Raw genomic sequence first — 55,037 nt, 5'->3', positions numbered from 1 at the left:
AACTGGGCTTCGACCCGGACTCGCCGGACCTGGCCGACCCGCAGGTCGACCCGATCGGCCCGGCAATTGCGCCGCTGGACAAAACGGACGAGGAGACAGCGAAAAAAAAGCCGCCCTACGATCCGTTGGGCGACTTGAAGCAGTGAACCGAGCCCCGCCTGTGTGCGGGGCTTTGTTTATCTGGGCGGGGACCAGCTGACGTCGCTGATGCCGTATTTTTCCGCCCAGGGCCGGGTGGTCTTTTTCACCTGCTCGTGACCCACGCGACCGATGCGGCTGACATGGGCAATGTCGGCATCAACGGCCGCCCAATGCCAGGCCTCGGCGTTGTTCATCACCTCGGCGCGCACCACGAAAGACTTGGGTTTACCGTGTAGCTGATAGTGGACGGTGTAGATTTTTGCGGTACTCATGTTGCCTCCCAATCTTGTTATAGATGGATAGGCTGGCGCTCCAAAAGGTTCATTCAAAATGACAACGCACACAGAGGCGCGGCATAGTGACGCTCTTGCCCTGCGCCCAAGGATCGCGCCATGCACACACTCGCCGATAGCCGCCTGTACCTGCAACGCCTGGGCTATGCCTCGCCACCGCCGCCCACCCTGCAAACCCTGCGGGACCTGCAACTGCGCCATGTGTGCACCTTCGCCTTTGAAAGCCTGTCGACCCTGATGCATGCACCGGTGCCGATCGACCTGCCCAGCGTCGAGCGTAAGGTGCTGCATGAGGGGCGTGGCGGCTATTGCTACGAGCTGAACCAGCTGTTCCTGGCCCTATTGCAGGAGCTGGGCTTTGAAGCCCGTGGTATCACCGGGCGCGTTGTGATCGGCGGCCCACCGGACGCCCACACCGGGCGTACCCACCGCTTGAGCCTGGTGACCCTCGACGGCGTGCGCTATATCACCGATGTCGGTTTTGGCGGCATGGTGCCCAGCAGCCCGTTGCAACTGGACAGCGACGCGCCCCAGGTCACCGCTCATGAGTGCTTTCGTCTGACACACAACCAAGGCAGTTACACGCTATGGGGCCAGGTGGGTGAAGAATGGCGTGGCCTGTATGTGTTCGACCTGCAAACCCAGGCCGACATCGATTATGAAATCGGCAACTGGTACGTCTCCACGCACCCTGGCTCACCGTTCGTAGGGCAGTTGAAAGCCGCGCTGCTTGCGCCCGGTAAACGTCATACCTTGGCCAACGCCCGCTATGCCCTTCATTATCTGGATCGACCCAGCGAAAAGCGCACGCTCAAGAGTGCCGATGAGTTACTGGGACTGTTGCGCGACACCTTCGGCATTCGGCTGCCGGAGCAGCCTCAACTTCGCGAAGCCGTTGAACACCTGATTCGCATGAATCCTGAAGAGTCTTGAGTTAGAGCCTTCGCTGAATCGTTTTTCCTCCGTTTTGGTGCAAATCCGTTCGAACTTTTTGCAAAAGCCAAGGTTCGAACCGATTCCTGAATACTTTGCCCACCTTAAAATGGAGATGTAAAACGATGTCCAAACTATTCGGAAAATTCCTCAAGAACACCTCGTTGCTGGCCCTGGTAGCTGCGCCTGGCGTGGTGTTCGCAGCACCTTCCACTGACCCGATTTCCACGTTCGGGATCATGGGCAGCTACAACGACTTCAAACTTGAAGGCGGCAGCGAAAGCGACAAAGATCACATGCCCGAAGCCGGCCTGTTCTACAACTTCGGCAACAAGCTCACTGCCGAGTCGGGCTTTATCTACCTGGCCGGTATCGAAGCCAAGTACGGTGAAAAAAGCGATAACAAACTCAAGGAAGGCCAGGCCGACCTCGACCTCGGCTGGCGTGCCGCGCTGGATGCGCGCAATTTTGTCGACGTGATCGTGGGCGGTGGCTACAGCTGGACCCGCTACGAGCCGGACACCAATGGCTACGACATGAAGCTCACCAACAAATCGCCGTTTGCCAAGGCGGCGCTGGGCTACAACCACCAGTTCGATGACATGACCCTGCGCGTTGAAGCCGGCGCCCGTCACACCATCGACGGCCGCGCCAAGCTCAAGGTCGACGGCGTCGGCAGCGACACCGTAGACCTCAAGGACCGCACCAACCCTTACGCCGAAGTCAGCCTGCTGATGAACCAGAAGGGCGACCTGCCAGTGATGGCGGGCCTGTACTACACCCGCACCGAGTACAAGCTCGATAACGACTCCTATGTGGCCGACAACACCAAGCTCAAGCGTGATGAGTATGGTTTCAAGGTGGGTATCGCGTTCTAACGCTGTTTGCGCTGCAAAAACGCCCCGAATGCTCGGGGCGTTTTTTTTGCGGCTATTGCCGGTCAGCCCAATGCGGCAAGTTGCGCCACGGTTTCCGGAAAGCGCGCCACCAGTCGTATCAACGTGACAGCCTGCGCATTCGGCTTGGCCCGGCCTTGCTCCCAGTTCTCCAAGGTGCGGGTGTTGGTGCGCAGGTACATGGCGAATACCGAGCGGGACAGGTTGAGTTGCTGGCGTACGGCGATTACCTCGTCAGCGCTGAGTGGCGCCAGCTTGTTGAGGTGCGCTTTGTGGGTGCGCAGGGTAATTTTGCCCTGGCGTTCATCAGCCAAGGCGTCGAAGCCTTCGACCAGTTCGGAAAAGATTTCACGTTTCATGGTGTGTTCTCGCTTTGATTTCCCTGTCTAGCATGTGTTTAAGGGCTTTCTTGTGTTGGGGTGTCAGGTCGTTCTGTTCGTGTTTGCCGTACAAAGTGAATAACCAGAATTGCGTACCGCCTGACCACCAGTAGTAAATGACCCGCAGGCCACCGCGCTTGCCTTTGTTTCGTCGCTCATCGACGAAGCGAACCTTTCTCAACCCGCCCGTTCCTTCGATCACGTCTCCCGCTTCTGGGTTTTTCATCAACTCCTGCTGAAAACCGTGAAAAAGTTCATCGCTCAGATAGTCCCTGCGATGCCGTTCGAATGCCGGCAGTTCGATAAATAGAGCATCCATGTTCTGTACGTAGTCTGCGTATAGTTTGGTGGCCCACTCGCTTTGGGTCAAGCGCCCAAGCTGTGGGAACTTTCTTAAAACGCAGACACCTTAGGCCGCATCCAGCGGGGAAGATGCCGGATGAGGAGGCAGATTGAAGAGGAAATTTCAGCGAGTAGGGAAGGGAAAAAGCCAGGCTACAGAAATGCAAAACGGCGCCCAAAGGCGCCGTTATGTTTACTGCATTAATCTAAGCGATCAAACGCCCAGCACCGCGTGCTGCACCAGGGTGAGCAACGGTTGTGGGTACACGCCCAGGAAGAACGCGAGCAGGGCGATGGCCAGCAGCATGACGCCACCGGCTTTCTGTTCCCAATGCAGCTCGGCATCCACACGGCGCAGGTTTGGCTCGATCAGGTACAGGGTGACCATCACGCGCAGGTAGTAGAACACGCCGATGGCGCTGCCCAGTACCAGCGAGGCAACCAGCCACCATTCGTGGGCTTCGACACCGGTAGCGACGATGTAGAACTTGCCGATAAAGCCCGCCGTCAGCGGAATGCCGGCCAGGGACAGCATCATCACGGTGAGCACGGCGGTCAGGTACGGCCGGCGCCAGAACAGGCCGCGGTATTCGTACAGGGCGTCGGCGTCACGGCCTTTGTACGGCGACGACATCAAGGTGATGACGCCGAACGCACCCAGGCTTGTGATCACGTAGGTGACCAGGTACACGCCAATGGCTTCCACGGCCAGGCCTTTGCTCGCCACCAGGGCGATCAGCAGGTAGCCGAAGTGGGCGATGGACGAATAGCCCAGCAGACGCTTGAGGTTGTTCTGGGTCAGGGCCAGCAGGTTACCGAACAGGATCGACGCTATGGCGATCACGGTCAGCACGTTGCTCAGCACGCCGGTGTTGGCGGCGGGGGAGATCTGGAACAGACGCACCATCACCGCAAACACCGCCACTTTCGACGCAGTGGCCAGGAACGCCGCCACCGGCGCTGGGGCGCCTTCGTACACGTCCGGGGTCCACAGGTGGAACGGCACCAGCGACAGCTTGAACGCCAGGCCGATCAGCATCATCGCCAGGCCCAGTTGGGCAATCGGCGCCGGGCTGTTGGTGGCGGCCAGGGCGTGGCCGATACCGGTGAAGCTCAGGCTGCCAGCTTCGGCGTAGAGCAGGGCCATACCGAACAACAGGAACGCGGAACCGGCAGCCGACAGCACCATGTACTTGATGCCGGCTTCCAGGGAGCGCTTGTTGAAGAAGGCATAGGCCACCAGGCCGTAGGTCGGGATCGACAGCAGTTCCAGGCCGATGAACAGGCCCGCCAGGTGCTGAGCGCTGACCAGCACGATACCGCCGGCCGCAGCCAGCAGGATCAGCAGGTACAGCTCTTCCTTGTTGCCCGGGTAGCCGGTGCCGCCTTCGCCGAGGTAGGCGTGGGCGAGGGTGACGCAGGCCAGGGTCGCCACCAGGATCAGGGCGATGTACAGCAGTGCGAAGTCATCGACCATCATCAGTGGCGTGACCGCCAGTGGCGCGACCTTGAGGGCCGGAATGATCGACAGCAGGGCCAGGTTCAACCCGGCGCAAGACAGCAGGAACGTTTGCGAATGATTGCGGCGCCAGGCGATCGCCAGCATCACCACCACGATGGTGAGGCTGGTGATCAGCAGCGGCGCAAGCGCGATAAAGTGTTGGATCGTGAATTCCATAGCGCTCTTACCGGGCCGAAGCGAGTTGGGAGAAGGCGGTGCCGAACCACTGCTGCACGCCATGCATCGTTGCGGCAGAAGTGTCCAGGAACGGTTGCGGGTACACGCCGATGAAGACCAGCAGTACCGCAAGGCCGAGCACCATGATCAGTTCGCGCGCATCCATCCCTTGCAGGACGGTGTCGGACTTGGCCGGGCCGAAATAGGCGCGGTGGATCATGATCAGCGAGTAGACCGAACCGAACACCAGGCCGGAGGTGGCGATGGCGCTGATCCACGGCGTTTGCACAAAGGCACCCATCAGGATCAGGAACTCGCCGATGAAGTTACCGGTACCCGGCAAGCCCAGCGACGCGGCGGCAAAGAACAGGCTGATGGCCGGCAGGTACGCGATGCGCGACCACACGCCACCCATCTCACGCATGTCACGGGTGTGCAGGCGCTCGTACAACTGGCCACTCAGGATAAAGAGGGCAGCGGCGGAAACACCGTGGGCCAACATCTGGATCACCGCACCCTGCAGCGCCAGTTGGCTGCCGGAGTAGATGCCGATCAGTACGAAACCCATGTGGGAAACGGACGAGAAGGCAATCAGACGCTTGATGTCGGTTTGCGCGAAAGCCAGGAACGCACCGTAGAAGATCCCGATCAGACCCAGGGTCATGGCGATCGGCGCGAATTCGGCCGAAGCATTCGGGAACAGCGGCAGGGCGAAACGCAGCAGGCCGTAGGCAGCGGTCTTCAGCAGGATACCGGCCAGGTCCACGGAGCCGGCAGTCGGCGCCTGGGCGTGGGCGTCAGGCAACCAGGAGTGGAACGGCACCACCGGCAGCTTCACCGCGAAGGCGATGAAGAAGCCCAGCATCAGCACGTACTCGGTGGTCAGCGACATCTTGGTTTTCAACAGGTCGGCGTAGTTGAAGGTAATCACGCCGGTGTTGTTGAAGTTGACCAGTACCAGGCCCAGGATCGCCACCAACATGATCAGGCCGGAAGCCTGGGTGAAGATGAAGAACTTGGTCGCTGCGTAGATCCGGGTTTTCTTGCCGTCCGAAGAGCTGTGACCCCAGAGCGCGATGAGGAAGTACATCGGCACCAGCATCATTTCCCAGAAGAAGAAGAACATGAACAGGTCCAGCGCCAGGAACACGCCGACAACACCGCCCAAAATCCACATCAGGTTCAGGTGGAAGAAGCCCACGTGACGTTGGATCTCTTTCCAGGAGCAGAGTACCGAGAGGATACCCAGCAGGCCGGTCAGCAGGATCATCAACAGCGACAGGCCGTCGAGGGCCAGGTGCACGTTGATGCCGAAGCGCTGGATCCACACGTGCTTGAATTCAAGCGCGAAGGTGGGGTCGACACCCGGTGCCGGAGCGAATGAATAGTCACCATGGGCCCACAGCCAGAGGCCGAGCGCGAGTTCCAGGGACATGGTCAGCAACGCAATCCAGCGGGGGAGGGTGGCGCCGAAGCGTTCACCCATCCAGCAGAGCAGGCCGCCGATAAAGGGGATCAGGATTAGCCAGGGCAGAATCATGACGGGCTCGTTTCCTTTTGCAAGTTCGCAAAGTACGCAATGTTCATAGTCATACCGCTACCACCACGATGGCGCCGATCACCAGCACGGCACCGACGGCCATGGAAGCTGCATACCAACGCAATTGGCCGGTCTCGCTGCGGCTCAGGGCGGTGTGACCGGCCTTGGCGGCACGCGGGATCAAACCGATGGTCTGGTCGAGCGGGTCTTTGCGCAGCACGTGGCTGATCGCAAGGTAAGGTTTGACGAACAGTTTGTCGTAGATCCAATCGAAGCCCCAGGCAGCGAACCACCAGGCCGACAGGAAGCGACCAATGCCACTGTTGGCCACGGCGGTCACGAAGCGACGCTTGCCGAGGAACAGCAGGGCCGCCAGCAGGATACCGGCGATGGCGATGGCGCCCGAGGCGATTTCCAGGCTGTGCTGGGCTTCGCCGCCGGCATGGCCGACGCTCTGTGGCAACACACCGTGCAGCGGTGGAGTGATCATCGCGCCGACGAAGGTCGACAGGATGATCAGCACCGACAGTGGCAGCCAGTGGGAGATGCCGTGGCCTGCGTGCGCTTCGGTCTTGGCTTCACCGTGGAAGGTGATGAAGATCAGGCGGAAGGTGTACAGCGAGGTCATGAACGCACCCACCAGGCCTGCGTACAGCAGGTTCTGGTTACCGCTGGCGAAAGCTTCCCAGAGGATTTCGTCCTTGGAGTAGAAACCGGCGGTCACCAACGGCAAGGCGGCCAGGGCGGCACCACCGACGATGAAGCTGGCGTAGGCCAGTGGCAGTTTCTTCCACAGGCCGCCCATCTTGAAGATGTTCTGCTCGTGGTGGCACGCCACGATCACCGCACCGGAGGCGAGGAACAGCAGGGCCTTGAAGAATGCGTGGGTCATCAGGTGGAAGATCGCCGCGTCCCAGGCGCCCACGCCAAGGGCCAGGAACATGTAGCCGATCTGGCTCATGGTCGAGTAGGCGAGGATACGCTTGATGTCGGTCTGCACCAGCGCGGCGAAGCCGGCCAGCACCAGGGTCACGCCGCCCACGATGCCCACCAGGTGCAGGATGTCCGGCGCCAGGGTGAACAGGCCGTGGGTACGGGCGATCAGGTAGACACCGGCGGTCACCATGGTGGCGGCGTGGATCAATGCCGATACCGGGGTAGGGCCGGCCATCGCATCCGCCAGCCAGGTTTGCAGCGGCAGTTGCGCAGATTTACCCACGGCGCCGCCCAGCAGCATCAGGGTCGCCAGGGTGATCCAGAAGTCGCTGACCTGGAATTTCTGCGGAGCCAGTACCAGCAGTTCCTGGATGTTCAGCGTGCCCACCTGTTGGAACAGGATGAACAGGCCGATGGCCATGAACACGTCGCCGATGCGGGTGACGATAAATGCCTTGAGTGCCGCGTTACCGTTGTTGCGGTTGCTGTAGTAGAAACCGATCAACAGGTACGAGCACAGGCCCACGCCTTCCCAGCCGAAGTACAGGAACAACAGGTTATCGCCCAGCACCAGAAACAGCATGCTGGCGATAAACAGGTTGGTGTACGAGAAGAAGCGCGAGTAGCCCGCTTCACCGCGCATGTACCAGGACGCGAACAAGTGGATCAGGAAGCCCACACCCACCACCACGCCGAGCATGGTGATCGACAGGCCGTCGACGTAGAGGGCGAAGTTGGGCTTGAAGCCTTCAACCGCCATCCACTGCCACAGCACCAGGGTGTAGTGACCGCCTTCAGGCGGTGCCACATTGAATTGCCAGATGACGTAGGCGGCCACGATGGCCGACAGGCCGATGGAGCCCACGCCGATCAGGGCCGAGAGGTTTTCCGACCAGCGCCCGCGAGAGAACGACAGCAGCAGGAAACCGATCAGGGGGAATACGAAAGTCAGAAAGATCATGTTCATCCGCGCATCTCACTGGCAGCGTCGATATCAAGCGTGTGGAAGCGACGATACAGTTGCAGCAGGATCGCCAGGCCAATACTGGCTTCGGCGGCTGCCAGGCTGATCACCAGGATGAACATGACTTGTCCATCCGGCTGGCCCCAACGTGCGCCTGCCACGATGAACGCCAGTGCCGCGGCGTTCATCATGATTTCCAGGCTCATCAACACGAACAGAATGTTACGGCGAACCATCAGGCCGACCAGGCCAAGGCAGAACAGGATGCCGGCGACCGCCAGACCATGCTCCAAAGGGATAGCAGGCATCGTCATTGCTCCTTGGCTTCGTTGCGGCCCAAGTGGAAGGCCGTGATGGCTGCGGCGAGCAGCAGCATCGAAGCCAGTTCAACCACCAGCAGGTACGGGCCGAACAGGCTGATGCCCACGGCTTTCGCGTCTACGGTGGTGTGGCCGATGGCCTGGCCGCTCTGGTGAGCGAACAGCACATACAGCAGTTCACCCAGCAGCAGGGCTGCGAGCACAACCGGGCCGAGCCAGATGCCGGGCTTGAGCCAGACGCGCTCCTGGGCGACCGAAGCCGGCCCCAGGTTGAGCATCATCACCACAAACACGAACAGCACCATGATGGCGCCGGCGTAGGCGATCACTTCCAGCACTCCGGCGAACGGTGCGCCGAGGCTGAAAAACGTCATGGCCACGGCGATCAGCGAAATGATCAGGTAGAGCAGGGCGTGCACAGGGTTAGTGTTGGTGATCACGCGAAGCGTGGACACCACTGCAATACCCGATGCGAAATAGAAAGCGAATTCCATCTTTCTTCCTTAAGGCAGCAAGCTCTTCACGTTGATCGGCTCGGCTTCGTTTTGTGCGGCGCCCTTCGGCTTACCGGCAACGGCCATACCTGCAACACGATAGAAGTTGTAATCAGGGTTTTTACCGGGACCAGAGATCAAAAGATCTTCTTTCTCGTACACCAGGTCCTGACGTTTGAACTCGGCCATCTCGAAATCCGGTGTGAGCTGGATCGCGGTGGTCGGGCAAGCTTCCTCGCAGAGGCCGCAGAAAATGCAGCGCGAGAAGTTGATACGGAAGAAGTCCGGGTACCAGCGACCGTCTTCGGTTTCAGCTTTCTGCAGGGAAATGCAACCCACCGGGCACGCCACGGCGCACAGGTTGCAGGCTACGCAACGCTCTTCGCCGTCGGGGTCGCGGGTCAGTACGATGCGGCCGCGATAGCGCGGCGGCAGGTACACCGCTTCTTCGGGGTATTGCAGGGTGTCGCGTTTGCGAAAGCCGTGACCGAACACCATCACCAGGCTTCGCAACTGGGTACCGGTACCCTTAACGATGTCGCCAATATATTTGAACATGGGTCAAATCCTCACTGAACCGCGGCAGCGGGCGTGTTCAACAACACGACGGCAGCCGTCACCAGCAAATTGATCAGGGTCAGCGGCAGGCAGAATCTCCAGCTGAAATCCATCACCTGGTCATAGCGCGGGCGCGGAATCGAGGCGCGCAGCAGGATGAACAGCATGATGAAGAACGCGGTCTTCAAGAAGAACCAGAAGAAGGCCAACTGCGGCAGGATGCCAAACGGACCGTGCCAGCCGCCGAAGAACAGCGTGACCAGCAGGGCCGAGATCAAGATGATGCCGATGTACTCACCAACGAAGAACATGCCCCATTTCATACCGGCATATTCAATGTGGTAACCGTCGGCCAGTTCCTGTTCCGCTTCCGGCTGGTCGAACGGGTGACGGTGAGTCACGGCCACGCCAGCGATGAAGAAAGTACAGAAGCCGAAGAACTGCGGAATGATGAACCACAGGTTCTGCGCCTGGTACTCGACGATATCGCGCATGTTGAACGAGCCAACCTGCACCACGATGCCCATCAGGGCCAGGCCCATGAACACTTCGTAGGACACGGTCTGGGCCGAGGCCCGCAAGCTGCCCAGCAGGGCGAACTTGTTGTTACTGGCCCAACCGGCGAACAGCACGGCATAGACCGACAAACCGGCCATGGCGAAGAAGAACAGCAAGCCGATGTTCAGGTCCGCCACGCCCCAGGTCGGGGTGATCGGGATGATCGCGAAGGCGATCAGCAAGGCGCTCATGGCTACCACCGGTGCCAGGGTGAAGATCACCTTGTCGGCGAACGGCGGGGTCCAGTCTTCCTTGAAGAACATTTTCAGCATGTCGGCCGCGATCTGGAACATGCCGAATGGGCCAACGCGGTTCGGACCGTAACGGTCCTGCCACCAGCCCAGCAGGCGACGTTCGACGAAGCTGAGCAACGCGCCCGCGACGACCACGGCCAACAGGATCACGATGGCCTTGACCACCGAGATGATCACGTCAATTACTTCCGGCGTGAACCAAGTCATTGCGCTGCCTCCTGCAGACCGTCAACGGTTTTGCCGAAAATGGCAGGCGGAATACCGGCGATGCCTTTGGGCAGTGCAACCAGGCCGGCACCCAGCTCGTCATTGATACGCAGCGGCAGACGCAGGGTCTGGCCGGCCACGTTCAGGCTGAGCAGCGCACCGTCGTTGACGCCCAGGCGGTCGGCTTCGGACTTGGCGACAGACACATAGGCGGCAGGAATACGCTCTTGCACCGGCGCGGCCTTGGAAGAAGTTTCTTCGCTGCCGAACAGGTGGAAGAACGGCACGACCTGCCAGGTGCCCGGCGCCGGGTTGAACGGACGCGGTACCGCAGCGAACCAGTTCAGCGAGTCACCGCTGCTTTCGATCAGGCGGGTGCCCGGGTCGCCAGCGCGGATATGACCACCGACTTCGTCCTGGAACTTGTTCCAGGCTTGCGGCGAGTTCCAGCCCGGCGACCAGGCAAACGGCACCTGCTGACGCGGCTCGGCCGAACCCGAATAACCTTCCATGGAGAAGGCAAACGCGGTGTCGTTGTCTTGCGGGGTACGCGGCTCGTGCACGCTGATGTCAGCACGCATGGCGGTACGACCGGAGTAACGCAACGGCTCACGCGCCAGTTTCAGGCCCTTGATGCGGAACGCAGCGGACGGCGCGGCATCGACGATGCGGGCAAGCTGCGGCGCGCTGGCGGCGGTGGCAGCGGTGACGTGGTCGAGCTGGGTCCAGTCGATCGGCTGGTTCAGCAGGGTGGCGCGCAGGGCATGCAGCCAGCGCCAGCCTTCGTGCACCAGGATGCTGGCGTCCATGTACTTCGGATCGAACACCTGGAAGAAGCGCTGGGCGCGGCCTTCCTGGCTGACCAGGGTACCGTCGCCTTCAGCGAAGGTGGCGGCTGGCAGCACCAGGTCGGCGCGGTCGCTGGTGGCGGTCTTCTGATGGTCGGCGACGATCAGCACCTTGGCGGCGTTGAGCGCAGCGTCAACCTTGGCCGCAGCGGTGCGGGTGTACAGGTCGTTTTCCAGTACCACGATGGCGTCGGCGTTGCCGTCGATCACGGCTTGCAGCGCCGCGTCCACGGACTCGCCACCGAGCATGGCCAGGCCCAGACTGTTGGCTTCCGGCACTACCAGGCTGATGGAACCGTTTTTGTCGCGCAGCTTCAGGGCCTTGGCGATGTTGGCAGCGGCTTCGATCAGCGCCTTGGAACCCAACGAGGTACCGGCAATGATCAACGGACGCTTAGCCGCCAGCAGGGCGTCGGCAATGCGCTGGGCCAGTTCGACGGCTTCAGCGTCCAGGCCTTCAACCGCAGGCGCGCTGGCGTCGAGGGCATGGGCCACGGCGAAACCGAGGCGGGCCAGGTCGTCCGGCGCAGCGTGCACGCATTCTTCGGCGATGTCGTCGAGCTTGGTTTCAGCCAGAGAAGCGATAAACAGCGGGTTCAGCGCGTGCTGGCCGATGTTTTTCACGGCGGCGTCGAGCCACGGCTGTACGCGCATGGCGTCGGCCATTTCTTCGGCCTTGCCTTTGACCGATTGACGCAGGGACAGCGCGATACGTGCGGCGGTCTGGGTCAGGTCTTCACCGAGTACGAAGATCGCGTCGTGGTCTTCGATGTCGCGCATGTTCGGCACGGGCAGCGGGCTGTCGTTCAGCACTTGCAGGACCAGGCGAATGCGCTCCAGCTCGCCGGCTTCGATGCCGCTGTAGAAGTGCTCGGCACCTACCAACTCGCGCAAGGCGAAGTTGCTTTCGAGGCTGGCACGTGGTGAACCGATACCGACGATGTTACGGCCGCGCAACAGGTCGGCGGCCTTATCCAGCGCGGCGTCCAGGCTCAGCTTGGCGCCATCGGCCAACAGTGGCTGGCGTGGGCGGTCTTCGCGGTTGACGTAGCCATAGCCGAAACGGCCACGGTCGCACAGGAAGTACTGGTTGACCGAACCGTTGAAGCGGTTTTCGATGCGACGCAGTTCGCCGTAGCGCTCGCCCGGGGAGATGTTGCAACCGCTGGAGCAGCCATGGCAGATGCTCGGTGCAAACTGCATGTCCCACTTACGGTTGTAGCGCTCGGAGTGGGTCTTGTCGGTGAACACACCGGTCGGGCAGACCTCGGTGAGGTTGCCGGAGAACTCGCTCTCCAGCACGCCGTCTTCAACGCGACCGAAGTACACGTTGTCGTGGGCGCCGAACACGCCCAGGTCGGTGCCGCCGGCGTAGTCTTTATAGAAGCGCACGCAGCGGTAGCAGGCGATGCAGCGGTTCATCTCGTGGGAGATGAACGGGCCGAGGTCCTGGTTCTGGTGGGTACGCTTGGTGAAGCGATAACGGCGCTCGTTGTGGCCGGTCATCACCGTCATGTCTTGCAGGTGGCAGTGACCGCCTTCCTCACAGACCGGGCAGTCGTGGGGGTGGTTGGTCATCAGCCATTCGACAACGCTGGCGCGGAATGCCTTGGATTCTTCATCGTCGATGGAGATCCAGGTGTTGTCGGTGGCTGGGGTCATGCAGGACATGACGATACGACCACGGGTGTCGTTCTCGTCGGTGTATTGCTTGACCGCACACTGGCGACAGGCACCGACGCTACCAAGCGCGGGGTGCCAGCAGAAATACGGGATGTCGAGGCCGAGTGACAGACACGCCTGTAACAGGTTGTCCGCCCCATCGACTTCGAGCGCTTTGCCGTCTACGTGGATAGTGGCCATGGTTCAAAGTTCTTCGTTGGCCCGTTGTCAGCGGGCGTGGCTAATGGAATCTTGTTATTCATGTGCATCTACACAGCCTTGAAGGCGTCAGCACATGAGCAGGCGAAGGGCACGGACCCTTCGCCTGTTTAAGCGTTACGCGCCGACTACGATCGGCTTCGCCAGAGGCGGGACGGCGGCGCTGGTGGGCGCGATGCCGGCTTCGAACTCCGAGCGGAAGTATTTGATTGCGCTGCCCAATGGCTCCACGGCGCCCGGTGCGTGAGCACAGAAGGTCTTGCCTGGGCCGAGGAAGCCGACCAGGCCCAGCAGGGTTTCGATGTCACCCTCGCGGCCTTCGCCATTTTCCAGGGCCATCAGCAGCTTGACGCTCCACGGCAGACCGTCGCGGCATGGGGTGCAGAAACCGCACGATTCACGGGCAAAGAACTGCTCCATGTTGCGCAGCAGCGAGACCATGTTCACCGTGTTGTCGACCGCCATCGCCAGGCCAGTACCCATCCGGGTACCCACCTTGCCGATGCCGCCGGCATACATCTGTGCGTCGAGGTGCTCAGGGAGCAGGAAGCCGGTACCGGCGCCGCCTGGCTGCCAGGCTTTCAAGGTGTAGCCGTCGCGCATGCCGCCGGCGTAGTCCTCGAACAGCTCGCGCGCGGTCACGCCGAACGGCAGCTCCCACAGGCCAGGGTTCTTGACCTTGCCGGAGAAGCCCATGAGCTTGGTGCCCATGTCTTCGCTGCCTTCACGGGCCAAGGATTTGTACCAGTCCACGCCGTCGGCGATGATCGCTGGCACATTGCACAGGGTCTCGACGTTGTTCACGCAGGTCGGCTTGCCCCACACGCCCACGGCGGCGGGGAAGGGCGGCTTGGAGCGCGGGTTGGCGCGGCGGCCTTCGAGGGAGTTGATCAGTGCGGTTTCTTCACCGCAGATATAACGCCCGGCGCCGGTGTGCACGAACAGTTCGAAGTCAAAGCCGGAACCGAGGATGTTCTTGCCTAGCAAGCCTGCGGCCTTGGCTTCTTGCACGGCACGGTTGAGGTGCTTGGCGGCGGTGGTGTACTCGCCACGCAGGAAGATGTAGCCACGGTAGGTTTTCAGCGCACGGGCACTGATCAGCATGCCTTCGATCAGCAGATGGGGCAGTTGCTCCATCAGCATGCGGTCTTTCCAGGTGTTGGGCTCCATTTCATCTGCGTTGCACAGCAGGTAGCGGATGTTGATGGATTCGTCTTTGGGCATCAGGCCCCACTTCACGCCAGTGGGGAAGCCCGCACCGCCGCGGCCCTTGAGGCCGGCGTCCTTCACGGTCTGGACGATATCGTCCTGGGCCATGTCGGCGAAGGCTTTGCGCGCAGCCGCGTAGCCGTTCTTGGCCTGGTACTCGTCGAGCCATACCGGCTCGCCGTCGTCACGCAGGCGCCAGGTGAGGGGGTGAGTCTCGGCCGAACGCTTGATCAGGTTGGCCGGGCCGAAGGAAGTCAGGGTCATGGGTAGCCCTCGAGCAATTGGGTGACGCCAGCGGGCTGTACGTCACCGAATGTGTCGTCGTCGATCATCAACGCCGGCGCCTTGTCGCAGTTGCCTAGGCAGCACACCGGCAGCAGCGTGAAGCGGCCGTCCGGGGTGGTCTGGCCGAGGCCGATGCCCAGCTTGTTCTGGATCTCGCTGACCACGGACTCATGGCCGCCGATGTAGCAGACCATGCTGTCGCACACGCGAATGATGTGGCGGCCCACCGGCTGACGGAAGATCTGGCTGTAGAACGTGGCCACGCCTTCAACGTCGCTGGCGGGGATGCCGAGGATCTCGCCGATGGCGTAGAGGGCGCCGTCGGGCACCCAGCCACGTTCCTTCTGGACGATCTTCAGGGCTTCGATAGACGCCGCGCGCGGGTCTTCGTAGTGATGCAGCTCGTGCTCGATGGCCGAGCGCTCGGTTTCACTCAAGGTGAAACGGTCTGTCTGGATAAGCGTGCTGTTCATGCTTAGCGGTCCACGTCGGCCATAACGAAATCGATACTACCCAGGTACGCAATCAAGTCCGCGACCATCTCGCCTTTGATCACCGAAGGGATCTGCTGCAAGTGGGCAAAGCTTGGGGTACGAATCCGGGTGCGGTAGCTCATGGTGCCGCCATCGCTCGTCAGGTAATAACTGTTGATACCCTTGGTCGCTTCGATCATCTGGAAGGATTCGTTGGCCGGCATCACCGGGCCCCACGAAACCTGCAGGAAGTGCGTGATCAGGGTTTCGATGTGCTGCAGCGTGCGCTCTTTGGGCGGCGGCGTGGTCAGCGGGTGATCCGCCTTGTACGGGCCGGCCGGCATGTTGCGCATGCACTGCTCGATGATCTTCAGGCTCTGGCGCATTTCTTCGACGCGCACGATGCAACGGTCGTAGGCATCGCCATTGGCCGCCAGCGGTACTTCGAACTCGAAGTTCTCGTAGCCGGAGTATGGGCGCGCTTTACGCAGGTCGAAGTCGCAACCAGTGGAACGCAGGCCGGCACCGGTGACGCCCCATTCCAGGGCCTCTTTGGTATTGTACTGCGCGACGCCGATGGTGCGGCCTTTGAGGATGCTGTTGTCCAGGGCGGCTTTCTGGTATTCGTCCAGACGCTTGGGCATCCAGTCGATGAATTCCTTGACCAGGCGCTCCCAGCCGTTCGGCAGGTCGTGGGCCACCCCGCCAATGCGGTACCAGGCCGGGTGCAGACGGAAGCCAGTGATGGCTTCGATGACCTTGTACGCGCGCTGACGGTCGGTGAAGGTGAAGAACACCGGGGTCATGGCGCCGACGTCCTGGATATAGGTACCCAGGAACAGCAGGTGGCTGGTGATCCGGAAGAACTCGGCCATCATGATGCGGATGGTGTCGACGCGGTCCGGCACCTTGATACCGGCCAGCTTCTCGACCGAGAGCACGTACGGCAGGTTGTTCATCACGCCGCCGAGGTAGTCGATACGGTCGGTGTACGGGATGAAGCTGTGCCAGGACTGACGCTCGGCCATCTTCTCGGCGCCACGGTGGTGGTAGCCGATGTCCGGGACGCAGTCGACGATTTCTTCGCCGTCCAGTTGCAGGATGATACGGAAAGCACCGTGGGCCGAAGGGTGGTTCGGGCCCAGGTTGAGGAACATGTAGTCCTCGTTAGTACCGGAACGCTTCATGCCCCAGTCTTCGGGGCGGAAGCGCGCGGCTTCTTCTTCCAGTTGCTGCTTGGCCAGGTTGAGGCTGAACGGGTCGAATTCGGTGGCGCGGGCAGGGAAGTCCTTGCGCAGCGGGTGACCTTCCCAGGTCGGCGGCATCATGATGCGCGTCAGGTGCGGGTGGCCGGGGAAGTCGATACCGAACATGTCCCAGACTTCACGCTCGTACCAGCTGGCGTTCGGCCAGATACCGGTCACGGTCGGGATGCTCAGGTCGCTCTCGCTCAGGGCAACCTTGATCATCACGTCGCTGTTACGTTCCAGCGACATCAGGTGGTAGAACACAGTGAAATCGGCGCCGCTCGGCAGGCCCTGGCGCTTGGTGCGCAGACGCTCGTCCACGCCATGCAGGTCATAGAGCATGACGTACGGCTTGGGCAGGTTGCGCAGGAAGGTCAGGACTTCGACGAGCCTGGCACGCGCCACCCACAGCACCGGCATACCGGTGCGTGTGGCCTGGGCGGTGAAGGCGTCAGGGCCAAAACGGTTATTGAGTTCGACAACCACATCCTGGTCGTCTGCCTTATAAGGCGGGATGTACAGAGCACTGCCTGTAGTCATGGTTTTTTATCGCTTTCGGTCAACGTAAAGAATGAAGCCAGGTTTTCGTTCTATAAAAGAAGCGGTGCTGGATCAGACTTCGTCGGGGCTGCGCAGGTTGGTGACTGCGATTCGCTGTTCGCGGCGCTGTTCCTTTTGAGACGGCATCTCGGCGCGATAAACGCCTTGATCACCGACCACCCAGGACAGTGGGCGACGCTCCTTGCCAATCGATTCCTGCAACAGCATCAAGCCTTGCAGGAACGCTTCGGGACGGGGCGGGCAGCCAGGCACGTAGACGTCCACGGGCAGGAACTTGTCCACCCCTTGAACGACCGAGTAGATGTCGTACATGCCACCGGAGTTGGCGCACGAACCCATGGAGATAACCCATTTTGGTTCGAGCATTTGCTCATAGAGACGCTGGATGATCGGCGCCATCTTGATGAAGCAGGTACCGGCGATAACCATGAAATCCGCCTGGCGCGGCGAGGCCCGGATCACTTCGGCGCCAAAGCGCGCGATGTCGTGGGGCGCCGTGAAGGCGGTGGTCATTTCCACGTAGCAGCACGAAAGGCCGAAGTTGTACGGCCACAGGGAGTTTTTACGCCCCCAGTTGACCGCGCCACTCAGCACGTCTTCCAGCTTGCCCATGTAGATGTTTTTGTGGACTTGGTCTTCTAACGGGTCGGAAACGGTTTCCCGTTCGCCGATGGGGTACTGCTCGTTAGGAGCATCCGGGTCGATCCTGGTGAGATTGTATTGCATTGCCAAAGCCTCATTGTTTCAGCTTCGCTTGCCGCTTGCGACGAGCTTCCGGAGCCCAGTCAAGGGCGCCCACTCGGAACAGGTAGACAAGACCTGCCAACAGAATTGCTATGAAAACGAGAGCTTCGACGAATCCGGTCCAGCCGCTTTCGCGGACGGACACAGACCATGCAAAGAGAAAGAGGGCTTCGATATCGAAGATCACGAACAACATCGCGACCAGATAGAATTTGGCTGAGAGCCGCAAGCGGGCGCCACCTGTAGGCAGCATGCCGGATTCGAACGGTTCGTTTTTGCTGCGGCCCCAGGCTTTTGACCCGAGGAGGCTGGACACGCCGAGCATGAAGGCGCAAAGGCCTACAACACCGAGGAGGAAAATGGCAAAGCCCCAGTTGTGGGCCATGAGTCCTGTCGCGTCGGTCATGCTGGAAATCCTTAACAGAGAGCAAAGGTCTCTGAGCTCGAAAAAGTAACGATGCAGTGACGATATGTCGCACTGCAATCAATCGCGGTGATTTTATGGCTAAACACCGGGCAAGTAAAATTCCCAGGGCGAAATTATTCGGTGGAATAAGCACATAGTGCACCTTCTTGGGGCTGTAGCCCTTGTGGTGTGGGCATTAGCGGGCTTTTCATCAAATATGTTTTGTTTAAGATGTAACGAAGTTTTCAAGCGCCAAATGATAATGAATATTGTTTGCGCAGAGGTTTAAGCGAGTGTTTCTCATGTGGCGCGGGAAGTTAGCGTTACTTGCTTGAGTGCTGCTTAGTTGCTGCAACGGCTCTTTTACCCGATTGGGCCTGTGCGGATACCGCTCTGGATCAATGTTTTTAGCAAAAAACTATGGATAGGGCGCGGTCAATGTGGGAGCTGGCTTGCCTGCGATAGCAGCGAATCAGCTGAAACACCTGCCTCTGACCCACCGCCATCGCAGGCAAGCCAGCTCCCACCATTGATTTTCGGTGATTCCTAGGCAAAAAAAACGCCCCGAACCAGTCGGGGCGTGATTGTTGCGCGGCACTGCGGTTAGGTCTTCCGTGGGGCCGCAGTGGCCGTGTACGCGGTACTTAGTGGAACTGCTCTTCTTCGGTCGAGCCGGTCAGCGCGGTCACGGACGAGGAGCCGCCCTGGATTACGGTGGTCATGTCGTCGAAGTAGCCGGTGCCCACTTCCTGCTGGTGCGCCACGAAGGTGTAGCCTTTGGCGGCGTCAGCGAATTCCTGCTCCTGCAGCTTCACGTAGGCAGTCATGTCGTTGCGGGCGTAGTCGTGCGCCAGGTTGAACATGCTGTGCCACATGTTGTGGATACCGGCCAGGGTGATGAACTGGTGCTTGTAGCCCATGGCCGACAGCTCACGCTGGAACTTGGCGATGGTCGCGTCGTCCAGGTTCTTCTTCCAGTTGAAGGAAGGCGAGCAGTTGTAGGACAGCAGTTGGTCCGGGTATTCCTTCTTGATCGCTTCGGCAAAGCGGCGTGCTTCGTCCAGGTCCGGCTTGGCGGTTTCGCACCAGATCAGGTCGGCGTACGGCGCGTAGGCCAGGCCACGGGCGATAGCCTGGTCGAGGCCGGCGCGCACTTTGTAGAAGCCTTCCTGGGTGCGTTCGCCGGTGACGAACGGCTGGTCGTACGGGTCGCAGTCCGAGGTCAGCAGGTCTGCTGCGTTGGCGTCGGTACGGGCCAGGATGATGGTCGGCGTACCGGCCACGTCAGCGGCCAGGCGAGCGGCGGTCAGCTTCTGTACGGCTTCCTGGGTCGGTACCAGTACCTTGCCGCCCATGTGGCCGCATTTTTTCACCGAGGCCAACTGGTCTTCGAAGTGCACGCCGGCAGCGCCTGCCTCGATCATGCTTTTCATCAGTTCGTAGGCGTTGAGTACGCCGCCGAAACCGGCTTCGGCGTCGGCCACGATTGGCGCGAAGTAGTCGATGTAGCCTTCATCGCCTGGGTTCTTGCCGGCTTTCCACTGGATCTGGTCGGCACGACGGAACGAGTTGTTGATGCGCTTGACCACGGTTGGCACCGAGTCCACCGGGTACAGCGATTGGTCGGGGTACATGGATTCAGCGGAGTTGTTGTCCGCTGCCACTTGCCAGCCGGACAGGTAGATCGCCTGGATACCGGCTTTTACCTGCTGGACTGCCTGGCCGCCAGTGAGGGCGCCCATGCAGTTGACGAAATCTTTGTCGGGACGGAAGGACGGCTTGGCGCCTTGGGTGACCAGGTTCCACAGCTTCTCGGCGCCGAGTTTTGCAAAGGTGTGCTCAGGTTGAACCGAGCCACGCAGGCGGACGACGTCAGCAGCGGAATAAGCGCGGGTTACGCCTTTCCAGCGTGGGTTTTCAGCCCAGTCTTTTTCAAGGGCTGCAATTTGCTGTTCGCGTGTCAGTGCCATGGGGAAAAACCTCGTCGCGTCTTGTTTGAAGTATCCGTTTGCCAGCCCGGCATTCGTTGCCTGGGTAGGGTTGCTCGCTGACCAGAAGCTTTGGTGTTCAAGTCAAATCTGACGGAGGTAGGCGACGGGATGAACGATGGGGCTCAAAGGGGGGAGTTGAGCAGGTAAGGGCAAACTGCGAACGGTCTTCGGGCGTCGTGGGCCTTGGTACGATCCATCAGTGTGTAGCCGGGTTACCTGGTTAGCTTCCGTCCCTCGGGACAACTTCGTTCCAGTCGCAACCAACGTCAAACACACCTTGTGGGCGGTACAGACACGAATCGGCTCAGGTGGGTAGCTTAGAGCAGCGATCCGAAGGCCCTTGCCAGGGCCCCTGATTAGCGGGAGCGAGGCCATCATGCCCATGCTTTTTTGGCTCGTCAAATGTTTTGTAGTGCTTTTTTTCAAGCACTACATCTTTAGTCTAATGCGACTTGCCAGTCAGTTTTCGGTGCTTCAGTTCAGGGTGTCGACCTTGACCCGTAAAGTCAGGTCATCGCGGCCCTGAGTAGAGTAGCTGCGGGTTGTAGAGGATTTGTCCGCCTGGGTTTCGCGATTGATGCCGGCCAGGGGGATCCATTCGCCCAGGCGGCCGCTGACAGTTGTGTCGGTGCTTTTCACGTTCACTACATCGGGACGTTCCTGGCTCATGCGGTCACGGTTGGTACTGATGGCCAGGTGTACGGTTTCGCCAGTGACGCTGGCGGTCACGTAAAAGCCCTGGGTGACGTTGCGATACTGGGTCTGGTTTTGCAGACGGCCATAGCTGTCCTGTTGCGTGGTGGTCAGCGGTACGCTCTGGCCGACCTGGATCAGCGCAGGCACGCCTTCGCTGGCCTGGATCTGCTGCACGCCACCGTCGCGGCTGGCAGTGCCGTAGCTGATGATGCGGGTCTGGCTGTCACCGCTGTTCTGCTGGTTGTTCTCGTTGGTATCGACGGTGATCAGCAGGCGTTTGGCCGGTGTATCCAATTGGCCGAGCAGTGCGCGCAAGCCCTCGATCTTGGCGGGCTCAGCGTTAACGATAAGTTGGTTGCCGTAGGCGCTGACGGTGCCGTCCTTGCCGATGAAGTTCTGCGCCACGGGCAGCAGGTCGGCGCTGGTGCGGTTGTTCAGGTTGACGACTTCAGTGGCGGCCATGGCGCAAGCGCTGACGGTCATCAGAAGGGCGGTGAGCAGGGTGCGTAGGGACATGTCCGTTATCTCTGCGAGTCATTTGCTTGATAGTGCCAGTTTGTCGGCCTGGCAGGGTGCAAGTTGAATCGTAGACGGCAAAATGCCCTGGCAGGCAGGGCATTCAGGGTGTTGCTGAAATAGCTATCGCAGGCAAGCCAGCTCCCACACTTGGAATGCAGTCAAATGTGGGAGCTGGCTTGCCTGCGATAAAGGCGGCGCGGTCTCGAATTAGCCCTCGCGCACCATATCCACATGCGGAATCCCGACTTCAAGAAACTCATCGCTGACGATCTTGAAACCCAGCCGCTCATAGAACGGCGCCGCATACACCTGCGCACTCAGGAACTGCCGGGTCTGGCCGCGTTTCACAGCCTCGCCAATCACGGCTTCCATCAGCTTGTCGCCGACTTTCAGCCCGCGCCAATCCTTGAGCACCGACACGCGACCAATCTCGCCGCTGGGCAGCAGTCGAGCAGTGCCAATCGGGAAGTCGCCTTCGTATGCAAGAAAATGCATGGCGCCGGCATCGTCCGCGTCCCACTCCAGTTCAGGCGGAACCGATTGTTCGGCGATAAATACCGCTTCACGAATGCGCCGAATCTCGTCGATATCCTTTCGCCAGTCCGCGACACTTACGTGAATTTTATTCATCCGCGAACCCCAGGCTGCCTTGCTTGACCAGTTCGCACAGCAGGTCGCGACCGTCTTCGTCGGCCAGCCACTCGCCCAGGTTTTCGCTGTGCAGTGCATCCGCCGAGCACACCAGCTTCAACAGTTCACGCAGTTTGCCCGGCAGGTAACGGCTCTGGCCGCTGGCGAACAGCAGGACGTCGTCGTCCACTTCGGACCAGGCCAGGCGCGCGCTCGGGTTGCGCACCAGGATCGCGCCGTCTTGCAGGCTGTTGATGAAGTCTTCTTCGCCCAACTCTTCGCCGGCTACCAGCTCCGGGTAGCGTGGTTCGGTCATGAACTGGCCGAACCAGGTCAGCAGCATGCGCTCATCGCTCATGTGCTCGGCGAGCAGGTCCTTGAGGCGGTCCAGTGCGTCGCCCTGAATCTGGTGCGGGTCGCTGACCGGCTGGGCGTCGGCGTCGGTGTAGCGTTCTTCGTCGGTCAGGTACTGGCTGAGGAAGTCGGTGAAGTGGGTCAGCACTTCGGCGGCGCTCGGTGCACGGAAACCGACGGAATAGGTCATGCAGTCGTCTTCGGCAATACCGAAATGGGCCAGGCGCGGCGGCAGGTAGAGCATGTCGCCCGGTTCCAGTACCCATTCGGCGCTTTCTTCGAATTCGGCGAGGATGCGCAGGTCGGCGTGTTGCAGCAACGGGCTTTCGGAATTGCACATCTGGCCGATCTTCCAGTTGCGCTTGCCCTGGGCTTGCAGCAGGAACACATCGTAGTTATCGAAATGCGGACCGACGCTGCCACCCGGCGCGGCGAAGCTGATCATCACATCATCGATACGCCAGCTCGGCAGGAAGCGGAAGTGCTCCAACAGCTCAGCCACTTCCGGCACGAACTGGTCGACCGCCTGCACCAGCAGGGTCCACTCACGCTCGGGCAGGGTGCTGAAAGCGTCTTCGGCGAACGGGCCGCGGCGCAGTTCCCACGGGCGCTCGCCGTGTTCGATCACCAGGCGCGACTCGACTTCCTCTTCCAGGGCCAGGCCTGCCAGTTCGTCGGCATCGATCGGGCTTTCGAAGTCAGGGAGGGCCTGGCGGATCAGCAGCGGTTTTTTCTGCCAGTAGTCGCGCAGGAATTCCCGTGCCGTGATGCCGCCCAGAAGTTGAAGAGGGATATCAGGATTCATGTGTAACCTATTGAAAAAAAGCACTTTTAAGACAGGAATAAAAACGCCCGGCGCGGCCGGGCGTCTCAAAGGAGCTTGCTTGGATCAGATGCGCTTGGCTTGCTCTACAGCGTTGCCGATGTAGTTGGCCGGGGTGAGCAGTTTCAGCTCGGCCTTGGCCGCGGCTGGCATGTCCAGGCCGTCGATGAAAGTTTGCAGCGCTTCGGGGCTGATGCCCTTGCCGCGCGTCAATTCTTTCAGCTTCTCGTAGGGGTTTTCGATGTTGTAGCGGCGCATCACGGTCTGGATCGGCTCGGCCAGTACTTCCCAGCACGCGTCCAGGTCAGCGGCAATCTTCTGCTCGTTGAGCTCCAGCTTGCTGATGCCTTTGAGGCTGGCTTCGTATGCGATCACGCTGTGGGCAAAGCCGACACCGAGGTTGCGCAGTACAGTGGAGTCGGTCAGGTCGCGCTGCCAGCGGGAGATCGGCAACTTGCTGGCCAGGTGCTGGAACAGGGCGTTGGCAATACCCAGGTTGCCTTCGGAGTTTTCGAAGTCGATCGGGTTGACCTTGTGCGGCATGGTCGACGAACCGATTTCGCCGGCAATGGTGCGCTGCTTGAAGTAGCCCAGGGAGATGTAGCCCCAGATATCGCGATCGAAATCGATCAGGATGGTGTTGAAGCGTGCAATCGCGTCGAACAGCTCGGCGATGTAGTCGTGCGGTTCGATCTGCGTGGTGTAGGGGTTGAAACCCAGGCCCAGCTCGTCTTCGATGAAGGCGCGGGCGTTGGCTTCCCAGTCGATCTCAGGGTAGGCCGACAGGTGGGCGTTGTAGTTGCCTACGGCACCGTTGATCTTGCCCAGCAATGGCACGGCGGCGACTTGGGCGATCTGGCGCTCCAGGCGGTACACAACGTTGGCCAGTTCTTTGCCCAGGGTAGTTGGCGAGGCCGGCTGGCCGTGGGTGCGCGACAGCATCGGCACGGCAGCGAAACGGATCGCCAGCTCGCGGATGGCTTCGGCAGTCTGGCGCATCAGCGGCAACATCACGTCATCACGGCCTTCGCGCAGCATCAGGGCGTGGGACAGGTTGTTGATGTCCTCGCTGGTGCAGGCAAAGTGGATGAACTCGCTGACCTTGGCCAGTTCCGGCAGTTGGGCCGCTTGCTCTTTGAGCAGGTATTCGATGGCTTTGACGTCGTGGTTGGTGGTGCGCTCGATCTCTTTCACACGCTCGGCGTGCTCCAGGGAGAAGTTTTCCGCCAGGGTGTTCAATACAGCGTTGGCCTCGGCGGAAAACGCCGGCACTTCGCTGATGGCGCGGTGACTGGCCAGGCGCTGGAGCCAGCGCACTTCAACCAGGACACGGGCACGGATCAGGCCGTACTCGCTGAAAATAGGGCGCAGGGCCTGGGTTTTGCCGGCGTAGCGGCCGTCAACAGGGGAAACCGCAGTGAGCGAAGAGAGCTGCATGGGGTGTTCTCGGACAGTCGGGCAACGAAATGGGGCGCGTATCATACATGAAAAAATCCGCCGGTCCGTCGCCAACTGACCGGCGTATTACGCGTAATGGCTTGAAAACAGCCTGTTGGTGCGACTTATTCGTTGCGCATCAACGGGTAAAGCTCTTTGAGCAATTTGCGCCGGCTGATCACCAACTGCCAGCGATGACCGCCCAGCTGGCGCCACAAGCGTGCCGAACGAATACCGGCCAGCAGCAATGCGCGGATTTTCGACGCGTTGTTGGGTTGTTGCAGGTTGCGCATATCGCCGTGCACCTGGATGCGCTGGCGCAGGGTGCTCAAGGTGTCCTGGTACAGCGCACCACAGGCTGCGATCACGTTTTCGTGGGCCGGGCCGAAGTGTTCTACCTGGGACTGGATCTGCGGCAGGCGCTTGCCGATGGTGTCCAGCAGGTCGTCGCGCTTGGCCAGTTGGCGCTCAAGGCCAAGCATCGACAGGGCATAGCGCAACGGTTCGCGCTGCAAGGTGCTGGGGTCGCGCTCCAGGGCGCCGATCAGGGCGCGATAGCCTTCACGCAGCGCCAGGTCGTCGCCGCCGTAAACCTCAAGGGTGTCCTTGGGATCGCGGATCAGCAGGCTACCGAGCATGCAGGTCAGGCCGGCTTCAGTGACTTGGCCGGTCTTGGCGATCTTGTCCACCAGTACCGCAGCGAGAAACACACCGCCAAGGGCTGTCAACTGCTCCTGGGTCGGGCTCATGCCGGGTTGCTCCAGGCTTGCGCAACTTCAATCACGCCGCCGCCCAGGCAGATTTCGCCGTCATAGAACACCACGGACTGGCCAGGGGTGACCGCGCGTTGCGGGTCATCGAAGATGGCGCGGTAACCGGTGGCGGTCTTTTCCAGGGTGCAGGGCTGGTCGCTCTGGCGATAACGAACTTTGGCGGTCAGGCGGCGCGGGGTGCTCAAGTCGATCGGGTTGACCCAATAGATCTCGGAAGCGAGCAGGGCGCCGGAGAACAGCAGCGGGTGCTCATTGCCTTGGCCGACCACCAGCACGTTGTTTTCCAGGTCTTTGACCAGCACGTACCACGGCTCTTCACCTGCGTCCTTCAGGCCGCCAATGCCCAGGCCCTGACGCTGGCCGATGGTGTGGTACATCAGGCCGTGGTGACGGCCGATCACTTCACCGTCGGTAGTCTTGATCTCGCCCGGTTGCGCGGGCAGGTATTGCTTGAGGAAGTCGCTGAAACGCCGCTCGCCGATAAAGCAGATACCGGTGGAATCTTTCTTCTTGGCGGTGGCCAGGCCGTGCTTCTCGGCGATCTTGCGCACTTCGGGCTTTTCCAGCTCGCCGACCGGGAACAGCGTCTTGGCGATCTGTTCACCGCCGACGGCATGCAGGAAGTAGCTCTGGTCCTTGTTCGGGTCCAGGCCCTTGAGCAATTCGGTGCGGCCATCGATATCGCGACGGCGCACGTAGTGGCCGGTAGCTATCAGGTCGGCGCCGAGCATCATGGCGTAGTCGAGGAAGGCCTTAAACTTGATTTCGCGGTTGCACAGGATATCCGGGTTCGGCGTGCGGCCGGCCTTGTATTCGGCCAGGAAGTGCTCGAACACGTTGTCCCAGTACTCGGCGGCGAAGTTGGCGGTGTGCAGCTTGATGCCGATCTTGTCGCACACGGCCTGGGCGTCGGCCAGGTCGTCCATGGCGGTGCAGTATTCCGTTCCATCGTCTTCTTCCCAGTTCTTCATGAACAGGCCTTCCACCTCATAACCCTGCTCCATGAGCAGAACGGCGGAAACGGAAGAGTCCACGCCGCCGGACATGCCGACGATGACGCGCTTCTTTTGTGTGTCAGAAGGGGCTGGATCACGCATAGGGTTTCAACGGGTGTCTTGAAAAAGGACGCGATTCTAGCAGGCCTGGGCCCGCAAGGCTAAAGAGAAGGGCGGATCAATTCGAGACTGTGGCGCTGGCCGGCCAGGTAATCATCGATGCAGCGGATAATCAGCTCGCTGCGCCAGTCGTCGCGCACCGCCATCAGCTCGTCACGGGTCAACCAGCGGGCGCGCAGGATGCCTTCGTCGAGTTGGTACTCCGGGTGGTGTCTCAGGGCCTTGGCGACAAAGCAGACCCGTTGATAGGTCACGCCATTGCTGGGTGCGGTGTACAGGTAGATGCCGACGATGCCGGTGGCTTCCACGTCCCAGCCGGTTTCTTCCAGCGTCTCGCGCACGGCGGCTTCGGTCAGGGTTTCGTTCGGGTCCAGGTGGCCGGCGGGCTGATTGAGCACGGCGCGGCCGCCCTTGAGTTCTTCGACCATCAGGAACTTGCCGTTGTCTTCGACGATGGTGGCGACGGTGATGTGGGGGAGCCAGGTCATTGCGAACCTCGGTATCTGGAAGGTGACTCGGTCAATGTGGGAGCTGGCTTGCCTTAATGCCAGTCAATTAAGGCTTTTTTGTAGGAGCGAGCTTGCTCGCGAAAAACGTCAACGATAACGCGTGCTTGCTGAATGAACGCGGCGCCTTTGAGTTTTTCGTGAGCAAGCTCGCTCCTACAGACTGCAATCGCAGGCAAGCCAGCTCCCACATTGGATTGGGTTTCTTCAATGAAGTCCCTACAAGCAGAAACCCCGGCACTTGGCCGGGGCTTCTTTGCATCCTTACAACCTTACTTCAACTTGGCAATCGCCGCATTGAGGGTGTTGCTTGGGCGCATGGCTTTGCTGGTCAGCTCTGGGTTCGGCGCGTAGTAGCCGCCGATGTCCACTGGCTTGCCCTGTACGGCGTTGAGTTCGGCAACGATGGTTGCTTCGTTCTCGGCCAGGGTTTTGGCCAATTCGCCAAACTGCGCTTGCAGTGCAGTGTCTTCGGTCTGGGCGGCCAGGGCTTGTGCCCAGTACAGCGCCAGGTAGAAGTGGCTGCCGCGGTTGTCGATGTTGCCGACTTTGCGCGATGGCGACTTGTTGTTGTCCAGGAACTGGCCGGTAGCCTGGTCCAGGGTCTTGGACAGTACCAGGGCTTTCGGGTTGTTGTATGTCACACCCAAGTGCTCAAGGGACGCGGCCAGGGCCAGGAACTCGCCCAAAGAATCCCAGCGCAGGAAGTTTTCTTCCAGCAGTTGCTGCACGTGCTTTGGAGCCGAGCCGCCAGCGCCGGTTTCGAACAGGCCGCCACCGTTCATCAGCGGCACGATCGACAGCATCTTGGCGCTGGTGCCCAGTTCCATGATCGGGAACAGGTCGGTCAGGTAGTCGCGCAGTACGTTACCGGTCACCGAGATGGTGTCCAGGCCCTTGCGGGTGCGCTCCAGGGTGAACTTCATCGCATCGACCGGGGCCATGATGCGGATGTCCAGGCCTTCGGTGTTGTGGTCTTTGAGGTAAGCCTGAACTTTCTCGACGACTACACCATCGTGGGCGCGCTTAGGGTCCAGCCAGAAGATGGCCGGGGTGTTGCTGGCGCGAGCACGGTTGACGGCGAGCTTGACCCAGTCTTGGATCGGCGCGTCTTTGGTCTGGCACATGCGGAAGATGTCGCCAGCTTCGACGTTCTGTTCCATCAGCAGGTTGCCCTGGCTGTCGGTGACGCGGACAACGCCGTCAGCCTTGATCTGGAAGGTCTTGTCGTGGGAGCCGTACTCTTCGGCTTTCTTGGCCATCAGGCCAACGTTTGGCACGCTGCCCATGGTGGTTGGGTCGAAGGCGCCATTGGCCTTGCAGTCTTCGATGACCGCCTGGTAGATGGTGGCGTAGCAGCGATCCGGGATCACGGCCTTGGTGTCGTGCAACTGGCCGTCGGTGCCCCACATCTTGCCGGAGTCGCGGATCATTGCTGGCATCGAGGCGTCGACGATCACGTCGCTCGGCACGTGCAGGTTGGTGATGCCTTTGTCGGAGTTGACCATCGCCAGGGCAGGGCGCGCGGCGTAGACCGCCTGGATGTCGGCTTCGATCTGCGCTTGCTGGTCGGCCGGCAGGGCCTTGATGCGGGCGTACAGGTCGCCGATGCCGTTGTTCAGGTTGAAGCCGATCTGCTCCAGCACGGTGGCGTGCTTGGCCAGGGCGTCTTTATAGAACTCGGCAACGATCTGGCCGAACATGATCGGGTCGGAGACCTTCATCATGGTGGCTTTCAAGTGGACCGACAGCAGCACGCCTTGCTTCTTGGCGTCTTCGATTTCAGCGGCGATGAAGCTGCGCAGGGCTTTTTTGCTCAGCACGGCGGTGTCGATGATTTCGCCGGCCTGTACGTTGGTCTTTTCCTTCAGGACGGCGGTGGTGCCGTCCTTTGCGACCAGCGCAATTTTGACAGCGTCAGCGGCTTCGATCTGCACGGCTTTTTCGCTGCCGTAGAAGTCGCCGTTGTTCATGTGGGCAATGTGCGACTTGGAGTCGGCAGCCCAGGCGCCCATCTTGTGCGGGTGCTTGCGTGCGTAGTTCTTGACCGACAGCGGTGCGCGACGGTCGGAGTTGCCTTCGCGCAGGACCGGGTTCACGGCGCTGCCCTTGACCTTGTCGTAACGTGCACGGGTTTCTTTTTCCGCGTCGGTGGTTACGGTTTCAGGGTAGTCCGGCAGGGCGTAGCCCTGGGCCTGCAGTTCCTTGATCGCGGCTTGCAGCTGCGGGGTCGAGGCGCTGATGTTGGGAAGCTTGATGATGTTGGCTTCAGGCGTAACGGCCAAGTCGCCCAGTTCGGCGAGGTGGTCCGGGATGGCCTTGGTGCCCAGTTGCTCGGGGAAGCTTGCGAGGATGCGCCCGGCGAGGGAAATGTCGCGGGTTTCCACGGCAATATCAGCGGAAGCGGTGAAGGCCTCTACGATAGGCAGCAGTGAATAGGTGGCGAGGGCTGGGGCTTCGTCGGTGAAGGTGTAGATGATCTTCGAGCGGGTGGGCATATTCGGATTAACTCTCTTCTTTGCTGAAAGCGTGCGCAGAAACTCGAGATGCGCCGGGTAGAGCGCGTTCGTTCAAAGTCATCCATGAGCGAAATGTCGAGGTTTCTTCGCGGTGATGTTGGTTTGCATCAGTCGAGCGTCAAGCGGGTGGGCTATGGTAATAGTCCGGCTTTCTGGCGAAAGGCTACGTTCTAGAGCGGTCCGCCGTCGTGACTCTTTGGTCAGCGGCGGCATTATACATAGGTCGCTATGCTTACGCTGAGCCTTCATGAAAAAGGAGGCTCGTCCATTGGTCTAAAGGTCGCAGGCGCACGGGGTGGTGGGATGTGCTCAAAATTGGCGCTTTTCCCTTTGCTTTCAGGCTTGTAGGCCACCAAATATGCTGTTTTCGATGCAAATGAGCATGGCGTGAGGTTTCAGTCGCCATTTATCTGGAGTAGGCTCGAACGCAGCCAGATGTTCAATCCATAGATGGAGTTCAGCATGGGATACAAGAAGATTCAGGTTCCGGCAGTCGGCGACAAAATCACCGTCAATGCAGACCATTCTCTCAATGTTCCTGACCAACCGATCATCCCCTACATCGAAGGTGACGGTATTGGCGTCGACATCAGCCCGGTGATGATCAAGGTGGTCGACGCCGCTGTTGAAAAGGCTTACGGCGGCAAGCGCAAAATCTCCTGGATGGAGGTGTACGCTGGCGAAAAGGCCACGCAAGTCTACGACCAGGATACGTGGCTGCCCCAGGAAACCCTGGAGGCGGTCAAGGATTACGTGGTGTCCATCAAGGGCCCCCTGACCACGCCGGTCGGCGGCGGCATCCGCTCGCTGAACGTGGCCCTGCGCCAGCAACTCGACCTGTATGTGTGCCTGCGCCCGGTGCGCTGGTTCGAAGGCGTGCCCAGCCCGGTGAAAAAGCCTGGCGACGTGGACATGACCATCTTCCGTGAGAACTCCGAGGATATTTACGCCGGCATCGAGTGGAAGGCCGGTTCGCCGGAGGCGATCAAGGTGATCAAGTTCCTCAAGGAAGAAATGGGCGTTACCAAGATCCGTTTCGACCAGGATTGCGGGATTGGCGTAAAGCCGGTCTCCAAAGAGGGCACCAAGCGCCTGGCGCGCAAGGCCTTGCAGTATGTGGTGGATAACGACCGCGACTCGCTGACCATCGTGCACAAAGGCAACATCATGAAGTTCACCGAAGGGGCCTTCAAGGAGTGGGCCTACGAGGTGGCGGCTGAAGAGTTCGGCGCGACCCTGCTCGATGGCGGGCCGTGGATGCAGTTCAAGAACCCCAAGACCGGCAAGAATGTGGTGGTCAAGGATGCCATTGCCGACGCCATGCTCCAGCAGATCCTGCTGCGCCCGGCCGAGTATGACGTGATCGCCACGCTTAACCTCAATGGTGACTACCTGTCCGATGCCTTGGCGGCGGAAGTGGGCGGCATCGGTATTGCACCGGGGGCCAACCTGTCGGACACCGTTGCAATGTTTGAAGCCACCCATGGTACTGCGCCTAAATATGCAGGCAAGGATCAGGTCAACCCAGGGTCATTGATCCTGTCGGCAGAAATGATGCTGCGGCATATGGGCTGGGTCGAGGCGGCGGATCTGATCATCAAGGGCACCAACGGCGCGATTTCGGCCAAGACCGTGACCTATGACTTCGAGCGTCTGATGGATGGCGCTACGTTGGTGTCGTCGTCGGGATTTGGTGATGCGTTGATCAAGCATATGTAAACAGGCAGAGAAAACCGGCCGCACTGATGAATCGGGGCGGCCGGTTTGCTTTGAGTGCTTAATTTCAGTGGCTGGTCAGGCACGTTGCTTCTCTGATTTTTCTACCTTTGTTTCTTTCACGCCTGCAGTGGCAGGCGCATCAACAATATTTACGGCATGCATGCCTTTTGGCCCTTGAATGATTTCAAAGTTGACACGCTGACCCGCTTTCAACGTTTTGTAGCCTTCCATCTGGATCGCTGAGAAATGCGCAAAAAGGTCCTCAGTCTTGCCGTCTTCAATGACGAAGCCGAAACCTTTGGCATTATTGAACCATTTGACCTTACCACTAGCCATTCCCATATCCCTCTGCACCAGACTCCATCACTGGAGTATCATCCTGTCTATCCGTCCTAACCCGAATAAATAAGGTTGACTGCGCGGACCTTTTTTACCCACTGTGGGTTCTATTGGTTGTAACACCGTTTCGCCGATAGTCAAGGCGACCAGGCGGTCAGAGTTGAAATTCTGACAGGTCGCCCCCACCACTGTAATTGAACCACTGACGAACCTTTCTTTCCCATGCATGCAAACAGCCAGATTCGACTAACATTCAATCAGGATCGCCCGGATCAGGAACATGACGACGGTTCTGCAGGCATTGCTGTTCAAGAGGCGAAGCCTGCTTTACAGGCGCCGCCGATGTACAAGGTGGTTTTGTTTAATGATGACTACACACCGATGGATTTCGTCGTCGAAGTGCTCGAGGTGTTTTTCAACCTGAACCGCGAGTTGGCGACCAAGGTAATGCTGGCCGTTCACACAGAAGGACGGGCAGTATGTGGAGTGTTTACCCGCGACATAGCCGAGACAAAGGCCATGCAGGTCAACCAGTACGCCAGGGAAAGCCAGCATCCGCTACTCTGTGAAATCGAGAAGGACGGTTAACGCCGACCACTTGGGTATGAGGTGAAGCTATGTTAAACCGCGAGCTCGAAGTCACCCTCAATCTTGCCTTCAAGGAGGCTCGTTCGAAGCGTCATGAATTCATGACCGTCGAACACCTTTTGCTGGCACTTTTGGATAACGAAGCTGCCGCCACCGTTCTACGTGCGTGCGGCGCCAACCTTGACAAGCTCAAGCATGACCTGCAGGAGTTTATCGACTCCACCACGCCACTGATCCCCGTGCATGACGAGGACCGCGAAACCCAGCCAACCCTGGGCTTCCAGCGGGTATTGCAGCGTGCTGTGTTCCACGTACAGAGCTCCGGTAAGCGTGAGGTCACAGGCGCGAATGTACTTGTGGCAATTTTCAGCGAACAGGAAAGCCAGGCCGTGTTTCTGCTCAAGCAGCAGAGCGTTGCCCGTATTGATGTGGTCAACTACATCGCCCACGGTATCTCCAAGGTGCCTGGGCACGGCGATCATTCCGAGGGTGAGCAGGACATGCAGGACGAGGAGGGCGGCGAGTCTTCTTCTTCCAGCAACCCGCTGGATGCCTATGCAAGTAACCTCAATGAAATGGCGCGCCAGGGGCGGATCGATCCGCTAGTGGGGCGTGAGCATGAGGTTGAGCGTGTAGCGCAGATCCTGGCGCGTCGTCGCAAGAACAACCCATTGCTGGTGGGCGAGGCGGGCGTGGGTAAAACCGCGATTGCCGAAGGCCTGGCCAAGCGCATTGTCGACAACCAGGTGCCAGACCTGCTGGCCAGCAGTGTCGTCTACTCCCTTGACCTGGGCGCGTTGCTCGCCGGGACCAAGTACCGTGGCGATTTCGAGAAGCGCTTCAAGGCGTTGCTCGGCGAGCTGAAAAAACGCCCGCAGGCCATCCTGTTCATCGACGAGATCCATACCATCATTGGCGCCGGTGCGGCTTCCGGTGGGGTGATGGACGCTTCCAACCTGCTCAAGCCACTGCTGTCCTCCGGTGATATCCGCTGCATTGGTTCGACCACGTTCCAGGAATTTCGCGGCATCTTCGAGAAAGACCGCGCCCTGGCGCGTCGCTTCCAGAAAGTTGACGTGTCCGAGCCCTCGGTTGAAGACACCATCGGCATCCTGCGCGGGCTCAAGGGGCGTTTTGAAGCGCACCATGGCATCGAGTACACCGATGAGGCCCTGCGTGCGGCGGCTGAGCTGGCGTCGCGCTACATCAACGACCGGCACATGCCAGACAAAGCCATCGATGTGATCGACGAGGCGGGTGCCTACCAGCGCCTGCAGCCGGTCGAGAAGCGCGTGAAGCGCATCGACGTGCCTCAGGTCGAGGACATCGTGGCCAAGATCGCGCGGATTCCGCCAAAACACGTCACCAGTTCCGACAAGGAGTTGCTGCGTAACCTGGAGCGCGACCTCAAGCTCACCGTGTTTGGTCAGGATGCGGCCATCGACTCGCTGTCCACGGCGATCAAGTTGTCCCGTGCGGGCCTCAAGTCGCCGGACAAGCCAGTCGGTTCGTTCCTGTTCGCAGGCCCGACCGGCGTCGGCAAGACCGAGGCGGCTCGCCAGTTGGCCAAGGCCATGGGCATCGAGCTGGTGCGTTTCGACATGTCCGAGTACATGGAGCGCCACACGGTGTCGCGTTTGATCGGCGCGCCTCCGGGCTATGTCGGCTTCGATCAGGGCGGCCTGTTGACCGAGGCGATCACCAAGCAGCCACACTGCGTATTGCTGCTCGACGAAATCGAAAAGGCTCACCCGGAAGTCTTCAACCTGCTGTTGCAGGTCATGGACCACGGCACCCTGACCGACAACAACGGGCGCAAGGCAGACTTCCGCAACGTGATCGTGATCATGACCACCAACGCCGGTGCTGAAACCGCGGCGCGTGCTTCGATCGGCTTTACGCATCAGGATCACTCGTCTGATGCCATGGAAGTGATCAAGAAGAGCTTCACGCCGGAGTTCCGCAACCGCCTGGACACCATTATCCAGTTTGGTCGCCTCAGCCATGAGGTCATCAAAAGCGTGGTGGACAAGTTCCTCACCGAGCTTCAAGCGCAGTTGGAAGACAAGCGCGTGCAGCTGGATGTGACGGAAGCGGCCCGCAGTTGGATCGCAGAGGGCGGCTACGATGCGGCAATGGGCGCACGCCCAATGGCGCGTCTGATCCAGGACAAGATCAAGCGGCCATTGGCCGAAGAGATCCTGTTCGGCGAACTCTCCGACCATGGCGGCGTGGTGCACATCGACCTGAAGGACGGCGAGCTGACCTTCGAGTTCGAGACCACGGCGGAAATGGCCTGATCGTTAGCTGCAACATTGCAAAAGGCGCCGAAAGGCGCCTTTTTGCTGTGTGCAATACGATTTACGAAGTAATGACGTTCAACTGTGGGAGCTGGCTTGCCTGCGATGGCGGTCCTTCAATAGCGCATCTATATCTGACCCGCCGCCATCGCAGGCAAGCCAGCTCCCACAGAGTCAAGTGGTGACTGTTAAATCCTGCGCACACAAAAACGCCCGGCATAACCGGGCGTTTTGTATTGACTTGCTTAGCGAGCGCGGTAAGTGATGCGCCCTTTGCTCAAGTCATAGGGCGTCAGCTCGACGCGCACTTTGTCACCGGTAAGAATACGAATGTAGTTCTTGCGCATCTTGCCGGAGATATGCGCGGTTACGACGTGCCCATTTTCCAACTCCACACGAAACATGGTGTTGGGCAGGGTGTCGACGACAGTGCCTTCCATTTCGAAGCTGTCTTCTTTCGACATGCAGTAAAGCCCTCGGTATCCAGTGAATGGCCCGGTGCAACTGCGCCAGGCAAAAGCGGCGTGCATTGTGCCCGAAAAAGGGTGTTCAAGCCAAGGGGTTCTAGTTAAGCGTGACCCATCTTTGATTAATCAGCAGCTCAATCGGCCGATATTGAGTCTTATAGTTCATCTTTTTGCAGTTCTTGATCCAGTATCCGAGGTACACCGCTTCCAGCTCCAGGCGCAGCGCTTCGCCTATTTGCCACAGGATGGCGAAACGCCCGAGGCTGCGGCGTTCTTCGGTCGGTTCGTAGAAGGTGTACACCGCCGAGAGGCCATTGGGCAGCAGGTCGGTCACCGCCACGGCCAGCAGGCGGCCGTCGAGGCGGAACTCGTAGAAGCGCGAAAAGGGCAGGTCACGCACCAGGAACGTGGAAAACTGGTCGCGGCTGGGCGGAAACATATCGCCGTCGGCGTGGCGTTGTTCGATGTAGCGTTGGTAGAGATCGAAATATTCTTCGCTGTATTGAGGTTTAGTGGCGTGTACGGTCAAGTCGGCGTTGCGCTTGAGAATACGTTTCTGGTTACGGTCGGGCGAAAATTGAGCCACCGGGATGCGCGCAGGCACACACGCATTGCAATTCTGGCAATGGGGGCGGTACAGGTGATCGCCGCTGCGCCGAAAGCCCATCTCGGACAGGTCGGCATACACATGCACGTCCATTGGCTGGCTGGGATCGAGGAACAGCGTGGTGGCCTGCTCGTCGGGCAGATAGCTGCATGAGTGGGCTTGAGTGGCATAGAACTTCAAGCGCGCCAGCTCGGTCATGATCAACCCTCGGGATAAGCTTTGAAATAAGTGTAAGCCACGTGTGCGAAAGTCGCCTAGGAAACCCACGGCCCAGCGTTGGGTTGGTCCAGATGTTTGTGCAGGAAGTCGGCGAAGACGCTGCGCGGTATGCCGCGGGCACCCAGGCTGTGCAGGTGATCGTTGGGCATCTGGCAGTCGATCAGCACAAACCCCCAGGCTTGCAGTTGCCGGGTCAATGTGGCGAAACCGAATTTGGAGGCGTTGTCGGCGCGGCTGAACATGGACTCGCCAAAAAACAGCTGCCCCATCGCCAGGCCATACAGGCCGCCCACCAGTTCGCCCTGGTCCCAGACCTCGACGGAATGCGCGTAGCCTCGCTGGTGCAGCTCAAGGTAGGCCTGCTGGATGCCTTCGGTGATCCAGGTGCCATCGGCGTAGGCGCGGGGCGCGGCGCAGGCTTGGATGACGGCGGCGAAATCCTGGTCGAAGGTCACGGTATAGCGCTGCTGGCGCAATAATTTGCCCAGGCTGCGGGAAACATGCAGCTCGTCGGGGAATATCACTGTGCGCGGGTCGGGTGACCACCAGAGGATAGGTTGGCCTTCGGAGAACCAGGGGAAGCAGCCATGGCGGTAGGCCTGGATCAATCGTTCGGCCGACAGGTCGCCACCGGCGGCGAGCAGGCCGTTGGGGTCGCGCATGGCCTTGGCCAGGGGAGGGAACGTCAGGGTGTCGCGTTGTAACCAGGTCAGCATGGCATCCAGGCTTACGGTAGGGGAGGGGAGTGGCAGGTCATTCACCTGCGCCGCAAGCGTTGATTATTGACGACCCGGCGCCACGGGGCCAGCCCGAATAGGCTATTGACGTGGATTAGCATGAGCGGGTGTTTCTGCAACTCTATACACAGGGTGTGGTCGTAATCGGGTCTGGCACATGCCGGCCATTTGCCAAGCTTGCCTGGATTGCTAAATACAGCTCATAAGCCTTTGTCAGCAAAGACAATGCGTGCTCAAATTGTCCGCGCAGTCAGGTGAAGGGCAAGTGTGTGGCATCACGCACGCAAACCCGTACAATGCGGCCATTGTGGCGTTATCGCCATTTCACCTATCCGTCACCTGATGTTAAAAGTAGATTCAGCAACATTCGTTCATTTTTCAGCTGCTCCGGATAGAGCAGTCGTGTGTAGTCATTCAACAGATGGACGCGCTAAAGGCGCAGGAATAGACCCGTTTTGAAGAAATCCGCCGCAGCACCTAAAGCAGCAGTCGTACCGGCCTGGCGCCAGCACCTGCATTACCGACTCAAGGAAGGCGCACTGATTGCCATCGGTGCGCTGTGCCTGTTCCTGATGATGGCCTTGCTCACCTATGGCAAGGACGATCCGGGCTGGAGCCATAACAGCAAGATCGATGACGTGCAGAATTTCGGCGGCCCGGTAGGTTCCTACAGCGCCGATATCCTCTTCATGATCCTGGGTTACTTCGCCTACATTTTCCCGCTGTTGCTGGCTATCAAGACCTGGCAGATCTTCCGCCAGCGTCACGAGCCGTGGCAGTGGAGCGGCTGGCTGTTTTCCTGGCGCCTGATCGGCCTGGTGTTCCTGGTGCTGTCGGGCGCGGCGCTGGCGCATATCCACTTCCATGCACCGACCGGCTTGCCGGCGGGCGCAGGCGGGGCTCTGGGCGAAAGCCTTGGCGACCTGGCGCGCAGAACCCTGAATATCCAGGGCAGCACGTTGATGTTCATCGCGCTGTTCCTGTTCGGCCTCACGGTATTCACCGACCTGTCATGGTTCAAGGTGATGGACGTGACCGGCAAGATCACCCTCGACCTGTTCGAATTGTTCCAGGGCGCCGCCAACCGCTGGTGGGCCGCCCGTGTCGAGCGCAAGCAAATGGTGGCGCAGCTGCGTGAGGTTGACACCCGTGTCAACGAGGTGGTGGCTCCAAGCACGCCGGATCGACGCGAGCAAGCCAAGGTCAAGGAGCGCTTGATCGAGCGCGAGCAGGCCCTGAGCAAGCACATGTCGGACCGTGAAAAGCAGGTGCCGCCCGTGATCGCCCCGGCACCGCCCAAGGCGCCGGAGCCCAGCCATCGCGTGCAAAAAGAGAAGCAGGCACCGTTGTTTATCGACAGCGCCGTCGAAGGCACCTTGCCGCCGATCTCGATTCTGGACCCGGCCGAAAAGAAACAACTCAACTATTCCCCGGAATCCCTGGCGGCCGTGGGCCACCTGCTGGAAATCAAGCTCAAGGAATTCGGCGTCGAAGTGTCGGTGGACTCGATCCATCCTGGCCCGGTGATTACCCGTTACGAAATCCAGCCGGCCGCCGGGGTAAAAGTCAGCCGCATTTCCAACCTGGCCAAAGACTTGGCGCGTTCCCTGGCCGTGACCAGCGTGCGTGTGGTGGAAGTGATCCCGGGCAAGACCACCGTGGGTATCGAGATCCCCAACGAAGACCGGCAGATCGTGCGCTTCTCCGAAGTGCTGTCGACCCCTGAATACGACAACTTCAAATCGCCGGTCACCCTGGCACTCGGCCATGACATCGGCGGCAAGCCGGTGATTACCGACCTGGCGAAAATGCCGCACCTGCTGGTAGCCGGTACTACCGGTTCCGGTAAGTCGGTGGGTGTGAACGCCATGATCCTGTCGATCCTGTTCAAGTCCGGGCCGGATGACGCCAAGCTGATCATGATCGACCCGAAGATGTTGGAACTGTCGATCTACGAAGGCATCCCGCACCTGCTATGCCCGGTGGTCACCGACATGAAGGACGCCGCCAACGCTCTGCGCTGGAGCGTTGCCGAGATGGAGCGCCGCTACAAGCTGATGGCGAAGATGGGCGTGCGTAACCTGTCGGGCTTCAACGCCAAGGTCAAGGAAGCCCAGGACGCCGGCACACCGCTGACCGACCCGCTGTACAAGCGCGAAAGCATTCACGATGAAGCACCGCTGCTGACCAAGCTGCCGACTATCGTGGTGGTGGTCGATGAATTTGCCGACATGATGATGATCGTCGGCAAGAAGGTTGAAGAGCTGATCGCCCGTATTGCCCAGAAGGCGCGGGCGGCGGGTATCCACTTGATCCTTGCGACCCAGCGGCCGTCGGTGGACGTGATCACCGGCCTGATCAAGGCCAACATTCCGACGCGCATGGCGTTCCAGGTCTCCAGCAAGATCGACTCGCGCACCATCATCGACCAGGGTGGCGCCGAGCAACTGCTGGGCCACGGTGACATGCTCTACATGCCGCCGGGCACCAGCCTGCCGATTCGCGTTCACGGTGCCTTTGTTTCCGATGACGAAGTCCACCGTGTGGTCGAAGCCTGGAAACTGCGTGGCGCGCCGGAATATAACGACGACATTCTCGCTGGCGTGGAAGAGGCCGGCAGCGGCTTCGACGGTGGCAGCAGCGGTGGCGACGATGATGCTGAAACCGACGCACTCTACGACGAAGCCGTGGCCTTCGTACTGGAAAGCCGCCGCGCCTCGATTTCGGCGGTGCAGCGCAAGCTGAAAATCGGCTACAACCGCGCCGCCCGCATGATCGAAGCCATGGAAATGGCCGGCGTCGTGACCGCAATGAACACCAATGGCTCGCGTGAAGTCATCGCCCCCGGGCAGATGCGCGACTGATTCCGCGCCGCGTGGCAACACGCGGCGTGCCCTGACTACTCAATGAGGACTCCCATGCGCTTTATCCGCATGCTGTTGTTGCCGGCCCTGGCCCTGACCGCTGTTTCGGCTCACGCTGACCCGGCTTCCGTCGCCAGCCTGAAGAACCTGTTGGACAAATCCCAGACCCTCACCGCGCGCTTCTCCCAGCTGACCCTGGATGCCGGCGGCACCCAGTTGCAGGAAACCGCCGGTGAAATGGCCGTGCAGCGCCCAGGGCTGTTCTACTGGCATACCGAAGGCAAGGCGGAGCAGACCATCGTTTCCGACGGCCAGAAAGTCACGCTGTGGGACCCGGACCTGGAACAGGCCACCATCAAGAAGCTCGATCCGCGCCTGAACCAGACCCCGGCGCTGCTGTTGTCGGGTGATGTGTCGAAAATCAACGACAGCTTCGACATCACCTCCAAGCAGACCAGCAACGTCATCGAGTTCACCCTCAAGCCAAAATCCAAGGACACGCTGTTTGACACGCTGTCCCTGTCGTTCGGCAACGGCGTGATCAACAACATGCGCCTGGTCGACAGCGTCGGCCAGCGCACCGATATCCTGTTCTCCGGGGTCAAGGCTAACCAGCCGGTGCCCGCGTCCAAGTTCAAGTTCGACATCCCCAAGGGTGCCGACGTGATCCAGGAATAAACTGCCCAGAGGTTTCAAACGCTGCCCATGGATCTGTTTCGAAGTGACCCGATTGCCCAGCCATTGGCCGCGCGCTTGCGTTCGACCAATCTGGATGAGTACGTCGGTCAGGAACACCTGCTCGCTCGGGGCAAGCCCTTGCGTGAAGCCCTGGAGCAGGGTGCGCTGCATTCGATGATTTTCTGGGGCCCGCCGGGCGTGGGCAAGACCACCCTGGCGCGGTTGCTGGCGAAAGTCTCGGATGCGCACTTTGAAACGGTCTCGGCGGTGCTCGCCGGGGTCAAGGAGATCCGCCAGGCGGTGGAAGTCGCCAAGCAGCAGGCCGGGCAGTACGGCAAGCGCACTATCCTGTTCGTCGACGAAGTGCATCGCTTCAACAAGTCGCAGCAGGATGCGTTCCTGCCCTACGTCGAGGACGGTACGCTGATCTTTATCGGCGCCACCACCGAAAACCCGTCCTTTGAATTGAACAACGCCTTGTTATCACGGGCGCGGGTCTATGTGCTCAAGAGCCTGGATGAAGCGGCGATGCGAAAGCTGCTGCACCGTGCCTTGAGCGAAGACAAGGGCCTGGGCAAGCGCCAGCTGAGCCTCAGCGATGAAGGCTTCAAGATTTTACTGACCGCCGCCGATGGTGACGGGCGTCGCTTTCTCAACCTGCTGGAGAACGCCTCCGACCTGGCCGAAGACGGTGGCGAGATTGGCGTCGACCTGTTGCAAAGCCTGCTCGGTGACACACGCAGGCGTTTCGACAAGGGCGGCGAAGCCTTCTATGACCAGATTTCCGCGCTGCACAAGTCTGTACGCGGCTCCAACCCTGACGGCGCGCTGTACTGGTTTGCGCGCATGATCGATGGCGGTTGCGACCCGCTGTACCTGGCGCGTCGTGTAGTGCGCATGGCCAGCGAAGACATCGGCAATGCCGACCCGCGCGCCCTGAGCCTGTGCCTGGCCGCCTGGGAGGTGCAGGAGCGCCTGGGCAGCCCGGAAGGCGAGCTGGCGGTGGCCCAGGCCATCACCTACCTGGCCTGCGCGCCGAAAAGCAACGCGGTGTACATGGGCTTCAAGTCGGCCCTGCGTGCGGCCGCCGAACATGGCTCCCTCGAAGTGCCGCTGCACCTGCGCAACGCGCCGACCAAGTTGATGAAGCAACTGGGGTATGGCGACGAATACCGTTATGCCCACGATGAGCCGGACGCCTATGCGGCCGGCGAAGACTACTTCCCCGATGAGCTTGAACCGCAGCCGTTCTATCAGCCAGTGCCCCGTGGCCTGGAGCTGAAGATCGGTGAGAAGCTCAATCATCTGGCCGCCCTCGACCGTCTGAGCCCCCGGCAGCGGAGAAAATCATGATTCCTTTGGTGGTCGCCGTCTCGGCCGGAGGTATCGCCGGTACACTGCTGCGCTTTGCTACCGGCAATTGGATCAATGCCAATTGGCCGAAACACTTCTATACGGCGACGCTCGCCGTTAATATCGTGGGCTGCCTGTTGATCGGCGTGTTATACGGCCTGTTTTTGTTACGCCCGGAAGTGCCTGTCGAGGTACGTGCCGGCCTGATGGTTGGCTTTCTTGGCGGCCTGACGACTTTTTCATCCTTTTCACTGGATACCGTGCGCCTGCTGGAAAGCGGGCAAGTGCCGCTGGCGATTGGCTATGCGGCCATCAGCGTATTCGGCGGGCTGCTCGCCACCTGGGCTGGCCTGTCCTTGACCAAACTTTGATAACGAGAGACCGACATGCTCGATTCCAAACTGTTACGTAGCAACCTTCAGGACGTAGCGGACCGCCTGGCATCCCGTGGCTTTGCCTTGGATGTTGCGCGCATCGAAGCGCTGGAAGAACAGCGCAAGACCGTCCAGACCCGCACCGAAGCACTGCAGGCTGAACGTAATGCGCGCTCCAAGTCCATCGGCCAGGCCAAGCAGCGCGGCGAAGATATCGCGCCGTTGATGGCGGATGTCGAGCGCATGGGCACTGAGCTGTCCGACGGCAAAATCGAGCTGGAAGGCATTCAGACCCAGTTGGATTCGATCCTGCTGGGCATTCCGAACCTGCCCCACGAATCCGTCCCGGTCGGCGAAGACGAAGACGGCAACGTCGAAGTGCGCCGCTGGGGCACGCCGAAAACCTTCGATTTCGAGATCAAGGACCACGTCGCCCTGGGCGAATTGACCGGTGGCCTGGATTTTGAAACCGCGGCAAAAATGTCCGGCGCACGCTTTGCCTTGCTGCGCGGCCCGATTGCGCGCATGCACCGTGCCCTGGCGCAGTTCATGATCAACCTGCACACCGGCGAACACGGTTACGAGGAAGCCTACACCCCGTACTTGGTTCAGGCGCCGGCGTTGATGGGCACCAGCCAACTGCCGAAATTCGAAGAAGACCTGTTCAAGATCAGCCGCGACGGCGAAGCCGACCTGTACCTGATCCCGACGGCCGAAGTGTCGCTGACCAATATCGTCGCCGGCGAAATCCTCGACGCCAAGCAACTGCCGTTGAAGCTGGTGGCCCACAGCCCGTGCTTCCGTAGCGAAGCCGGCGCGTCGGGGCGCGATACCCGTGGCATGATCCGCCAGCATCAGTTCGACAAGGTTGAGATGGTGCAAGTAGTAGAGCCGTCGACCTCCATGGACGCCCTGGAAGGCCTGACTGCCAACGCCGAGCGCGTGTTGCAGCTGTTGGAGCTGCCTTACCGTGTACTGGCCCTGTGTACGGGCGACATGGGCTTCAGCGCCGTGAAAACCTACGACCTGGAAGTGTGGGTGCCGAGCCAGGACAAATACCGCGAGATTTCGTCGTGCTCCAACTGCGGTGACTTCCAGGCCCGTCGCATGCAGGCGCGTTTCCGCAACCCGGAAACCGGCAAGCCGGAGCTGGTGCACACCCTCAACGGTTCGGGCCTGGCCGTAGGCCGTACCCTGGTGGCCGTGCTGGAAAACTACCAGCAGGCCGACGGTTCGATCCGTGTACCTGAGGTGCTCAAGCCGTACATGGCGGGCGTTGAGGTCATCCGCTAAATGGAATTTCTGCCGCTGTTTCATAACCTGCGCGGCAGTCGTGTGTTGGTCGTCGGTGGTGGGGAGATTGCCTTGCGCAAATCCCGACTGCTGGCCGACGCCGGCGCGGTGTTGCGGGTGGTTGCTCCCCAGATCGAAAGCCAGCTGCGTGAGCTGGTGCTGGGCAGTGGCGGGGAATTGATGTTGCGCGGTTATCAGGAGGCCGACCTGGACGGTTGCACCCTGATTATCGCGGCCACCGACGATGAGCCACTGAATGCGCAGGTGTCCAGTGATGCCAAGCGTCGCTGCGTGCCGGTCAATGTGGTGGACGCGCCAGCGTTGTGCAGCGTGATCTTCCCGGCGATTGTCGACCGTTCACCCTTGGTGATTGCCGTCTCCAGCGGTGGTGACGCGCCGGTACTGGCTCGCCTGATCCGTGCCAAGCTGGAAACCTGGATACCTTCCACCTACGGCCAACTGGCCGGTTTGGCGGCGCGTTTTCGCGCCCAGGTCAAAGGTTTGTACCCGGATGTGCAGCAGCGTCGCGCGTTCTGGGAAGAAGTGTTCCAGGGCCCGATTGCCGACCGCCAGTTGGCCGGGCAGGGCGAGGAGGCCGAGCGCCTGTTGATCGAAAAGGTCAATGGCGCGCCGCCTTATGCGCCCGGCGAGGTGTACTTGGTGGGCGCGGGCCCAGGTGACCCGGATTTGCTGACCTTCCGTGCACTGCGCCTGATGCAGCAAGCCGATGTGGTGCTGTACGACCGTTTGGTGGCGCCGGCGATTTTGGAACTGTGCCGTCGTGATGCCGAGCGCGTGTACGTCGGTAAGCGTCGCGCCGATCACGCCGTGCCCCAGGACCAGATCAACCAGCAACTGGTCGACCTGGCCAAACAAGGCAAGCGCGTGCTGCGCCTTAAAGGTGGCGATCCGTTCATCTTTGGCCGTGGTGGCGAAGAGATTGAGGAATTAGCGGCCCACGGCATCCCGTTCCAGGTGGTGCCGGGTATCACGGCAGCCAGTGGTTGCGCGGCTTATGCCGGGATTCCGCTGACGCATCGCGACTATGCCCAATCGGTGCGCTTCATCACCGGCCACCTGAAGAACAATACCTCGGATCTGCCCTGGCAGGACCTGGTCGGGCCGTCGCAGACCCTGGTGTTCTACATGGGCCTGATTGGCTTGCCGATTATTTGCGAGCAGTTGATCAAGCACGGGCGTGCAGCCGATACCCCAGCGGCGTTGATCCAGCAGGGCACCACGTCCAACCAGCGCGTGTTCACCGGCACCCTGGCCGACCTGCCGCGCATGGTGGCGGAGCATGAAGTGCACGCGCCGACATTGGTGATCGTGGGTGAGGTGGTGGTACTGCGTGAAAAGCTCAAGTGGTTCGAGGGCGCCCAGTCCCAGGTCTGAACGACTGATCCTCTGTAGGAGCGAGCTTGCTCGCGAAAAACTCAAGGACGCCAAGGGCTACCTGATAGCTGCGTTATCGTTGGCGTTCTTCGCGAGCAAGCTCGCTCCTACAGGCGGTTTATGTCAGCTCCATACACCTTTGCCGTGCAATGCATGGCGATCATGCTCGGTATCAAACCCCTGCAACGGCCCCTTCGGCACAATCCCCGTCGGGTTGATCGTGCGATGGCTGGCATAGTAATGCCCCTTGATATGCTCGAAATCCACCGTCTCGGCCACCCCTGGCCACTGATACATCTCCCTTAGCCAGTTCGACAAATTCGCATAGTCGGCAATCCGCCGCAGGTTGCATTTGAAGTGGCTGTAATACACCGCATCAAAACGAATCAGCGTGGTGAACAGCCGCACATCGGCTTCGGTCAGGTACTCGCCGGCCAAATAACGATGGCTGCCCAGGTGCTGTTCCAGATGATCCAATTCGGCAAACACATCATCAAACGCGCTTTCATACGCCTGTTGTGAGGTGGCGAAGCCTGCGCGGTACACGCCGTTGTTGACGGCGGGGTAGATGCGTTCGTTGAGGGCGTCGATGGTCGGGCGTAGGGCTTGGGGGTAGAAATCCAGGGTATTGCCGGTCAGCTCATTGAACGCACTGTTAAACATGCGGATGATCTCCGCCGATTCATTGCTGACGATGCGCTTGAGCTTTTTGTCCCACAGCACCGGCACGGTGACGCGCCCGGTGTAGTCGGCGGTATCGGCGGTGTAGCGTTGGTGCATGAAGTTGAAATCGTCCAGTTTGTCGCCGCTGGAGCCGTGGGCCTGGTCGAAGGTCCAGCCGTTTTCCAGCATCAGCCAACTGACCACCGAGACGTCGATCAGGCTTTCCAGGCCCTTGAGCTTGCGCAGGATCAAGGTGCGGTGCGCCCACGGGCAGGCGAGAGACACATAGAGGTGATAGCGACCGGCCTCGGCCTTGAAGCCGCCTTCGCCGCTCGGGCCTGGCGCGCCATCGGCGGTCACCCAGTTGCGGCGTTGCGCCTGTTCCCGTTGGAAAGCGCCGTCTGCGCTACTTTCGTACCACTGGTCTTTCCATTGTCCTTCGATCAATAAACCCATGACTGGCTCCTTGGCTGATAAGCGTTGGAGCCCAGTCTAAAGAGATGAGTTCGAACTAAAAGCGCAAAGAACCGGCGTGAATGATCGATTAAATCGATTTGTCCCGCGCGTCCCAGTACTGCTGGGCCAATTCGAACGCCTGTTGCCGTGGGTGGCCAAGGCCGCGCAGGGCCAACGCCATGGTGGCGATCAACGCCAGTTGTGGGTAGCTGTCTTCAGCGTCGCCGCGCCACAGCGCTTTGAGGTGCTCGGGCTCAAGCGTTGCCGGCTTGACGTGGCGCTGGTCGGAGAGGGCGGGCCACTCTTCGTCCCAACTCTGGCCGCCAGTGGTGCCGTACAAGTGACTCAGGGTGTCGGGGTTGATCTCGATCTCACCGCCGTCGCCCTTGACCACAATCACGTTGTCACCCAGCAGGCCGCTGGCATCACGATGCACGCCCTGGTAACCGGGGTGGAAAATGCTTTGCAGGCCACAGCGGGCATTCAGTGGGTTGAGCAGGCGCGCCAAGGAATGGATAGGCGAACGCAGGCCCAGGGTGTTACGCAGGTCGATCATGCGTTGCAACTGTGGCGCCCAATCACCCAGCGGGATAAACGCCAGGTTGCCGTGGGCAAAGGCGCTCTCGACCTGTTGCCAATCGCGGCACAGCGGGATGTTCAAGCTGTCCAGCAATTGTTCGGTGTACAAGCGCCCCGCGGTGTGGGCGCCGCCGCCGTGCATCAGGATGCGCACGCCGTTCTGTGCCAGGCATTTGGCTGCCAGCAGGAACCACGGCAGGTGGCGCTTTTTACCGGCGTAGGTCGGCCAGTCGATATCGACGTTCAACGCTGGCGCGTGCAGGCGCTCACGGACCGCTTCGGTGAAACCGGCGAGTTCTTCCGGGCTTTCTTCCTTGTGGCGCAGCAGCATCAGGAAGGCGCCGAGCTGGGTGTCCTCGACCTTTTCATCGAGCAGCATGCCCATGGCTTCCCGCGCTTCCTCGCGGGTGAGGTTGCGCGCGCCACGCTTGCCTTTGCCGAGGATGCGCACGAATTGTGCAAAGGGATGCTCTTGGGGCGTTACGAGAGTCAGGGGGGCAAAGTCGGTCATAAGCAATTCGTCGGCCTGGGCAGGCCCGCCAGCTTGGCGGCGAGTTTGGCGGGAGTGCCGTTGAACAATCTGTTGAGGTGCAGGCTGTTGCCCTTTTCCGGGCCAAGCTTCAAGGCGGTGTACTTGATCAGCGGGCGCGTGGCGGGAGACAACTGGAATTCGGCGTAGAACTGGCGCAGCAGGTCGAGGATTTCCCGGTGATCCGGGGTCAGCTCGATGGCTTCGGCGGTGGCAAGGGCATGCGCCACTTCATCGGACCAGTCGTTGAGGTCGACGAGGTAGCCGTCCTTATCCAGTTCCAGGGTGCGTGCGCCTACGGTCAGGGTGTTCATAGCCAGGTGTTGACCTTGTCGTAGTCGATCGACAACTGCACGAAGCCTGGGTAATCGACGCTGTCAGCCCAGTCGGGCAGCGGCAGGTTACGCGCCTGCATGTCTTCGGCCAGCACAAACACCTTTACGCCTCTGGTTTGCAGGGCGGGCGTGTGCAGGCCGTAGGCTCCGTCACCACACAAGAGGATTGCGTCTTCGGCGCCACAGAGGCGCAGGCAGCTGTCGAGGCGGCTGTCAGTAAACGGGGAATGAGACACCACATGTAGAGTCGACATCAGAGGGTAATCACCTGGTCGTAACGGTCAATCAACTGGGAAATGGCTTGGCTGTCGAGCGCCTGCGCATTGGCGGGCGGCGGCAGCCCGCGTGCGGACAGGCTGTGGTCGCAGGCGAACACGTCGTCAATGCCGAACAGAGCCAGGGCCTGCAGATTGGCACTCAGGTCTTTCTGTTGCACGGCTTTGGCAGCTTGGTTCGGCGCCAGTTGGAACACACCGTCATCCAGGAACAGCAGGCCAATGGGCAGATCGAAAGCGCCACCGGCCAGCACGATATCCAGCGCTTCCCGCGCACTCGGCCCGGACCACGGGGCCTGGCGGCTGATCACCAATAAGGATTTGGACATGTCACGGCCCTCCAAAACAGATCAGGCGGTCGGCGTCCTGGATCGCGTCATGCAATTGCCCCAGGCCCGACAACGCCCAGGGTGCTTCCAGGTTGACCGCGCTGCGTTGATAGCGCGCAGCTTCCTCGGCATTCAGCACACCCCGGCGCAGGGCGGCGGCGATGCACACCACGCCGTCGAGTTGGTGCTGGCTGACAAGCTCGCGCCATTGGCGCGCAATGTCTTGCTCATCCTGGGGCGCGACAATGTTGTTGGACGCGCTGTACACGCCGTCCTGGTAGAAAAACAGCCGCACAATCTCGTGCCCGCCGGCCAGCGCTGCCTGGGCGAACAACAGGGCGCGGCGCGAAGAGGGCGCGTGGGCGGCGCTATACAGTGCAATCGCGAACTTCATGGAAGACTCTGCCAACAAACGTCGGCCAATGATAAAGCCGCCGCCGCGAAAAAGCCCGCCGTGATCAAAACGGTCACTGTGGTTGATCGTTCTGACGATTGCCGGCAGGCGCCCGGCTGCCTAGTCTGTGGGTATTCGCAACCCAACTGGAGTCTCTATGTCAGGTCCCTTGGCGTCCCTCAAAGTGTTGGATTTTTCCACCTTGCTGCCCGGCCCGTTTGCCTCCTTGATGCTGGCGGACATGGGCGCCGAGGTGCTGCGCATCGAATCGCCCACGCGGATGGACCTGTTGCGTGTGTTGCCGCCCCATGATCGTGGCACCTCGGCCAGCCACGCCTACCTCAACCGCAACAAACGCAGCCTGGCCCTGGACCTCAAGCAGGCCGAGGCGCTGGAGATCGTGCGTGAGTTGGTCAAGGGCTATGACATCTTGCTCGAACAGTTCCGCCCCGACGTCATGGAGCGTCTGGGCCTGGGCTATGAGGCGCTGAAGGCGATCAACCCGCGGCTGATCTACGTGTCGATCACCGGCTACGGTCAGACCGGCCCCTATAAGGACCGCGCCGGGCACGATATCAACTACCTGGCGTTGGCCGGCGTGGCCAGCCATACCGGGCGCCAGGACACCGGCCCATTACCGCTGGGCGTACAACTGGCGGATGTGGCGGGCGGTTCGCTGCATGCCGTGGTGGGCTTGCTGGCGGCGGTGATTGCCAGGCAGCAAAGCGGGGTGGGGCAATACCTGGATGTGAGCATGACCGATTGCTCGTTCAGCCTGAACGCCATGGCTGGGGCCGGTTACCTGGCTTGCGGGGTCGAGCCTGGGTGGGAGAACCATGTGCTCAATGGCGGGAGTTTCTACGACTACTACCGCACACGCGATGGGCGCTGGATGTCGGTGGGCAGTCTGGAGCCGGGGTTTATGCAGCAGCTGTGCGAGGCATTGGGGCGGCCGGAACTGGCGGCACACAGCGTGACGCCCGAACGCCAGGCCGTGCTCAAACAGGCGTTGCAGGTGGAGTTCGAGAAGCGCAGTTTTGACCAGTTGTGTGAGTTGTTTGCCGGGGTGGATGCGTGTGTGGAGCCGGTGTTGAGTTTGAGTGAGGCGGTGGAGCATCCACAGGTGAAGGCGCGGGAGCTGGTCAGCCAGGTGCCCCGGGGGGATGGCTCGACACAAGCGCAATTGGCCTGCCCGCTGAAGTTCTCCGAGGGTTTACCAGCGCCCAGGCATATTGGGGTGGCGGTGGGGGCGCACAGTGATGAGGTGTTGGTGGAGTTGGGGATCAGTGCTCAGCGGATAGATGAATTGCGCCAGGCCAAGGTTGTAGGTTGACTGAGCGGGCGCTTTCGCAGGCAAGCCAGCTCCCACATTTTGGATTGCGCTCACAGATCCAAATGTGGGAGCTGGCTTGCCTGCGATGAGGCCCTCATTCCACCCGAGTTTCCCCGGTGAACACCAAGGTCTGCCGACACCGCCGACACAAATACCGCCGCCCCTGATTCACCAGCCCATGGCGCTGCGGTGAAAACGGAAAATCACTGTCCGCACACGGGCAGCGGTAAATATAGCGAGTCACCTGTCGGCGCTTGACCTCGTAGGTATGGCAACGGTCGGGCGGCAGTTCGTAAACCCCGCGCATGATCAACTGCCATTCCTCGCCATGAGGCTGGATACGCTCGCCAAACAACTGGTGGGCAATCAGGTGCGCCACTTCGTGGGCCACGGTTTGCTTGAGAAAGTGTTGGCTGTTTTCACGGTACAACTGAGGGTTGAAGCGCAGCAGGTTCTCGTGCAAATGCGCGACACCGGCTTTCTGGCCCCGCAGCTTGAGGCTGACCTGGGGGCGTTTGAAGCTTCGTTTGAAAAAGGATTCGGCTTGCAGGAAACAATCTTCGACGCGGGTATTGAGTTGCTCGGGCATGCTGTACATATCTCCAGAGACGCCCAGTATGCCGCAAAGCTGGGTGTTTCCGAATCTGTCAGGCGCCGAATGGTCATGCATAACGCACAAAGCCACCTTGCGGTGGCCTTGCCTGCGGTTTTTTTCGGTCAACTGGTGTAGATCGGCCCGACGCCCAGGCCCCAGACGATCACGGTAAAGGCCATGATCGCCACTAGCACCACCAGGCCGACGGCCAATACCGAACTGGAGAACAGGAAGCCTTCATCCGGGTCGATACTCATGAAGGTCGGCAGCCCTACATACAACAGGTACACCGTGTAGCAGATCGCCGCCGTGCCCACCACCATGCCCAGCCACATATGCGGGTAGAGCGCCGCCAGCCCGCCGATAAACAACGGTGTGGCAGTGTAAGTGGCAAACGCCACGCAGCGGGCCATGCTTGGGCTGGCGTCGTAGGTGCGGGCCATCCAGTGAATGAATGCGCCCATCACCGCCACGCCGCACAGCATGGCCGCGTAAGACATGAGGGTCATCCACAGCGCGCTTTCCTGGGTCAGCATCACCGGGGCGCGGTTGCCGATGACCCAGCCGACCTGGGTGGTACCAATAAAGGCGGAAATGGCGGGGATCGCCGCGAGAATCAGGGTATGAGTGAGGTACATGTGGCCGATGCTTTCTTCTTTATCGCCACGGATTTCCCGCCATTCCTGGTCGGGATGGGTAAACAGCCCCACGACGTGATGGATCATGCCAGTCACTCCTGTCGTTATTACCATCGCCCCCCATCGGAGCGCCCACGGGCCAAATGGCCTGAAAGGTCTGGATAGATGTGCGACCTCAAGTCGCAGTATAGGAAGGGATGACCGGAATAACCGTAGGGCCTTTAGAGCAAATTGCGCTGTAAACACGGGCGCTAATCGCGGTGCGGTCTGTCAGGGCTCATGCGATCCAGTGTGGGGGCGGGCTTGCCTGCGATGGCGGCCTGTCAGGACCGCAGGTGTTGACTGGCACACCGCTATCGCAGGCAAGCCAGCTCCCACATTGGAACTCCGTCAGTCTTGCCGGTAAAATGCTGCGCTTTTCGTCACACACCTTTGCGGATCCAAGCGCCATGGGCACTCTTACAGTCAACCAGAACAAACTGCAAAAACGCCTGCGTCGCCTGGCCGGTGAAGCAGTCGCCGATTTCAACATGATCGAGGACGGCGACAAGGTCATGGTCTGCCTCTCCGGCGGCAAAGACAGCTACACCATGCTCGACGTGTTGCTGCACCTGCAAAAGGTCGCACCGATCAAGTTCGAGATCGTGGCGGTCAACATGGACCAGAAGCAACCCGGTTTCCCCGAGCATGTGCTGCCGGCCTACCTGAAAGAACTGGGCGTCGAGTACCACATCGTCGAGAAAGACACTTACTCGGTGGTCAAGGAACTGATCCCGGAAGGCAAGACCACCTGCTCACTGTGCTCGCGCCTGCGCCGTGGCACGCTCTACACCTTTGCCGATGAGATCGGCGCGACCAAGATGGCCCTGGGTCATCACCGCGATGACATCGTCGAGACCTTCTTCCTCAATATGTTCTTCAACGGCTCGCTCAAGGCCATGCCGCCCAAGCTGCGTGCCGATGACGGGCGCAACGTGGTGATCCGCCCGCTGGCGTATTGCAACGAGAAGGACATCCAGGCTTACTCCGACTTCAAGCAATTCCCGATCATTCCGTGCAATCTGTGCGGCTCCCAGGAAAACCTGCAGCGCCAGGTGGTCAAGGACATGCTGGTGGATTGGGAGCGCAAGACCCCAGGGCGTACCGAAAGTATCTTCCGCAGCCTGCAAAACGTGATCCCGTCACAATTGGCCGACCGCAACCTGTTCGACTTCACCAGCCTGAAAATCGACGAGACCGCCGCATCGCGTTTCGTCAATGTAGTGAACCTCTGAGCCTTCCCAAGGCTCTAGTACACGGCGCTTGCGAGCGCCGTTTTCAATTCGACTGACAGGAGAGGGCATGCGCGATTACAAGTGGCTGCACGAATATTGTCTGAACCGCTTCGGTTCGGCGGCCAAGCTGGAAGCCCATCTGCCGGTGCCCAAGACCCCGGCGCAATTGCGCAAGATCACGGATGACCGTTACCTGTCGACCTTGGCGCTGCGAGTGTTCCGCGCCGGTTTGAAGCACAGCGTGGTCGATGCCAAATGGCCGGCGTTCGAGCAGGTATTCTTCGGCTTCGACCCGGAAAAAGTCGTGCTGATGGGCGCCGAGCACCTGGAACGGCTGATGCAGGACACCCGCATCATCCGCCACCTGGGCAAGCTCAAGAGTGTGCCGCGCAATGCGCAGATGATCCTGGATATCGAGCAGGAAAAAGGCAGCTTCGGCGCATTTATCGCCGATTGGCCGGTGACTGATATTGTCGGGCTGTGGAAGTACCTGAGCAAGCATGGCCACCAGCTGGGCGGGCTGTCGGCGCCGCGCTTTTTGCGCATGGTCGGCAAGGACACCTTTGTGCCAAGCGATGACGTGGTGGCGGCGCTGAATGCGCAGAAGATCGTCGACAAGGCCCCGACCAGCCTGCGCGATTTGGCGACGGTGCAGGGTGCCTTCAACCAGTGGCACGCCGAGAGTGGGCGGCCGATGTGTCAGCTGTCGATGATGTTGGCCTACACCGTCAACCATTGATACTGATCGTTCCCACGCTCCGCGTGGGAATGCATCCTGTGACGCTCCGCGTCACCCTTGCACTAGGCCCGGGACGCAGAGCGTCCTGGGCAGCATTCCCACGCGGAGCGTGGGAACGATCAGTCAATCGGCCAGTCGCCGGTTCAACTGATGCCGCCAACGCACATACAGCAACGCCGTGCAAAACACCGCCAGGCTAGCGAGCATTTCCAGCACCCCAAACCACTGGCGGTTCGGGTCATACGCGGCCAGCGCGCCCTTGATGAAATACAGGTTCACCACAAAACACATCCACGAATGCCCGCGTGCGCTGCCCATCAGCATGCCTGGCGCGAGTATCAGCAGCGGCACCAGTTCGATCAGCAGGATGACCCACGGGCGCGCCCCATGCAGGTCGGCGACAAACAGGTAATAGCCACACAGCAAGCCCACCAGGCCCAAAAACGCCAGCAGGCTCAGCGCGCGTGCCACCTTGACCCGCGGCTCCAGCCACTCCCGTGGCGGCAGGACCTTAGGCTTCCTGGCCACGGCCGTTCTCCAGCAGCGTGGCGGTCTTGGCCAGGCGCAGGCCCAGGGCCCGGCACAGGGTTATTTCATGTTGGTCGAGCATGCGCTTGCCGTCTGGCCCGGAATGGTGGCTGGCGCCATACGGCGTGCCGCCGCCCTGGGTGTCGAGCAGGGCCTGTTCGCTGTAGGGCAGGCCGGTGATCAGCATGCCGTGGTGCAGCAGCGGCAGCAGCATCGACATCAGCGTGGTTTCCTGGCCGCCATGCAGGCTGGCGGTGGAGGTGAACACGCCGGCTGGCTTGCCCACCAACGCGCCGGTGAGCCACAGGTTGCTGGTGCCATCGAGGAAGTACTTGAGCGGCGCGGCCATGTTGCCGAACCGGGTCGGGCTGCCCAGGGCCAGGCCCGAGCAGTGCTTCAGGTCGTCCAGGCTGGCATACAGCGCACCCTCGTCGGGAATGCTCGGCGCCACCGCTTCGCACTCGGTGGAAATCGCCGGCACCGTGCGCAACCGTGCTTCCATGCCGCCTTGCTCGATACCCCGGGCAATCTGCCGAGCCATCTCGCTCACCGAGCCGTTGCGGCTGTAATACAACACCAGCACATAGGGCGTAGTCACGGCAGGATCTCCAGCACGTTCTCGGGCGGGCGGCCAATGATGGCTTTGTCGGCAGTTTCCAGGATAGGACGCTCCATCAGCTTGGGATGGGCGGCGATAGCGGCGATCAGTTGCGCTTCGCTCAAGCTGGCGTCGGCCAGGTTCAGGGTTTTGTATTCGTCCTCACCGGTGCGCAGCAGTTGGCGCGCGCTAATGCCAAGTTTTTTCAGCAGGGCCTTGATTTGCGCGGCATTCAGCGGGGTTTCCAGGTAGCGCACCACGGTCGGGGTGAGGCCGCGGGCTTCAAGCAGTTCCAGCGCACCGCGCGATTTCGAGCAGCGCGGGTTGTGATAAAGCGTCAGATCGGTCATGTGCGGGTCGCATCTTGCGTAATGTGGCGGGTATTCTACCTGCGCTGGCGCCTGTCCTTAAACCGTAAGAGGCGATAGGCCGCAGCCAACGTTCATTTTTGCGAAGGAATACCCCATGACAAGGCGACTGATCGGTGCATTGGCGATCATCACAACCCTGCTGCTCAGCGGCTGCGGTAACGATTACGGCGTTGACCAATATGGCCAGAAAGTGGCGGCCGAACGCTTGGACAAACAGTGGCTGGTGGTCAACTACTGGGCCGAATGGTGTGGCCCGTGCCGCACGGAAATCCCTGAGCTCAATGCCCTGGCAGAACAGTTGAAAGGCCAGAATGTCGGGGTGTTCGGCGTCAACTTCGATAATGTGCAGGGTGAAGAACTGAAGGCCGCCACCGACAAGCTGGGGATCAAGTTCACGGTGCTGGCCCAGAACCCGGACGGGATCTTCGAGATTCCGCGCAGCGAGGCCTTGCCGGTGACCTACATCATCGACGACAAGGGCAAGGTGCGTGAGCAGTTGATGGGTGAGCAGACGGCGGAAGGGGTGTTGGCCAAGCTCAAGGCCTTGAAAGGCTAAAACTGTGGGAGCTTGCTCCCGTGACGACCGGATAGCCGACGCTGTTCTAACTGACGCACCGCGATCCAAATGTGGGAGCTGGCTTGCCTGCGAAGACGGCCTGACAGCCTACCGGGATGTTGGATTTGACCGCGTACATATCCGTTATGTAGGTAACGGCAACCTAGGGTTCCGCCCTGACGGCGGCTCACTTTTGAAAAGCGCAAAAGTAAGCAAAACGCTCTTGCCCCACCACTCGGCACCTCGCTTAGGCTCGGTGTGCCCGTAATCCGCCAGTGATTTGGGGGGCCGCCGCCACGCGCCATCCATGGCGCGGGGCGGCTAAACCGGCATCCCTGCCGGTTTACCCCCCAAATCCCTGTCGAATTCCGGCCAGCGTGGTTTAACGGGGCGCCTGAGAT

The 55,037-nt window shown here is 60.4% G+C and carries 56 protein-coding genes (1 of these 56 cut by a window edge); 16 read left to right on the top strand and 40 right to left on the bottom strand.

What is annotated here, in order from left to right; all coding sequences use genetic code 11:
• A protein-coding gene (locus E1K68_RS17145; protein WP_003192129.1) for a DUF6021 family protein crosses the window boundary here: on the top strand, positions 1–146 show its 3' portion. Its footprint begins 55 nt before the window's first position; 146 of the gene's 201 nt are visible here — the last part of the coding sequence; its start codon lies beyond the left edge, outside the window; it ends in the stop codon at positions 144–146.
• Positions 147–176: 30 nt separating this feature from the next.
• Here the strand turns inward: E1K68_RS17145 and E1K68_RS17140 are convergent, their stop codons facing one another.
• Complete coding sequence (locus tag E1K68_RS17140) at positions 177–413, bottom strand: DUF6555 family protein (protein ID WP_003192128.1); 237 nt, start codon at positions 411–413, stop codon at positions 177–179.
• A 120-nt stretch (positions 414–533) separates the two neighbouring features.
• Here E1K68_RS17140 and E1K68_RS17135 point away from each other — a divergent pair, with 120 nt between their 5' ends.
• Together E1K68_RS17135 and E1K68_RS17130 are read left to right on the top strand one after the other, a co-directional pair.
• On the top strand, positions 534–1,367 hold the full coding sequence (locus tag E1K68_RS17135) for an arylamine N-acetyltransferase (RefSeq protein WP_034133817.1): 834 nt from the start codon (positions 534–536) through the stop codon (positions 1,365–1,367).
• A 125-nt stretch (positions 1,368–1,492) separates the two neighbouring features.
• On the top strand, positions 1,493–2,245 hold the full coding sequence (locus E1K68_RS17130) for an outer membrane beta-barrel protein (RefSeq protein ID WP_212614462.1): 753 nt from the start codon (positions 1,493–1,495) through the stop codon (positions 2,243–2,245).
• Positions 2,246–2,307: 62 nt separating this feature from the next.
• Here the strand turns inward: E1K68_RS17130 and E1K68_RS17125 are convergent, their stop codons facing one another.
• The 24 genes from E1K68_RS17125 to E1K68_RS17010 form a co-directional block, all read right to left on the bottom strand.
• Positions 2,308–2,622: a hypothetical protein gene (locus E1K68_RS17125; RefSeq protein WP_003192124.1), complete on the bottom strand. Its 315-nt coding sequence runs from the start codon at positions 2,620–2,622 to the stop codon at positions 2,308–2,310.
• Complete coding sequence (locus E1K68_RS17120) at positions 2,612–2,962, bottom strand: toxin (protein WP_003192123.1); 351 nt, start codon at positions 2,960–2,962, stop codon at positions 2,612–2,614. The genes E1K68_RS17125 and E1K68_RS17120 overlap by 11 nt, the downstream gene beginning before the upstream one ends.
• 237 nt (positions 2,963–3,199) lie before the next feature.
• Positions 3,200–4,663 (bottom strand): NADH-quinone oxidoreductase subunit NuoN, encoded by a 1,464-nt coding sequence (gene nuoN / locus E1K68_RS17115; RefSeq protein ID WP_003192122.1) that lies wholly within the window; start codon positions 4,661–4,663, stop codon positions 3,200–3,202.
• A gap of 7 nt (positions 4,664–4,670) precedes the next feature.
• Positions 4,671–6,203, bottom strand: coding sequence for an NADH-quinone oxidoreductase subunit M (nuoM, locus tag E1K68_RS17110; protein WP_003192119.1), 1,533 nt, complete (start codon positions 6,201–6,203; stop codon positions 4,671–4,673).
• 49 nt (positions 6,204–6,252) lie between these two features.
• The gene (gene nuoL, locus E1K68_RS17105; RefSeq protein ID WP_212614461.1) at positions 6,253–8,106 is read right to left on the bottom strand and encodes an NADH-quinone oxidoreductase subunit L; all 1,854 of its coding nucleotides are present in this window, start codon (positions 8,104–8,106) and stop codon (positions 6,253–6,255) included.
• Positions 8,103–8,411 carry an NADH-quinone oxidoreductase subunit NuoK gene (gene nuoK, locus E1K68_RS17100; RefSeq protein ID WP_003174727.1) on the bottom strand — a complete coding sequence of 103 codons (309 nt, stop codon included), beginning with the start codon at positions 8,409–8,411 and terminating at the stop codon, positions 8,103–8,105. Before nuoK ends, nuoL begins: the two co-directional genes overlap by 4 nt.
• Before the next feature lie 2 nt (positions 8,412–8,413).
• The gene (gene nuoJ / locus E1K68_RS17095) at positions 8,414–8,917 is read right to left on the bottom strand and encodes an NADH-quinone oxidoreductase subunit J (protein ID WP_003174726.1); all 504 of its coding nucleotides are present in this window, start codon (positions 8,915–8,917) and stop codon (positions 8,414–8,416) included.
• 9 nt (positions 8,918–8,926) lie between these two features.
• Positions 8,927–9,475: an NADH-quinone oxidoreductase subunit NuoI gene (gene nuoI, locus E1K68_RS17090; RefSeq protein ID WP_003174725.1), complete on the bottom strand. Its 549-nt coding sequence runs from the start codon at positions 9,473–9,475 to the stop codon at positions 8,927–8,929.
• Between the two features lie 11 nt (positions 9,476–9,486).
• Complete coding sequence (nuoH, locus tag E1K68_RS17085; protein ID WP_003192116.1) at positions 9,487–10,494, bottom strand: NADH-quinone oxidoreductase subunit NuoH; 1,008 nt, start codon at positions 10,492–10,494, stop codon at positions 9,487–9,489.
• Positions 10,491–13,205 carry an NADH-quinone oxidoreductase subunit NuoG gene (nuoG, locus tag E1K68_RS17080; RefSeq protein WP_137204372.1) on the bottom strand — a complete coding sequence of 905 codons (2,715 nt, stop codon included), beginning with the start codon at positions 13,203–13,205 and terminating at the stop codon, positions 10,491–10,493. Before nuoG ends, nuoH begins: the two co-directional genes overlap by 4 nt.
• A 135-nt stretch (positions 13,206–13,340) precedes the next feature.
• Positions 13,341–14,696, bottom strand: a complete 1,356-nt coding sequence (nuoF, locus tag E1K68_RS17075; protein WP_034133820.1) for an NADH-quinone oxidoreductase subunit NuoF — start codon at positions 14,694–14,696, stop codon at positions 13,341–13,343.
• Positions 14,693–15,190 carry an NADH-quinone oxidoreductase subunit NuoE gene (gene nuoE / locus E1K68_RS17070; protein ID WP_003174721.1) on the bottom strand — a complete coding sequence of 166 codons (498 nt, stop codon included), beginning with the start codon at positions 15,188–15,190 and terminating at the stop codon, positions 14,693–14,695. Before nuoE ends, nuoF begins: the two co-directional genes overlap by 4 nt.
• Positions 15,191–15,192: 2 nt before the next feature.
• On the bottom strand, positions 15,193–16,977 hold the full coding sequence (nuoC, locus tag E1K68_RS17065) for an NADH-quinone oxidoreductase subunit C/D (RefSeq protein ID WP_003192111.1): 1,785 nt from the start codon (positions 16,975–16,977) through the stop codon (positions 15,193–15,195).
• Between the two features lie 72 nt (positions 16,978–17,049).
• Entirely contained in the window at positions 17,050–17,724 is a 675-nt protein-coding gene (locus E1K68_RS17060) for an NADH-quinone oxidoreductase subunit B (protein WP_003174719.1), read from the bottom strand.
• A 10-nt stretch (positions 17,725–17,734) separates the two neighbouring features.
• Entirely contained in the window at positions 17,735–18,148 is a 414-nt protein-coding gene (locus E1K68_RS17055) for an NADH-quinone oxidoreductase subunit A (RefSeq protein WP_003192109.1), read from the bottom strand.
• Positions 18,149–18,792: 644 nt separating this feature from the next.
• Positions 18,793–20,118, bottom strand: coding sequence for an isocitrate lyase (gene aceA / locus E1K68_RS17050; RefSeq protein ID WP_154744202.1), 1,326 nt, complete (start codon positions 20,116–20,118; stop codon positions 18,793–18,795).
• 495 nt (positions 20,119–20,613) lie between these two features.
• Complete coding sequence (locus tag E1K68_RS17045; RefSeq protein ID WP_212614460.1) at positions 20,614–21,351, bottom strand: secretin N-terminal domain-containing protein; 738 nt, start codon at positions 21,349–21,351, stop codon at positions 20,614–20,616.
• A gap of 210 nt (positions 21,352–21,561) precedes the next feature.
• The gene (locus E1K68_RS17040; RefSeq protein WP_003192105.1) at positions 21,562–21,984 is read right to left on the bottom strand and encodes a GNAT family N-acetyltransferase; all 423 of its coding nucleotides are present in this window, start codon (positions 21,982–21,984) and stop codon (positions 21,562–21,564) included.
• A complete protein-coding gene (locus E1K68_RS17035) occupies positions 21,977–23,143 on the bottom strand; it encodes a cupin domain-containing protein (protein ID WP_212614459.1) in 1,167 nt (388 codons plus the stop codon). The genes E1K68_RS17040 and E1K68_RS17035 overlap by 8 nt, the downstream gene beginning before the upstream one ends.
• A gap of 84 nt (positions 23,144–23,227) precedes the next feature.
• Entirely contained in the window at positions 23,228–24,598 is a 1,371-nt protein-coding gene (purB, locus tag E1K68_RS17030; RefSeq protein ID WP_212614458.1) for an adenylosuccinate lyase, read from the bottom strand.
• A 125-nt stretch (positions 24,599–24,723) separates the two neighbouring features.
• The gene (hflD, locus tag E1K68_RS17025) at positions 24,724–25,347 is read right to left on the bottom strand and encodes a high frequency lysogenization protein HflD (protein ID WP_003192101.1); all 624 of its coding nucleotides are present in this window, start codon (positions 25,345–25,347) and stop codon (positions 24,724–24,726) included.
• Positions 25,344–26,468: a tRNA 2-thiouridine(34) synthase MnmA gene (gene mnmA / locus E1K68_RS17020; RefSeq protein ID WP_003192100.1), complete on the bottom strand. Its 1,125-nt coding sequence runs from the start codon at positions 26,466–26,468 to the stop codon at positions 25,344–25,346. Before mnmA ends, hflD begins: the two co-directional genes overlap by 4 nt.
• 59 nt (positions 26,469–26,527) lie before the next feature.
• A complete protein-coding gene (locus tag E1K68_RS17015) occupies positions 26,528–26,974 on the bottom strand; it encodes an NUDIX hydrolase (RefSeq protein ID WP_003192098.1) in 447 nt (148 codons plus the stop codon).
• Positions 26,975–27,264: 290 nt separating this feature from the next.
• On the bottom strand, positions 27,265–29,490 hold the full coding sequence (locus tag E1K68_RS17010) for an NADP-dependent isocitrate dehydrogenase (RefSeq protein WP_212614457.1): 2,226 nt from the start codon (positions 29,488–29,490) through the stop codon (positions 27,265–27,267).
• 483 nt (positions 29,491–29,973) lie between these two features.
• Here E1K68_RS17010 and icd point away from each other — a divergent pair, with 483 nt between their 5' ends.
• Positions 29,974–31,230, top strand: a complete 1,257-nt coding sequence (gene icd / locus E1K68_RS17005; RefSeq protein WP_034134539.1) for an NADP-dependent isocitrate dehydrogenase — start codon at positions 29,974–29,976, stop codon at positions 31,228–31,230.
• Between the two features lie 75 nt (positions 31,231–31,305).
• Here the strand turns inward: icd and cspD are convergent, their stop codons facing one another.
• Positions 31,306–31,566, bottom strand: a complete 261-nt coding sequence (gene cspD / locus E1K68_RS17000; protein ID WP_003192094.1) for a cold shock domain-containing protein CspD — start codon at positions 31,564–31,566, stop codon at positions 31,306–31,308.
• A 225-nt stretch (positions 31,567–31,791) separates the two neighbouring features.
• Between cspD and clpS the strand changes: the two genes are divergently transcribed.
• Together clpS and clpA are read left to right on the top strand one after the other, a co-directional pair.
• Positions 31,792–32,157, top strand: a complete 366-nt coding sequence (gene clpS, locus E1K68_RS16995) for an ATP-dependent Clp protease adapter ClpS (protein ID WP_003192092.1) — start codon at positions 31,792–31,794, stop codon at positions 32,155–32,157.
• A 29-nt stretch (positions 32,158–32,186) separates the two neighbouring features.
• Positions 32,187–34,457, top strand: a complete 2,271-nt coding sequence (gene clpA, locus E1K68_RS16990; protein ID WP_003192090.1) for an ATP-dependent Clp protease ATP-binding subunit ClpA — start codon at positions 32,187–32,189, stop codon at positions 34,455–34,457.
• Between the two features lie 245 nt (positions 34,458–34,702).
• Here clpA and infA read toward each other — a convergent pair whose 3' ends face one another.
• The 3 genes from infA to aat form a co-directional block, all read right to left on the bottom strand.
• Positions 34,703–34,921, bottom strand: coding sequence for a translation initiation factor IF-1 (infA, locus tag E1K68_RS16985; protein ID WP_002553999.1), 219 nt, complete (start codon positions 34,919–34,921; stop codon positions 34,703–34,705).
• 100 nt (positions 34,922–35,021) lie between these two features.
• Positions 35,022–35,729 carry an arginyltransferase gene (locus E1K68_RS16980; protein ID WP_044274593.1) on the bottom strand — a complete coding sequence of 236 codons (708 nt, stop codon included), beginning with the start codon at positions 35,727–35,729 and terminating at the stop codon, positions 35,022–35,024.
• Between the two features lie 56 nt (positions 35,730–35,785).
• Positions 35,786–36,466, bottom strand: a complete 681-nt coding sequence (aat, locus tag E1K68_RS16975) for a leucyl/phenylalanyl-tRNA--protein transferase (protein WP_212614456.1) — start codon at positions 36,464–36,466, stop codon at positions 35,786–35,788.
• 476 nt (positions 36,467–36,942) lie between these two features.
• Here aat and ftsK point away from each other — a divergent pair, with 476 nt between their 5' ends.
• From ftsK to cysG, 6 genes are read left to right on the top strand one after another with little or no spacing between them, the layout of a single operon-like run.
• On the top strand, positions 36,943–39,351 hold the full coding sequence (gene ftsK / locus E1K68_RS16970) for a DNA translocase FtsK (protein ID WP_003192084.1): 2,409 nt from the start codon (positions 36,943–36,945) through the stop codon (positions 39,349–39,351).
• A gap of 54 nt (positions 39,352–39,405) precedes the next feature.
• The gene (gene lolA / locus E1K68_RS16965; protein ID WP_003174700.1) at positions 39,406–40,029 is read left to right on the top strand and encodes an outer membrane lipoprotein chaperone LolA; all 624 of its coding nucleotides are present in this window, start codon (positions 39,406–39,408) and stop codon (positions 40,027–40,029) included.
• 27 nt (positions 40,030–40,056) lie between these two features.
• Positions 40,057–41,382: a replication-associated recombination protein A gene (locus tag E1K68_RS16960; protein ID WP_003192082.1), complete on the top strand. Its 1,326-nt coding sequence runs from the start codon at positions 40,057–40,059 to the stop codon at positions 41,380–41,382.
• Entirely contained in the window at positions 41,379–41,753 is a 375-nt protein-coding gene (crcB, locus tag E1K68_RS16955; protein WP_003192080.1) for a fluoride efflux transporter CrcB, read from the top strand. The genes E1K68_RS16960 and crcB overlap by 4 nt, the downstream gene beginning before the upstream one ends.
• A gap of 15 nt (positions 41,754–41,768) precedes the next feature.
• Entirely contained in the window at positions 41,769–43,049 is a 1,281-nt protein-coding gene (gene serS, locus E1K68_RS16950) for a serine--tRNA ligase (protein WP_047711147.1), read from the top strand.
• Positions 43,050–44,444, top strand: coding sequence for a siroheme synthase CysG (cysG, locus tag E1K68_RS16945; protein ID WP_003192077.1), 1,395 nt, complete (start codon positions 43,050–43,052; stop codon positions 44,442–44,444).
• 123 nt (positions 44,445–44,567) lie between these two features.
• On the opposite strand, the gene E1K68_RS16940 is transcribed toward cysG, so the two are convergent.
• From E1K68_RS16940 to tusD, 6 genes are all read right to left on the bottom strand, one after another.
• Complete coding sequence (locus tag E1K68_RS16940) at positions 44,568–45,563, bottom strand: glutathione S-transferase family protein (protein ID WP_034134537.1); 996 nt, start codon at positions 45,561–45,563, stop codon at positions 44,568–44,570.
• An 88-nt stretch (positions 45,564–45,651) separates the two neighbouring features.
• On the bottom strand, positions 45,652–46,653 hold the full coding sequence (locus tag E1K68_RS16935; protein ID WP_003192074.1) for a glycosyl transferase family protein: 1,002 nt from the start codon (positions 46,651–46,653) through the stop codon (positions 45,652–45,654).
• Positions 46,650–46,985 carry a TusE/DsrC/DsvC family sulfur relay protein gene (locus tag E1K68_RS16930; RefSeq protein ID WP_003192072.1) on the bottom strand — a complete coding sequence of 112 codons (336 nt, stop codon included), beginning with the start codon at positions 46,983–46,985 and terminating at the stop codon, positions 46,650–46,652. The genes E1K68_RS16935 and E1K68_RS16930 overlap by 4 nt, the downstream gene beginning before the upstream one ends.
• Complete coding sequence (tusB, locus tag E1K68_RS16925; RefSeq protein ID WP_003192071.1) at positions 46,982–47,260, bottom strand: sulfurtransferase complex subunit TusB; 279 nt, start codon at positions 47,258–47,260, stop codon at positions 46,982–46,984. The genes E1K68_RS16930 and tusB overlap by 4 nt, the downstream gene beginning before the upstream one ends.
• The gene (tusC, locus tag E1K68_RS16920) at positions 47,260–47,610 is read right to left on the bottom strand and encodes a sulfurtransferase complex subunit TusC (protein ID WP_212614455.1); all 351 of its coding nucleotides are present in this window, start codon (positions 47,608–47,610) and stop codon (positions 47,260–47,262) included. Before tusC ends, tusB begins: the two co-directional genes overlap by 1 nt.
• A gap of 1 nt (position 47,611) precedes the next feature.
• On the bottom strand, positions 47,612–48,004 hold the full coding sequence (tusD, locus tag E1K68_RS16915) for a sulfurtransferase complex subunit TusD (protein ID WP_212614454.1): 393 nt from the start codon (positions 48,002–48,004) through the stop codon (positions 47,612–47,614).
• Between the two features lie 157 nt (positions 48,005–48,161).
• Here tusD and E1K68_RS16910 point away from each other — a divergent pair, with 157 nt between their 5' ends.
• Positions 48,162–49,337: a CaiB/BaiF CoA-transferase family protein gene (locus E1K68_RS16910; RefSeq protein ID WP_212614453.1), complete on the top strand. Its 1,176-nt coding sequence runs from the start codon at positions 48,162–48,164 to the stop codon at positions 49,335–49,337.
• Between the two features lie 94 nt (positions 49,338–49,431).
• On the opposite strand, the gene E1K68_RS16905 is transcribed toward E1K68_RS16910, so the two are convergent.
• Positions 49,432–49,926 (bottom strand): SprT family zinc-dependent metalloprotease, encoded by a 495-nt coding sequence (locus E1K68_RS16905; protein ID WP_003192067.1) that lies wholly within the window; start codon positions 49,924–49,926, stop codon positions 49,432–49,434.
• 128 nt (positions 49,927–50,054) lie between these two features.
• The gene (locus E1K68_RS16900; RefSeq protein ID WP_003192065.1) at positions 50,055–50,657 is read right to left on the bottom strand and encodes a Yip1 family protein; all 603 of its coding nucleotides are present in this window, start codon (positions 50,655–50,657) and stop codon (positions 50,055–50,057) included.
• Between the two features lie 362 nt (positions 50,658–51,019).
• Here E1K68_RS16900 and ttcA point away from each other — a divergent pair, with 362 nt between their 5' ends.
• Positions 51,020–51,844: a tRNA 2-thiocytidine(32) synthetase TtcA gene (gene ttcA / locus E1K68_RS16895; RefSeq protein WP_003192064.1), complete on the top strand. Its 825-nt coding sequence runs from the start codon at positions 51,020–51,022 to the stop codon at positions 51,842–51,844.
• Between the two features lie 67 nt (positions 51,845–51,911).
• Entirely contained in the window at positions 51,912–52,583 is a 672-nt protein-coding gene (locus E1K68_RS16890; protein WP_034127867.1) for a DNA-3-methyladenine glycosylase I, read from the top strand.
• Between the two features lie 123 nt (positions 52,584–52,706).
• Here the strand turns inward: E1K68_RS16890 and E1K68_RS16885 are convergent, their stop codons facing one another.
• Genes E1K68_RS16885 through arsC form a run of 3 tightly spaced genes read right to left on the bottom strand, consistent with a single transcriptional unit; the run spans position 52,707 to position 54,059 of the window.
• The gene (locus tag E1K68_RS16885; RefSeq protein ID WP_003192061.1) at positions 52,707–53,111 is read right to left on the bottom strand and encodes a DUF2069 domain-containing protein; all 405 of its coding nucleotides are present in this window, start codon (positions 53,109–53,111) and stop codon (positions 52,707–52,709) included.
• Complete coding sequence (wrbA, locus tag E1K68_RS16880; RefSeq protein ID WP_014718885.1) at positions 53,095–53,709, bottom strand: NAD(P)H:quinone oxidoreductase; 615 nt, start codon at positions 53,707–53,709, stop codon at positions 53,095–53,097. Before wrbA ends, E1K68_RS16885 begins: the two co-directional genes overlap by 17 nt.
• Positions 53,706–54,059, bottom strand: a complete 354-nt coding sequence (arsC, locus tag E1K68_RS16875) for an arsenate reductase (glutaredoxin) (RefSeq protein ID WP_003192059.1) — start codon at positions 54,057–54,059, stop codon at positions 53,706–53,708. Before arsC ends, wrbA begins: the two co-directional genes overlap by 4 nt.
• Before the next feature lie 115 nt (positions 54,060–54,174).
• Here arsC and E1K68_RS16870 point away from each other — a divergent pair, with 115 nt between their 5' ends.
• Positions 54,175–54,636 carry a TlpA disulfide reductase family protein gene (locus E1K68_RS16870; protein WP_137204383.1) on the top strand — a complete coding sequence of 154 codons (462 nt, stop codon included), beginning with the start codon at positions 54,175–54,177 and terminating at the stop codon, positions 54,634–54,636.
• Positions 54,637–55,037 lie beyond the last annotated feature (401 nt).

The sequence above is a fragment of the Pseudomonas sp. B2021 genome, assembly GCF_018135665.1.
Lineage (GTDB): Bacteria > Pseudomonadota > Gammaproteobacteria > Pseudomonadales > Pseudomonadaceae > Aquipseudomonas > Aquipseudomonas lactis.
The sequence above is the reverse complement of the archived record's forward strand: the minus strand, read 5'-3'. Positions and strand labels throughout refer to the sequence as shown.

Bases quoted from the DNA above. Each gene is read 5' to 3' on its own strand.
- E1K68_RS17055 (WP_003192109.1), bottom strand. From the start codon at position 18,148: ATGACCGACGCGACAGGACTCATGGCCCACAACTGGGGCTTTGCCATT.
- tusC (WP_212614455.1), bottom strand. From the start codon at position 47,610: ATGTCCAAATCCTTATTGGTGATCAGCCGCCAGGCCCCGTGGTCCGGG.
- purB (WP_212614458.1), bottom strand. From the start codon at position 24,598: ATGCAGCTCTCTTCGCTCACTGCGGTTTCCCCTGTTGACGGCCGCTAC.
- aat (WP_212614456.1), bottom strand. From the start codon at position 36,466: ATGCTGACCTGGTTACAACGCGACACCCTGACGTTCCCTCCCCTGGCC.
- E1K68_RS17035 (WP_212614459.1), bottom strand. From the start codon at position 23,143: ATGAATCCTGATATCCCTCTTCAACTTCTGGGCGGCATCACGGCACGG.
- E1K68_RS16870 (WP_137204383.1), top strand. From the start codon at position 54,175: ATGACAAGGCGACTGATCGGTGCATTGGCGATCATCACAACCCTGCTG.
- hflD (WP_003192101.1), bottom strand. From the start codon at position 25,347: ATGAGCCCGACCCAGGAGCAGTTGACAGCCCTTGGCGGTGTGTTTCTC.
- arsC (WP_003192059.1), bottom strand. From the start codon at position 54,059: ATGACCGATCTGACGCTTTATCACAACCCGCGCTGCTCGAAATCGCGC.
- E1K68_RS17060 (WP_003174719.1), bottom strand. From the start codon at position 17,724: ATGCAATACAATCTCACCAGGATCGACCCGGATGCTCCTAACGAGCAG.
- cysG (WP_003192077.1), top strand. From the start codon at position 43,050: ATGGAATTTCTGCCGCTGTTTCATAACCTGCGCGGCAGTCGTGTGTTG.
- E1K68_RS17130 (WP_212614462.1), top strand. From the start codon at position 1,493: ATGTCCAAACTATTCGGAAAATTCCTCAAGAACACCTCGTTGCTGGCC.
- E1K68_RS16910 (WP_212614453.1), top strand. From the start codon at position 48,162: ATGTCAGGTCCCTTGGCGTCCCTCAAAGTGTTGGATTTTTCCACCTTG.
- nuoG (WP_137204372.1), bottom strand. From the start codon at position 13,205: ATGGCCACTATCCACGTAGACGGCAAAGCGCTCGAAGTCGATGGGGCG.
- nuoK (WP_003174727.1), bottom strand. From the start codon at position 8,411: ATGCCTGCTATCCCTTTGGAGCATGGTCTGGCGGTCGCCGGCATCCTG.
- serS (WP_047711147.1), top strand. From the start codon at position 41,769: ATGCTCGATTCCAAACTGTTACGTAGCAACCTTCAGGACGTAGCGGAC.
- nuoN (WP_003192122.1), bottom strand. From the start codon at position 4,663: ATGGAATTCACGATCCAACACTTTATCGCGCTTGCGCCGCTGCTGATC.
- clpS (WP_003192092.1), top strand. From the start codon at position 31,792: ATGCATGCAAACAGCCAGATTCGACTAACATTCAATCAGGATCGCCCG.
- nuoJ (WP_003174726.1), bottom strand. From the start codon at position 8,917: ATGGAATTCGCTTTCTATTTCGCATCGGGTATTGCAGTGGTGTCCACG.
- E1K68_RS17015 (WP_003192098.1), bottom strand. From the start codon at position 26,974: ATGACCTGGCTCCCCCACATCACCGTCGCCACCATCGTCGAAGACAAC.
- nuoF (WP_034133820.1), bottom strand. From the start codon at position 14,696: ATGACCCTGACTTCCTTCGGCCCGGCCAACCTGATCAAGCGTTCGGCC.
- E1K68_RS16960 (WP_003192082.1), top strand. From the start codon at position 40,057: ATGGATCTGTTTCGAAGTGACCCGATTGCCCAGCCATTGGCCGCGCGC.
- cspD (WP_003192094.1), bottom strand. From the start codon at position 31,566: ATGGCTAGTGGTAAGGTCAAATGGTTCAATAATGCCAAAGGTTTCGGC.
- E1K68_RS16940 (WP_034134537.1), bottom strand. From the start codon at position 45,563: ATGGGTTTATTGATCGAAGGACAATGGAAAGACCAGTGGTACGAAAGT.
- tusB (WP_003192071.1), bottom strand. From the start codon at position 47,260: ATGTCGACTCTACATGTGGTGTCTCATTCCCCGTTTACTGACAGCCGC.
- nuoI (WP_003174725.1), bottom strand. From the start codon at position 9,475: ATGTTCAAATATATTGGCGACATCGTTAAGGGTACCGGTACCCAGTTG.
- E1K68_RS16980 (WP_044274593.1), bottom strand. From the start codon at position 35,729: ATGACCGAGCTGGCGCGCTTGAAGTTCTATGCCACTCAAGCCCACTCA.
- E1K68_RS17045 (WP_212614460.1), bottom strand. From the start codon at position 21,351: ATGTCCCTACGCACCCTGCTCACCGCCCTTCTGATGACCGTCAGCGCT.
- E1K68_RS16900 (WP_003192065.1), bottom strand. From the start codon at position 50,657: ATGATCCATCACGTCGTGGGGCTGTTTACCCATCCCGACCAGGAATGG.
- E1K68_RS16935 (WP_003192074.1), bottom strand. From the start codon at position 46,653: ATGACCGACTTTGCCCCCCTGACTCTCGTAACGCCCCAAGAGCATCCC.
- tusD (WP_212614454.1), bottom strand. From the start codon at position 48,004: ATGAAGTTCGCGATTGCACTGTATAGCGCCGCCCACGCGCCCTCTTCG.
- E1K68_RS17125 (WP_003192124.1), bottom strand. From the start codon at position 2,622: ATGAAACGTGAAATCTTTTCCGAACTGGTCGAAGGCTTCGACGCCTTG.
- aceA (WP_154744202.1), bottom strand. From the start codon at position 20,118: ATGGCACTGACACGCGAACAGCAAATTGCAGCCCTTGAAAAAGACTGG.
- crcB (WP_003192080.1), top strand. From the start codon at position 41,379: ATGATTCCTTTGGTGGTCGCCGTCTCGGCCGGAGGTATCGCCGGTACA.
- E1K68_RS16890 (WP_034127867.1), top strand. From the start codon at position 51,912: ATGCGCGATTACAAGTGGCTGCACGAATATTGTCTGAACCGCTTCGGT.
- ttcA (WP_003192064.1), top strand. From the start codon at position 51,020: ATGGGCACTCTTACAGTCAACCAGAACAAACTGCAAAAACGCCTGCGT.
- E1K68_RS17120 (WP_003192123.1), bottom strand. From the start codon at position 2,962: ATGGATGCTCTATTTATCGAACTGCCGGCATTCGAACGGCATCGCAGG.
- E1K68_RS17135 (WP_034133817.1), top strand. From the start codon at position 534: ATGCACACACTCGCCGATAGCCGCCTGTACCTGCAACGCCTGGGCTAT.
- mnmA (WP_003192100.1), bottom strand. From the start codon at position 26,468: ATGCGTGATCCAGCCCCTTCTGACACACAAAAGAAGCGCGTCATCGTC.
- lolA (WP_003174700.1), top strand. From the start codon at position 39,406: ATGCGCTTTATCCGCATGCTGTTGTTGCCGGCCCTGGCCCTGACCGCT.
- nuoC (WP_003192111.1), bottom strand. From the start codon at position 16,977: ATGACTACAGGCAGTGCTCTGTACATCCCGCCTTATAAGGCAGACGAC.
- E1K68_RS17040 (WP_003192105.1), bottom strand. From the start codon at position 21,984: ATGAATAAAATTCACGTAAGTGTCGCGGACTGGCGAAAGGATATCGAC.
- infA (WP_002553999.1), bottom strand. From the start codon at position 34,921: ATGTCGAAAGAAGACAGCTTCGAAATGGAAGGCACTGTCGTCGACACC.
- icd (WP_034134539.1), top strand. From the start codon at position 29,974: ATGGGATACAAGAAGATTCAGGTTCCGGCAGTCGGCGACAAAATCACC.
- nuoH (WP_003192116.1), bottom strand. From the start codon at position 10,494: ATGACTTGGTTCACGCCGGAAGTAATTGACGTGATCATCTCGGTGGTC.
- nuoM (WP_003192119.1), bottom strand. From the start codon at position 6,203: ATGATTCTGCCCTGGCTAATCCTGATCCCCTTTATCGGCGGCCTGCTC.
- E1K68_RS17140 (WP_003192128.1), bottom strand. From the start codon at position 413: ATGAGTACCGCAAAAATCTACACCGTCCACTATCAGCTACACGGTAAA.
- clpA (WP_003192090.1), top strand. From the start codon at position 32,187: ATGTTAAACCGCGAGCTCGAAGTCACCCTCAATCTTGCCTTCAAGGAG.
- E1K68_RS16905 (WP_003192067.1), bottom strand. From the start codon at position 49,926: ATGCCCGAGCAACTCAATACCCGCGTCGAAGATTGTTTCCTGCAAGCC.
- nuoL (WP_212614461.1), bottom strand. From the start codon at position 8,106: ATGAACATGATCTTTCTGACTTTCGTATTCCCCCTGATCGGTTTCCTG.
- E1K68_RS17010 (WP_212614457.1), bottom strand. From the start codon at position 29,490: ATGCCCACCCGCTCGAAGATCATCTACACCTTCACCGACGAAGCCCCA.
- E1K68_RS16930 (WP_003192072.1), bottom strand. From the start codon at position 46,985: ATGAACACCCTGACCGTAGGCGCACGCACCCTGGAACTGGATAAGGAC.
- nuoE (WP_003174721.1), bottom strand. From the start codon at position 15,190: ATGAACAGCACGCTTATCCAGACAGACCGTTTCACCTTGAGTGAAACC.